Below are 57671 nucleotides of genomic sequence, written 5' to 3'. Positions count from 1 at the left end.
GGTAGGCACAGTAATAAAGATAGGATCGCCATTTTCATCCCGAGCTAGTTCGGCTTCTTGCCCCGTAAACTCTGGCGTTAAGTAAACCGGCACGCTTACATTGTCAGGAATTACAATGCCATTAGCTTCAAAATCGTAAGGCTCTATTTCGATGTCTTCTACGAATGACTCAATGTCCTTGTAAAAACCTGCAACGACAAGTGCCCCTTCCGTATCTGAGAAATAATATTCCCATGAAACATCATATTGCGTTGCGTAGAAAGGCTCTAAGTAAGGGCTGTTACGCGCATTACCGCTAACTCTTGCTGTCGGATTAGAAAGGGTAATTTGCCCAGAATCTCTGTCTTGGAAGGCGGTAACTGTTTCAATCGTCGTAGATGCATTTGCGGCAAAGCGATTGATGGGCGCTCTACCCATGACCTTTGCAGCCGCTACACGAAGTTGTGTGTCATCCGTAAGCTTAAAATTGAGGTTTATTGAAGGCAAAACGTCAGAATATTCGTGACTTATTAAGGCTGGGCGATAGAAGTTGTTGATTAAACCAACGTCGTCAGTGATATTTTGTGCGCCTGCAGTTGGGTCACTAACTTCAACCGATGTTCCGGTTTCCAAGTCTTCAATTAATTGTGTTGCGCGCTGTAGCGTAGTCGAGCTTTGCTTACTTTTAACGTAACGTACACCGATATTACCTGTTATCGGAATACTACCTATTTCCGTATTGATGGTAGCCATTAAGTAAGCCGAGTTTACGGTTTCGAAAACATCGCCGCTTTCTTGCAACGTCCACGCTGTAGCAGGTCCTGTACCAGGGCCATTAATTACACCTGCGGCGCCTGGTCCCCAAGTCTGAACTGGCTGTGGTCTGCCACCCGGGAACCATGCATTTAGTGCACTGTCCAGATCAACAGATAGATAACTTGGGAAGTAATCAAAATCACCGCTCCAATTAACCTGCTCAACCATGTCTGAAGTTAAGCGCAGCGGTGGCTCGCTTACCGAAAATGCACTGTCATTTCCGTACTCAAATACAGAGCGATCATTATTGTACTCTCGGTCAGAGTAACGATAACCAAACTCAAACCCTGAAATAATGGGTGTATCGACATAATATTGGAAGTCTACACGATAGGCATCTAGTTCATCCGTGTTTTCAAAAGGATAGATACCGTATTTACTTACCATCACACGGTCTAAATCGGTAAATGCATCAGTTTGGTTAAAACCGATATCGGGCAGGTTTAGGCCATTAAGCAAATAAGATATTTGGACGTTTTCGTCGAACACGGGATTTGCCGCTGTCGCGTCTTCGCCAACAAGCGACCACAATAAGCCGTTCCTGAAGTCACTTTCAGCACTTGAACGTGATACGTCAAACTGTACCGCGAAGTCGGATGAAATCTCCCAGCTTGCATTAACACCTAAGTTGGTAACGCTATCAAAGTCTTGGTTATCGTCGTTTACCAATTCAACACGGGTAAAGCTGCTATCGGTTCTAGAGAACGTCCCCCCAATAACGCTGTTGTTAACCACTACTGGATTTGTGATCCCAGCATTAATGCCGCCTAACTTAACTCGAAAACCACGAGCAAAGGCTTCTGAATCAAATTTTGAGACAAATGCATCGGCTTTTAATGTGAACGTATCGATAGGCGCCCATTCAAATGCCGCGACGTATCCATCGCGGGTCTCTTCCCCGCCCTTGTGCTGCATTTCAAAACCTTCTGAAATGAGTTCACAATTGGGACATTCTGAAGGGCCGTCAGTATCACCTTCTAGCCCATCAACATCTACCTGACCGTTATAAGCTAAACCAATGAATTGAGTAGAAACACTTGGCTGAAATAGACGAGCGTAACCTAGTGATACACCAAGCGTATCGTCAAGGAATTTTCCTTGATAAGAAAAACTTAATCTGTGGCCGTATTCTGTCGCGTCACTTATCTCTGACGCTCGGTCATTGTACATTCCGCGCATGTTCGCGCTGAACTTGTGTTGCTCTTCAATGGCGAGAGGCGATGCCGTTTTTAGCTCTACCGTACCAGCGATACCGCCTTCAATTAGCGATGCCTTGGGTGATTTATAAACCGCCGCTTCGCTTATTAGTTCAGACGGGTATTGATCGAACTCAATAGCGCGGCTTCCGCTGGTGGATACCTGCTCTCTACCGTTTAACGTAGAAAATACAAAGTCGCCTGACAAACCACGGATGTTAATTTGTGCTGCTTGCCCTCCGGTACGCACAGCGGAAATACCCGGTAAGCGTGTCAGTGCATCTGCCATCGATACATCTGGAAGCCCACCTAGATCATCTGCGGATATTTGTTCAGAAACCGTATCAGAGAAACGCTTCTGGTTTAATGATTGGATTAAGCTGGTACTGAAACCACGTACTTCAATACGTTCCAGGGTATCTTCCTGTGGCCGTTCAACTTCGTCTACTGAAGTGTCTGGAGACTCTTGGGCATAGAGTGGAACTGCACTAAAGGCAACCCCACTACTTATCAAGGCCGCCATAATGGTACTGGGTTTGAATGTTTTCATTGGTGTCCCATCCTTGTTTATTATCGACACTTTCAGGACTACCACACCTAAAAATGTCTCTTATACCAATCCGCATAGATAAGTGCCCACTCAGAAGGCGCTGGCAAGTTTCCTAGCGAAGCGTGGGAATGTAGGAATGGCTGTTCCCTTTCAAATTCCCAGAATGAAGCTAGGAAGCTTGCCAGACCTTCCCGAAGGGCGAGTTTAAAATGTCCGTACTCTTTGTTGTGTCACCTTGATGTAGAACAACTATACCTGCGGTAACACGCCGCGATTACGAACATTTTAACTCTCGCTGAGTGGGTAATTATCTATGCGGACTGGTATTATGCTTCAACACCAAATACTACTGTTTTGTATAAAAAGGGAGCAATGCTATGCATACGTATTCATTTACATTTTATATACATAGCGTTAACAGCGATAGGGAGGAATTGGGTAATACGTTTTGAAGAGAATCAATAAAAAGACAGCTACTACCTGCTAATTAAAGTGGTATTTGTTAGCGTGCCATCCATAGCGTTAGCTAGCTAAAGTATTAACGCATGAGTTCTTCAAGTACGCTATTGTTGTGCTTGAAATTTAACGCGCAGCCCTGAATAAAACGCTCAATGTTCTGTTCTTTATACAAATCGCCTCTACCGGGCTGGTTTTTCTCTAAAGGCGGAAATGCGCCATAGCCGGCAAACAGGCAGTGCCATGATACAGAATCCCAGTGCATCCCTATATTTTGGCGTTTGATTTCCGTTGCCAGATCTTCGCGACTAAACCAAGTACTTATGATTGATTTTAAGGAGTCAGACATCACCATGTTGTTTCTATTGTCACGCCAGTAATCACTATCGTCTCTTGTATTTAGCTTATAGTGCGCCACTATATAGTCACGAACACGATCAAAACGTTCTTTAGCAAAAGAATTATAATTACTGCTTTCTTTCGTTGAAAAACCGCTCTTTTCAAACATGTCCGAGAAATACTCGATACAAATCTGAACCAGGTGTAGCGCCGTGGCTTCAAGGGGTTCTATAAACCCTTGAGATAGGCCTAATGCCAAACAGTTTTTGTGCCAGTGCTGTCCAACTTGCCCCACTTTCATTTTAAGATGTCGCGCTTCTACATCGGTACTTTCAAGACCAAGGTGTCGACGTAACTCTTCTTCGGCCTGGTCCTTGGATAAATGTGCAGCACTGTAGACGTAACCGTTGCCGGTGCGATTTTGTAATGGTATCGTCCAGCACCACCCGTTCGAAAGCGCTGTCGACTGGGTCTCTACTTTGATATTTTCTTGTACTCGTGTAGGCAGTACCACCGCAGAATCGTTGAACAAGTTTTCAGAATAAGAGTTGAACTTAACGCCTAAGGACTGCTGCAACAAAGTTGAGGAAAAACCTGTGCAATCAACGAAAAAATCTCCCTTAATAATGCCTTTGTCTGTCACAAGATGACTTATGTCTCCACGAGGGTAAAGTGCTACGTTGCTAATGATGGCATTTATATGAGTGACTCCTTTTCCAACGGCCACTTCACGTAAGTAGTTTCCTAGCAATGCACTATCAAAGTGGTAACCGTATTCCATTCTAAAAGGAAAATTATCAGGCGTAAGTGGCGCTTTGTTTTGCTGAGCCAACACGCCATTGATCAAAAAGTCTTCCGGCGTAACGTGCGTATCAAGTCCAAGCCGTCGGGTACGGCAGTTAACCTCGAAAGCACGCTGGGTAAAAGTATCAGTTTGAGAGATGAATGGATGTCGATACTGGTTAATACCAGATCCAGGGCTCCAGTCTTTAAACTGAATGCTAACTTTGTACGTTGCATTGCACTTAGGCATCCAATCATTTTCTTGAATATTCAATTCGTCAAAGAAGCGTTTCAGTGTAGGTGTAGAACCCTCGCCCACACCTATAATGCCAATATCGGAAGACTCAACAAGTGTAATATTGACCTTGCCTGATGGCCATTTGTGCGCAAAATAATTTGCAGCCATCCAACCGGCAGTACCTCCCCCGGCTATAACAATATGGATTGGGCTATTCATAGTATGTAACTAACCACAAAACTGTTTCAAAAAGTCATCATGCGTCGCAATTTTACCAATGGGTTCATTTTTAATTCGCTTAATATTTTGCATGAGTTCTTGCAGCTTTTGTTCAGACAATGCATTCGCTAAAGGGTGGTAGTCTTTCTGTACTACCCCCTGTCCCATTAGTACCTGTAGCCAAGAACTCTCAAGGAACAAGTCATTTTGTTCCCTAAACAAGTTACCAGACGCTCTAAATAACTCGATTTTATGCGTTAAGCTGTCTGGAACATCCATTTCTCGTAAATCCTTCCAGAAATGTGAATCCTTTCTTTCATTTACGTGATAATGCAAAATAATAAAATCGCGAATTTGTTCAAACTCCAACTGCGATTGTTTGTTATATTCATCAATTTGACGTTGCTTAAAACCGTCGTGTGGAAACAGGTGAATAAGCCTAACCACCGCTGACTGAATTAGGTGTATGCTGGTTGACTCTAGAGGCTCTAAAAAGCCGCTAGACAAACCAACTGCCACTACATTTTTATTCCACTGCTTACGTCTTCGCCCTGTTCTAAAACGAATGAAATTAGGGTCTGCCAACGGTTTGGTATCAAGGTTAGACGACAAGATATCCAGCGCTTGGTCATCAGAGTAATAGTTACTGCTATACACAAGACCATTTCCGTTGCGGTGTTGAAGCGGAATTCTCCACTGCCACCCCGCAGAATGAGCAATTGAACGGGTGTAAGGCAACGTTTTTTCTAATCGTTCACTCGGCATAGCAACAGCGCGATCACACGGTAACCAGTGCGACCAGTCTTCATATCCGGTGTTTAACGTCTGCTGAGTAAGAAGCCCCTTAAAACCGGAACAGTCAATAAACAAATCTCCTTCGACATGTTCACCGCTTTTCAATGTAACCCCAGTCACAAAACCATTGTCGGCATCCTGCGTGACATCACTAATAATACCTTCTTTACGGGTAACCCCCATTGCTTCACATTTTTTGCGAAGGAAGCGTGCATAGAGGGAAGCGTCGAAATGGTACGCATAGGGCATTTCAATAATTGGATCAGGTGACTTGATGTGTGCAAACTTCCCGTTTTTACACGCCAGATAGTTTAAGTCGTATTCCCAAATAGAATCGGTAAGGCCAAGCGTTTGGGCTCGCTTGAAGTAGTGGTGAAAATGACAGAAAGCGTAACTCTTTCCTGGAGCGCCAAAGGTATGAAAATAACTTTCACCCTGCACCCGCCAGTTTTCAAATTTAATCGCCAGCTTCATAGTCGCGTTTGTTTCGCGCAGAAATTCTTTTTCATCTATACCCAAAACGTTGTTTAGGGTGATGATTGGAGGAATAGTGGCTTCTCCAACGCCAACGGTGCCAATCTCTTCAGACTCGACTAAGGTTACGTCTACACCCGCTCCGATAAGACGCTTAATGACCGCAGCTGATATCCAACCAGCAGTGCCACCGCCAACAATAACTACATTCTTTACTGTTTGATTCATCATAAATTTGCTGTCACCACTTATTTTTCAGCAGTTCACTAACACCACTTCTTAACATGGCATGTGCTGGTATACAACAAAAAGCCCCAACACCTGCGTTAATTGGGGCTTTTTTAATATCACCTGTTTACACGCCTGCACTTTGCAAGCGCTGCTTTAACGTACGCTTAGAATGTGTAGTTAAAGCCAAGTAAGAAGTTACGACCGTAACTTTGGTACTCAGTAATTTGGCGACTGTCGCCCGGATTAACACGAACGGTTGGCTCGTCAGTTAAGTTCTGGCCTTGAAGCGTAACGCGAAGTCCCTCAAGGTACTCAATGCCAGACCCACTGAAGTCGTAACCGATTTGCGCATCAATCTGCTTAACACCGTTGTCTTCGATTTGTGCCAATGCAAGGCTAGTTGCACGTGTTTCAGTAGCGAATGCATCGCGCTTAGTCGCAGACACACGTACTTCAAATCCATTACTTTCATAAAACGCCGTCAGTGAATAAGTCTCTTCCGACAGTCCTGGCACTGAATCACCGTTGTCTAACTCACCATCTAAGAAGGTCGCACTTGCAAAAACACCGAAGCCCTCTAATGATTCATGAACAATATCAAACGGGATACTACCTTGCAGTTCCCAGCCCCGAACAAAACCTTCAAGACCATCTTCACGGAAGCTAACAATACCGTTAAATGTTGCTGGTGGAACGATATCGTTCTCATCTAGCACATCATCGCCATTGATATCTGTTTGACCTGAAGTTTGGTGAAAACCTTCGATGTATGACTCGCTGAAGTCTCCAACCGTTTGACCAGCTACGTGCCAGTTAGTCAAATCTTTATAGAAGAAACTAAGGGCGAAATATCCTGAATCTGCGAAGTAATTCTCATAGGCAATGTCAAACTGATTTGCTTCCAGCGGCTTTAAGCGCGCATTACCTGAACTTGCAGACCATGGTCCATTAGCGACATTGCTGGAAATTATCTGCTGATCGTTAAACGTAAAGCTTACCGTGTTGTTCGGGCGCATATCGTCCATACGCGGACGGCTAATAACCTTACCTAATGCTGTACGAATGAATTGGTTTTCAGCTATTTCAAAACTCAAGTTTAGCGTTGGAAGTACATCGGTGTAAAAGTCGCCATCAGACACAGCCACCGCTGATGTAAAGCCCGTAGGACCTGTTGTTGTGTTGAAACCCGTGCCAGTTTGGTCAACGTTCACGACCTGCAACCCTAAATTACCGAAAACTAATACATCACCTATCTCAGTTTCAATATCAAGTTTCGCATAGGCGGTAAGAATATCTTCTTCGATAGTATAGGTATCACCGCGACGGCCATTTTCAAAAAGCTCAGCATCTGTCAGCGTATAATAGCCACTTCGATATAGACCTAGTCCGTCGTACGCAATTACGCCTTCAATGCCAATATGGCTTAAGTCCGCGGTGCCAATTGGATTAGGTACTAACTCTTGGTTTGGCCATGAAGGTGCGGTTAAGAAGAAACCATTATTGTCTTTTGACTTTTCGCGCGTTTGATAGTTAACACCAGCAGTTAACTTCGAGAAAATTCCCCACTCAACGAAGCCTTGTAGATCTAAACGAACCGCATCGAGTGTTTCATTAAATACTGGCTCGTTAACAAAGCCATCTTGTGCGGTATCTGGACCGAATCCTTCAACACCTTGAAAGGCTTCAACTGGCGCTAGTGAACCACCCCAAGCCTGCGGACCTGCCAGGTAAATAGAGGAAGGATCAGCAAGGTCTACACTGTCCAGCGTTGGGTGGTCGCTGTAAACAGCACCCGAAGATGTCATCGTCCACGAACGCGGTGTTAAAGGTCGGCCGTCAATGCCTGCACGCCCAACACCTGAATAACTTTCTACATCGGTAATTCGTTTATCCACCTCGCCCGACGATACGTCTAATGTGGCTGTCCAATTGTCGTTGATTACATATTCTACGTTCAAACCGAACGTAGTAAGCTCAGCTTTCTGCTGTCTTGAATCGTTGCGAATGACAGATAGGAAACCGTCATAATAACCAGAAGTTACAAGACCGTCTTCAACACCAGTGATGGTATAAGCGCCTGTTCCCCACTCAGCTCCGCCTTCTTCAACACCACGACGTGCATCGTTTTCTTCAAAATCGATGTAAAGCGCGTCGAACTGAATAGTAAGATTATCTGACGGGGCATATTCAATTACACCCGCAATAGAAGTACGCTCAAGCATTGCAGAACGTGTATATGAATCGTGACCACCAAGAATTACTGTACCTTCTGGAACTTCTACGCCCTCAGCAGCATTATCAGGGTTAGCCGTTGCATATCCCCATCCACGGAAGTACTGCTCTTGACGTGGCGATTCCATATCAGCTATCGCTAAAGCAACACCAAGTTTATCGTCTGCGAATTGGTCTACGTAGTTAAAGGACAAGCGATGTCCCTTATTATCAAAGTCAGGGTTACCGGCATCTTCTTGGTTAGCTTCATATGTGCCGTTTATTGCAACTGTTTTTTGCGCGTTCAGCGGGCTGACGGTTTGAATATCAACAGTACCACCAATCCCCTGTGTCATTAAGCCCGCTTCTGGTGTTTTATAGACTAAGATATTAGAAACAATTTCTGTAGGGTAAAGGTCAAACTCAACACCACGGTTATCACCCATACCTAATAGTTCTCGACCGTTTAGCGTAGTACCTACATAGTTCTCGTTGAAACCACGAACAGAGATACCGCTTGTACGGCCATTGCGTCGTTCACCGGCAAGACCTGGAAGACGTGCAATTGATTCTGCAATACTGGTGTCTGGAAGCTTACCAATATCTTCAGCAGACAAGGCTTCAACAATTGACGTGTTATCCATTTTGATAGCTTGTGCACGTTGTAGGCTGCCGCGAATACCGCTTACCTGAATAACTTCAAGGTTATCTTCATCAACAGCATCAGCGTTTGCATCTTGAGCAAGTGCAGGTGCACAACCAAACGCCATTCCGCCAGAGATAAGCGCAGCTTTTATTAGGTTGGGTTTAAATTGTTTCATAAAACGGGTGTCCCATACAGTTATAGTTGTTGTCTTTTTGTTGTTCTTATGACAAATAAATGACAATACATCTCACGGGGACAATGCTATAGAGGACCCAAGGTTTGCACAATTGCCTGCATACGTATTCAATAAAATTTATGCAACACACCATTAACAAAGGCTGCGCAAACCATTACGTAATTTAACAACAAAATGCGCGAATAATCGGGTGCTTAGCGTGATTAGTTGTTATTTTGTTACACTCGGTCAAAAACAATTGTTAATAAGGCTGCACAAAAAAGCCCGCTTAATGCGGGCTTTTATCACAACATTGTTAAGCGTTAGCTTACCAACCTGTAGTCTCGCGAAGCGCCTTACCGATATCGGCAAGTGAACGAACAGTTTTAACGCCTGCGTCTTCTAGTGCTTTGAATTTTTCATCAGCAGTACCTTTACCGCCTGCGATGATTGCACCAGCGTGACCCATACGCTTACCTGGAGGAGCAGTAACACCTGCAATGTAAGAAACAACAGGCTTAGTTACGTTCGCTTTGATGAACGCAGCTGCTTCTTCTTCTGCAGTACCGCCGATCTCACCGATCATTACGATAGCTTCAGTTTGCGGATCGTCTTGGAACATCTGAAGGATGTCGATGAAGTTAGAACCAGGAATTGGGTCTCCACCGATACCAACACAAGTAGACTGGCCAAAACCTTCGTCAGTAGTTTGTTTAACTGCTTCGTACGTAAGTGTACCAGAGCGAGAAACAATACCTACTTTACCAGGCTTGTGGATGTGACCAGGCATGATACCAATTTTACACTCTCCAGGAGTGATAACACCTGGGCAGTTTGGACCAATCATGCGAACGCCTTTCGCTTCAACGTATTCTTTAACGTAAAGCATGTCTAGCGTTGGAATACCTTCAGTGATACATACGATTAGCTCGATACCCGCATCTGCAGCTTCAACAATTGAATCTTTACAGAAAGGTGCTGGTACGTAGATAACTGTTGCAGTTGCGCCAGTTGCTTCTACCGCTTCACGTACAGTGTTGAACACTGGAAGACCTAGGTGCTCAGTACCGCCTTTACCTGGTGTTACGCCACCAACCATTTGCGTACCGTAAGCAATTGCTTGCTCAGAGTGGAAAGTACCCTGACCGCCAGTGAAACCCTGACAAATTACTTTAGTATCTTTGTTAATTAATACAGACATTATTTGCCCTCCGCTGCAGCAACAACTTTCTGTGCTGCATCAGTTAGCGATTCAGCAGCGATGATATCAAGACCTGAGTTCGCTAGAACTTCACGGCCAAGCTCTGCATTGGTACCTTCAAGACGTACAACTACAGGTACTTCTACGCCAACTTCTTTAACCGCACCAATGATACCTTCTGCAATCATGTCACAGCGAACGATACCACCGAAGATGTTAACCAATACCGCTTTAACATTGTCATCAGAAAGAATGATTTTGAATGCTTCAGCTACACGCTCTTTAGTTGCGCCGCCACCAACGTCAAGGAAGTTAGCTGGCTTACCGCCGTGTAGGTTTACGATGTCCATAGTACCCATTGCAAGGCCTGCACCGTTAACCATACAACCTACGTTACCGTCTAGAGCAACGTAGTTAAGTTCCCACTGAGCCGCGTGTGCTTCACGCGCGTCTTCTTGTGAAGGATCTTGCATATCTTTCAGCTTAGGCTGACGATATAGCGCGTTACCATCGATACCTACTTTCGCGTCTAGGCAGTGTAGGTTACCGTCAGTTTTAATAACTAGCGGGTTGATTTCGATAAGCGCAACGTCAAGCTCTTCAAACATCTTAGCTAAGCCAAGGAAGATTTGAGTGAATTGCTTGATTTGTACGCCAGAAAGACCTAGAGCAAACGCCATTTCGCGCGCTTGATAAGGCTGAGGACCTACAATTGGGTCGATTTCAGCTTTAAGGATTTTCTCTGGAGTTTCTTCTGCAACAGTTTCAATCTCAACGCCACCTTCAGTAGATGCCATGAATACAACGCGACGGGTTGTACGGTCAACTACTGCACCAAGGTAAAGCTCGTTAGCGATATCTGTGCAAGATTCAACTAGGATTTTGCTCACAGGCTGACCATTTTCGTCAGTCTGGAAAGTCACCAAATTTTTGCCTAGCCAGTTTTCAGCGAAAGCGCGAATGTCGTCTTTGTTTTTAACTAGCTTTACACCGCCAGCTTTACCGCGACCGCCCGCGTGTACCTGACACTTAACTACCCACTCTTCTCCGCCAATTCGGTCAGCGGCTTCTACAGCACCTTGAGCAGTGTCTGCTGCGTATCCTTCAGAAACAGGCAAACCGTATTCTTTGAATAGCTGCTTACCTTGGTATTCATGCAAATTCATGGTGTTTCTATCCGATTTTTTTATGAGACAAAAGCCGCAAATGCGACTTGATTAGTTTGACTGATATTATAGGGCAAATATCAGCGTTGCGTTAGACGCCAAGCAAGCTTACACAAGCCCAGCGCCCAACCACAATTCCGTGAGACGAAAGTCTTATACGTCTAGAAGTAAACGTGTTGGATCTTCTAGCATCTCTTTAACGGTTACCAAGAAACCTACCGATTCTTTACCATCGATAATACGGTGGTCATAAGAAAGCGCTAGGTACATCATTGGTAGAATTTCTACTTTGCCATTAACAGCCATTGGGCGGTCTTGGATTTTATGCATACCCAAGATAGCGCTTTGTGGCGGGTTAATGATTGGTGTAGACATTAGTGAACCAAACACACCACCGTTGGTGATTGTGAAATTACCACCTTGTAGTTCAGCCAATGACAGCTTACCGTCACGACCTTTAAGTGCTAGTTCCTTAATTCCTTTTTCAACACCTGCCATGCCTAGTGTGTCAGTATCTTTAAGTACTGGCGTTACAAGGCCGCGTGGTGTAGAAACAGCAATCGATACGTCGAAGTAGTTGTGATAAACAATATCATCACCGTCAATAGACGCGTTAACTTCAGGGAAGCGCTTAAGTGCTTCAGTTACCGCTTTCACATAGAAAGACATGAAACCAAGGCGGATACCATGACGCTTCTCGAAGCTCTCTTGATACTGCTTACGAAGATCCATGATTGGCTTCATGTTAACTTCGTTAAACGTTGTTAGCATTGCAGTAGAGTTCTTCGCTTCAAGAAGACGATTAGCAATTGTCTTACGAAGACGTGTCATAGGAACACGCTTCTCAGTACGGTTACCTGTTGGTAAGTCTGCAACTGGTGCTTCAGCAGCTGCTGGTGAAGCCTTCGCTGAGCTATCGCCGCCCTTAAGGTACTTTTCTACGTCTTCTTTAGTGATACGGCCATTTTTACCAGTACCTTTCACTTTAGCTGCGTCTACGCCTTTTTCAGCAAGTAGACGACGTACAGACGGACTAAGCGCATCGCTGCTGTCGTCACTGTCATCGCTTTCGCTAGGTGCTGCTGGAGCAGAAGCACCGCTTGCTGCACCTTCTACAAACTTAGCAATAACTTCTTCAGCGGTTACTGTTGCACCTTCTTCTGCAATGATTTCTGCAAGAGAACCATCTGCTGGCGCTACCACTTCAAGAACAACTTTATCAGTTTCGATATCAACCAAGTTTTGGTCTCGAGAAACTGCTTCACCTACAGCTACGTGCCACGTTGCGATTGTCGCGTCAGCGACTGACTCAGGAAGCACAGGTACTTTAACATCAGATGTTTTTCCAGAAGCCGCAGGTGCAGCGTCAGATTTAGCATCGTCTTTTGCTTTGCTTTCTGATTTTGCTTCAGCTGGTGCAGCAGCACCGCCCTTTTCTAGTTTAGCAATAACTTGCTCGCCTAGAACCGTTGCACCCTCTTCGTTTAAAATCTCACCAATTGTACCGTCCGCTGGCGCCACAACTTCTAAAACCACTTTATCAGTTTCAATATCAACCAGGTTCTGGTCTCGTTTAACTGCGTCACCGGCCTTTACGTGCCAGGTTGCAATGGTGGCATCGGCAACTGACTCAGGAAGAACCGGAACTTTTATCTCAATTGTCATTACTGTTCCTTATTTAATTGTGAGTGCGTTTTCAACCAGGGCTTTCTGTTGCTGGTTGTGAACGGATACATAACCTACTGCAGGTGACGAGGATGCATCACGGCCTGCATATGTTAATTTTGCACCATCTGGAATTGCTTGCCAGAAGTGGTGTTGGCTACAGTACCAAGCGCCTTGGTTTTGAGGCTCTTCTTGACACCAAACCCAATCTTTTACGTGGCTGTATTGTGTCACAACTCTAGCGCATTCTTCTTGTGGGAATGGATAAAGTTGCTCTAAACGGATAATTGCAACGTCTGTCTGCTCATTTTTACGGCGTTGGTCTAATAAATCGTAGTAAACCTTGCCTGAACACATGACAACACGCTTTACGTTTTTCGGATCGATATCGTCAATTTCACCGATTACGTTATGGAATTTACCCTCTGCTAGTTCTTCAAGTGAAGATACCGCAAGAGGATGACGTAATAATGACTTAGGCGACATTACGATAAGTGGCTTACGCATAGGGCGCACCACCTGGCGACGAAGCATGTTGTAAACCTGTGCAGGTGTAGAAGGCACACACACTTGCCAGTTGTGATCAGCACACATTTGAAGGAAACGTTCAAGGCGTGCAGAACTATGCTCTGGCCCTTGGCCTTCATAACCATGTGGAAGTAAAACGGTTAGACCACACAAACGGCCCCACTTCGCTTCACCAGAGCTTAAGAACTGGTCAAAAACAACCTGCGCACCATTAGCGAAGTCACCAAACTGGGCTTCCCAAATAGTCAGACATGTAGGCTCTGCTGTTGCATAACCATACTCGAATGCCATCACTGCTTCTTCCGAAAGCACAGAGTCGTAAATTTCAATTTCACCCTGACCTTCGCGAATATGTTGTAGAGGCATATACGTCGATGCGTCTTTTTGATTGTGCAATACCGCGTGACGGTGGAAGAAAGTACCACGGCCAGAATCTTGACCTGTAATACGAATATCTTCACCAGCATCTACGATAGTGGCATACGCTAAGTTTTCAGCCATACCCCAATCAAGTAACTTTTCACCTGCGACCATTGCTTTACGGTCTTGGTAAAGCTTGTTTACGCGAGACTGAAGCTTGTGCTCTTCAGGAATAGTAGTGATTGACTCACCTAGCTCTTTAAGCTTCTCAACTGAAAGCGAACCATCGTAAGGCGTATCCCAGTCGTGACCAAGATATGGAGACCAATCAACGCTGTGCTCTGTCATTGGACGCCACTCTTCAACAACGCACGCGCCATGGTCGAGTGCTTCACGGTACTCTTCAACATAACGATCTGCATCACGTTGCTCTATCACACCTTCAGCAATTAACTGATCAGCATAGATTACGCGAGGAACTGGATGCTTTTTAATTTTTTGGTACATCAACGGCTGCGTAGCATTTGGCTCATCTGCTTCGTTGTGACCATGACGACGGTAACAAACTAAATCAATTACAACGTCTTTCTTAAACTTATTACGGTATTCAAGCGCAAGCTGTGTAACAAAGGCAACCGCTTCTGGATCGTCTGAGTTCACGTGGAAAATTGGCGCCTGTACCATTTTAGCGATATCAGTACAGTATTGTGTAGAACGCGTATCTTCAGTTTTAGACGTCGTGAAACCAACCTGGTTGTTTACCACGATTCGAACTGTACCACCCACAGCGAAGCCACGAGTCTGCGACATGTTGAAGGTTTCTTGAACTACACCCTGACCAGCTATTGCCGAGTCACCGTGAATAGTAATTGGCAGTACTGTATTGGTGTCGTTGTTGCGGCGAGCAAGACGTGCACGTACAGAACCCATTACTACTGGATTAACAATTTCAAGGTGAGACGGGTTAAATGCTAGTGCCAAGTGAACATTGCCACCAGGCGTTGCAAAATCTGAAGAGAAACCTGCGTGATATTTAACGTCACCTGCACCTAGTGAGTCGTCGTGCTTACCTGAAAATTCATCGAATAGAACAGAAGGGTTTTTACCCAACACGTTAACTAGTACATTCAGACGACCACGGTGAGCCATGCCGATAACCACTTCTTTGGTACCCGCAGTGCCCGCTTTGGTAATTAAACCTTTAAGCATTGGAATTAGCGCATCGCCACCTTCTAGCGAGAAACGCTTCGCGCCTGGGAATTTAGAGCCCAAGTACTTTTCCATGCCATCAGCAGCGGTTAAACCTTTTAAGATACTTAGCTTCTCATCACGTGAGATTTCAGGTTTGGCCTGTACTGATTCAATTTTTTGCTGTAACCAACGCTTTTGGTCGGTATCGGTGATATGCATATACTCAGCACCGATTGAACCGCAATACGTTCTGTTAAGCGACTTGAACAACTCACCCAATGACATAGCGTCTTTACCGATGGCATAAGAACCAACGTTAAATACTGAATCAAAATCTTGTTCAGAAAGGTTGTGGTGAGAAAGTTCTATGTCGCGAACGCGTTCTTGCTTCCATAGACCTAGCGGATCTAAGTTCGCATTTTGATGACCGCGGAAGCGGAAAGCATTGATTAACTGGAGAACTTTAACTTGCCTATCATCAGAAACATTTGCTGAAGGCACTGATGGACTAGACATACGGGCCGTTGGCCCTAACGCAGCAAGTTGCCTAAACTGATTTTTAATTGCTGTATGATTGGTTTCTAACTCTACGCCATCGACTTTGGGGAGGTTATCGAAGATTTGCCGCCAAGTTTCAGAGACACTCTGAGGGTCTTCTAAATAGGCTTCATACAACTCTTCAACATAGGCAGCGTTGGCACCTGCCATGTGCGAGGAATCCCACCACGCTTTCATCACGCTTTCTTGCATTTAATTTGCCTTGCTACGTTTTATAAAATCTAGTTAACAATCAAGATGTATTATAAGGTTATTCTCAGCATAACCAAGTGTTATAACAGTGAATATATAAAAAAATAGCCATCCTTTTGGGATGGCTATTTAGAGCATCACTATCTGTAACTAAAAAAGTTATCAGAATATAGTACTAAACAGCCCGTTGTAAAAGCATAGACTTAATTTGGCCTATTGCTTTTGTTGGGTTTAAGCCCTTAGGGCATACACTCACACAGTTCATGATACCGTGACAGCGGAATACGCTGAACGCATCATCAAGGTCGTTAAGACGCTCTTCAGTTGCCGTATCACGGCTATCGATAAGGAAACGATAAGCGTGAAGCAAACCAGCTGGACCGATGAACTTATCAGGGTTCCACCAGAACGATGGGCATGATGTTGAACAACATGCACATAGAATACACTCGTAAAGACCGTCTAGCTTCGCACGCTCTTCTGGTGACTGTAAGTGCTCGCGCGCTGGCGGCTGTTTACTGTCGTTGATTAAGAACGGCTTAATCTTTTCATACTGCGTGTAGAACTGTGTCATATCAACAACAAGGTCACGAACAACAGGTAGACCTGGAAGTGGACGAACTACTATTTTACCTTTGCCCAGTGCAGAAAGCGGTGTAATACATGCTAGGCCATTTTTGCCGTTCATGTTCACACCATCAGAACCACACACACCTTCACGGCAAGATCGACGGAAAGAAAGCGTCGGATCTTGCTCTTTAAGTGCAAGTAGCGCGTCTAGCACCATCATGTCCTGACCTTCCTCTACTTCTAGAGTGTAGTCTTGCATGCGAGGCTTCGCATCTACTTCTGGGTTGTAACGATAAATCGAAAAAGTTAATTGCATGATCGTTGCCTCTCTTAATATGAACGCACTTTAGGCGGGAATGCTTCCCTAAGCTTAGGCGCCATATTCACTTCACGTTTAAGCATTTTATCAGTGTTCGGATCGTAGATACTGTGGCATAACCAGTTATCATCGTCACGATCTGGGAAGTCGAAGCGGCTGTGCGCACCACGGCTTTCCGTTCTGAAGTTCGCTGCTACTGCTGTGCTGTACGCGGTTTCCATAAGGTTATCAAGCTCTAAACATTCAATACGCTGGGTATTGAAATCTGAACTCTTGTCGTCAAGGCGTGCATGCTTAAGACGCTCGCGAATTTCGCTAAGCTCTTTAAGACCTTCCGCCATTGCTTCACCTTCACGGAATACTGAGAAGTTAAGCTGCATGCATTTCTGCAAGTCTTTCTTAATTTGTACTGGGTCTTCGCCCTTACCTTTTTCTGAATTTTCCCAACGGTTGAAACGCGTCATAGAAGCTTCAAGATCAGACTCTGATGCATCGCGTGTTGGTGCCATTTCAGACAGTGTCTTACCAAGGTGTAAACCAGTCGCACGACCGAATACAACAAGGTCAAGTAGTGAGTTACCGCCAAGACGGTTCGCACCATGTACAGATACACAGGCAATCTCACCACATGCAAATAGACCGTTAACAACCTTATCGTTACCGTTTTCATCAACGGTTAGACATTGGCCATCAACGTTTGTAGGAATACCACCCATCATATAGTGACAAGTAGGAATTACTGGAATTGGCTCTTTCACTGGGTCAACGTGTGCAAACGTACGTGAAAGTTCTAGGATACCTGGCAGACGAGACTCAAGAACGTCTTTACCAAGGTGGTCAAGCTTAAGCTTAATGTGAGTACCCCATGGGCCTTCACAACCACGTCCTTCACGAATTTCGGTCATCATTGAACGTGCAACAACGTCACGACCAGCAAGGTCTTTTGCGTTAGGTGCATAACGTTCCATAAAACGTTCGCCGTCTTTATTTAGAAGATAACCACCTTCACCACGACAACCTTCTGTTACCAATGTCCCTGCGCCAGCAATACCTGTTGGGTGGAACTGCCACATTTCCATATCTTGAACCGCAACACCTGCACGAAGTGCCATACCAACACCGTCACCAGTATTGATGTGTGCGTTTGTAGTAGACGCGTAGATACGACCAGCACCACCTGTTGCAAGTACAACGGCGCGTGACTTGAAGTAAACCACTTCACCAGATTCAATATCAATTGCGGTACAACCAACAACGTCTCCGTCTTGGTTCTTAACTAGGTCAAGTGCATACCACTCAGAGAAAACTTTTGTTTTATTCTTTACGTTTTGCTGGTAAAGAAGGTGTAGAAGCGCGTGACCAGTACGGTCAGCTGCAGCTGCTGTACGAGCGCCCTGCTCGCCACCAAAGTTCTTAGACTGGCCACCAAAAGGACGTTGGTAGATTTTTCCGTTTTCGAAACGAGAAAACGGTAGACCCATGTTTTCCATTTCGATAATGGCTTCTGGACCAGTTTTACACATGTATTCGATAGCGTCTTGGTCACCGATGTAATCAGAACCCTTAACGGTGTCATACATGTGCCATTCCCAGTTGTCTTCGTGTGAATTACCAAGTGCTACGGTAATACCACCCTGCGCAGACACAGTGTGAGAACGGGTTGGAAATACTTTAGATAACAGTGCACATGATTTACCAGACTGCGAAATCTGTAGCGCGGCGCGCATACCTGCACCGCCGGCACCAATTACAACTGCATCAAACTCGTGAACGGGTAAACTCATTTTACACTCCCCACAATACGAATAGGCCAACAGCTACGTAGCCGAATGCGATGATATTTAAGATATATTGTAGTCCTGCGCGCAGACCTGCTGATTTAACATAGTCTGTAAGCACCTGCCAAAGGCCGATGCGCACGTGAATCATCACTGCTACTAGTGCTGCCAATGTGAAAACTTTCATAGCTAGGCCAGAGAACAATCCTCGCCATTCGATAAACGTTAGGTTATCGGTGGTAATAAAAAACCACGCCATGAAAACCGAGTACGCGAAAATAATTGCTGCTGTAGCGCGAAGTGAAACGTAGTCTTGTACGCCGTCACGCTTAATGCTTGCTTGGTTGGTTACCATAGTGCAACTCCCAATACTACGGTCAGTACAACCCAAAGTGCGATTACTGCTTTTGCACTTGTGTTACCCGACTCTAATTCTTCCCAGTGACCTAAATCCATAACAACGTGTCTTAGGCCGCCTAGAATGTGATACGTCAGCGCTGAGGCTGTGCCAATTGCGACAAATTTTCCAAGGAAACCGTCCATGATTGCTTGAACGTCCGCGAAACCTTCAGGCGAGTGAACAGAAACTGCCCATGCCCAAATAACAAAAAGTAGCGCGAAGAACATTGCAACACCGGTTACACGGTGGAGAATTGACGAAATAGCAGAGGGCGGAAATTTAATAGTATTGAGTTCTAAATTTACTGGTCTTTGCTTTTTCACAATGTATGCCTGTTTAATCCGTAGGGGATAATGAATTTCTTACCTTTATTATGTCCTGAGTAAGTGAATTCGATTTTTAACCTGTTAATTGCCTCATCCAATGAGTTGTTAACAATTTGTGAATTATTCTTTAATGCCTGTAACAGAATAAATATTCTGATTCCGAAGCACCGCTGAGTATATCCAGCGTAGTATATAATTACAATTTTTTGTGCCGTAGTAAGACTTTAGTCGCTATAAACACTTTTGTGATAATTATTTTGCTAAAAAAGAGATCAAAATTGAACGCAACTCGTTATTACAAGTGCAATTACAGTAGTTCTGAGTTTATCAGTAGCGAAATAGAATAACTATGCATATCAACAAGAAATTAAGCACTTTTAATCTGCAAGCGTAATTATTCCGCATCAAAAGGTTACTTTTTAAACGAAGCTGTTAATATATTTATGAATCGGTGGTTTACCTTTAACAAAAAGCCATTGATAATTGCACTGTATCGGGCAAAGTGATTTACCAATGAGTTAATTGAACGTTACTTAATTGCTAGCATTTTTTTAAGCAATTCAGAATATTTATTGTTCAAATATGCAATTAAATTGACTTGGTGGTGCATAATAAAGTACAAATACGCCCACTTTTCCCAACGAAGCGGATATTTTCGTCCGTTTTCGCTGCAAACAGAACCATTCTGAGGAGAGCATTTTATGGCAGATCAGAAAGCCATTCTTAAAGCCGGCGGTAAGGAAATCGAGCTTCCTATCTTGTCTGGCACCGAAGGACAAGATGTAATCGATGTCCGTACGTTAGGCCAACACGGTTATTTCACGTACGACCCAGGTTTTATGGCGACAGGATCTTGCGAGTCTTCAATTACCTACATTGATGGCGCTCAAGGTGTGTTATTACACCGCGGTTTCCCTATCGAAGAATTAGCGCGTGACGCAGACTACTTAGAAGTTTGTCACATGCTTCTTCACGGTGATGCACCAACAAAAGAACAGTACGAAGAATTCAAAGAGACGATTACTCGTCACACCATGGTACATGAACAAATTAACATGTTCTTCCACGGTTTCCGCAACGACGCGCACCCTATGGCTATGCTATGCGGTACCGTTGGCGCTATGTCTTCGTTCTATCACAGTGATTTAGACGTTTCTAATGAAGAGCAGCGCATTCGCAGTGCACATCGTCTAATCGCTAAAATGCCTACCCTTGTGGCTATGTGTTACAAATATAACATCGGTCAGCCGTTTGTTTATCCTCGTAACGATTTAAGCTATGCCGCAAACTTCTTGAACATGATGTTCTCTGTACCAGCAGAAGAATATCAAATCAGCCCAGCGGTAGAGCGCGCAATGGATCGTATCTTTACGTTGCACGCAGACCACGAACAAAACGCATCTACGTCTACTGTTCGTCTTGCTGGTTCTTCTGGTGCAAACCCGTACGCTTGTATTTCTGCTGGTGTTGCTTCACTTTGGGGTCCTGCTCACGGTGGTGCTAACGAAGCATGTCTGAACATGCTTGAAGAAATTGGTACTGTTGACCGCATTCCTGAGTTTATCGCACGCGCTAAAGACAAGAGCGACCCGTTCCGTCTTATGGGCTTCGGTCACCGCGTATACAAAAACCACGACCCGCGTGCAACGGTTATGCGTGAAAGCTGTCACGAAGTACTTAGCGAACTTAACGTTAAAGATCCACTACTAGAAGTAGCAATGGAACTTGAAAAAATTGCGTTGAGCGACCCGTACTTTGCAGAGAAGAAACTGTTCCCTAACGTAGATTTCTACTCAGGTATTGTTCTTAAGGCGATTGGTATTCCTACCAATATGTTTACGTGTATCTTCGCTCTGTCTCGCACAGTGGGTTGGATTTCACACTGGCATGAAATGATGAGCGACCCTAAACAGAAGATTGGTCGTCCTCGTCAGCTTTACACTGGTCATAACCAGCGTAAGTACACGCCGATTAAGTAATTATTCAGGTAATACTGAACTAAGAGCTACGCTTAATTGTAAAAATAGCGCCTTTATGGCGCTATTTTTGTTTATAAAAACTTAATTTAAGGAACATCAATGCCCTATTCTGCGGTTGTTTTAGGTATTGCCGGTCTCATTCCTTTTGTGGCTATGCCACTGGCGTATCAGCTTAACCTGTTATCGCTTACTCAAAGCGCCGTTTATTTTGTCCAATACTCTGCCGTGCTATTGTCTTTCTTTGGTGGCATTCATTGGTGGGATGCAATAAGTAACCAACGTTATGACAAGCAAATGGTAATCGCTATGTTGCCGACCATAATTGGGTGGTTGTGTTTAGTGTTCTCTCACGACGTGAAGGTGTTTGGCGTTTTATCGCTAAGCTACGTCGCTGTACTTATTTACGACAAGTTTATTCTTAGCCTTCCTAAAGAGCAGATTGTAAGTTACATCAGTTTGCGGATGGGATTAACAAGTGTCGTTGTTATCTGTCACGCCTGGATGATTTACTTGCTCGTCTAACGTTACTAGTAACCGCTTAGTTTTAAAGGCATGACATTAGGTAATTGCGGAAAAGTAATAGAGGCAAAAGCCTGCAGTTCTTAAGCGAGTGTCCAACTTAAGCAATAATGGTTACGCATAACCACTATATGCAGTTGAAAAATAAAGCTTTTATAGGTTTAAATCTCGAAAACAAAAAAGGCGATAATATTGCTACATTATCGCCTTCGTTTCTTACTTATCTAGGGCCTGTTGACCTTTGTTGTACATTTTTGCAGCGGCCTGTGTGCCATCTAGACAAGGCGGATGTTTGACGGTTTAGTGGTTCTAAATCGAAAACATTCAACGCAGTATAGATGGCACAAAGGCGCTGCCCGAAAGGGTCGTTATGGAAGCCTTTTACTCTTTGTCACAGTCCTTTAACTTACCCCGCTAGGCTTGCAGGACTGTTTCGCGATTAAAAGGCTTCCATTTAGACCAAAATTCGTACACCAAAGGTCAACAGGCCCTAGCGTTATTAACGAAAAGTACCGTGGTTATTCAGCGCGAATAAGGGAAAGTAGCTCTTCGGTTTTTTGTTCCATCAACGCAATGTCGCCTTTACTTTCAACATTTAAACGAATAACCGGCTCAGTATTCGATTTACGTAAATTAAAGCGCCAAGTACCAAATTCCAGACCTAAACCATCAGTAGTATCGATTACGCTGGCTAATGGCTGATATTTACTTGTAACGCGTTCGAGTGCAGCGTCAGCATCTTTTAATTTACTGTTAATTTCACCAGAAGATGGAAACGCTTCAATTCGCGCTTTTACCATGCTCGCTAGTGTTTGCTTTTTCACACACACCAATTCGGCAATTAGCAACCAAGGGATCATGCCTGAATCACAGTAGGCAAAATCTCTAAAGTAATGGTGGGCACTCATTTCACCGCCATAGACCGCATCTTCTTTGCGCATACGCTCCTTTATAAACGCATGTCCGGTTTTCGACTTAATAGGTGTGCCACCTGCGTTCGCTACGATATCTTCTGTATTCCAGTATACGCGAGGGTCATAAATGATTTTACTGTCGGTGTTTTTCTCGATAAAGGCTTCAGCAAGCAAGCCAACGATATAATATCCTTCAATAAATTCACCATCAGCGTCAAACAGGAAGCAACGGTCGAAATCACCATCCCATGCAATGCCAAAATCAGCGCCTGACGCTTTAACGGCATCGGCCGTGTCAGCACGGTTTTCAGGTAACAATGGATTGGGGATGCCGTTTGGAAATGTACCATCAGCATTGTGATGTACTTTTACGAACTCTATCGGAACACCCTGCGCTTTCATTTCTTGTTCAATGGCGTCAAGTGCAGGGCCTGCTGCACCATTACCAGCGTTAACCACCACTTTTAACGGTGTAAAATTACTTAAATTCACATAAGACAGCATGTGAGAAACATAGTCAGACATACACGATTTAACCGCATATTTATCGGTTTCAGAAAGCTTGTCTTCTTTTACATGGGCCGTACCGTTAAAAAACTTATCAGCATCAATCAACGCCCCCTCGGTATAGTGTGCTAATCGCTCTGACACGAAACTATCTTCTAGTGCTTCCGCTTTCTCTTTTATCGCGTTTAGGCCTGTGTCGCCACTAATTGGAACTGAACCCGCCTTAACCAATTTCATGCCGTTGTAGTTAATGGGGTTATGGCTTGCTGTTACTTCAATACCACCATCAACGCCAAGGTGTTTGGTTGCGAAGTAAATTTCTTCTGTTCCTGCCATGCCGATATCAGTCACTGTTGCACCAGCGTCGATAAGTCCTGCACTTAACGCTAATTTTAATGGTGTGGACGTAAGACGCACATCACTACCAACAACGACAGTCTTTGCATTTAATTCTTGCGCAAAAGCATAGCCAATTCGATACGCTACATCTTCAGTTAGCTGTGAGTTTAATTCGCCACGAATATCGTATGCTTTAAAGCAGGTAATTGGGGTTGCCATTTGGATCGAATTTCCCTGTGTTTTAACTATTTATGATTACATTACCCTCTTTTACGACTTAAAAGCGCATATCGCACCTTTGCTACTGCCGTAAAGAGAGTTTAGACATTCCGATATTAAATCATTTGAGAGAGTGAATTACTAATTCAATTTAAACAACCCGGCGTGTGGCTAATCCGGTGTTTAATCAATGAGTTTACAGTGCGAGTTCGAAGTAGACACTGTTGTGGAGTGTGCCTTGGTGTTGATACTTCTGGCGAAAGCACAGCGTAGGATTAAAACCACTCTTGATAAGGACTTTTTCAGAAGCGGGGTTGTTGTCCATCACTTCGGCAGTAAGCATTGTAATACCCATGCTTTTTGCCTCATTAATTAAAAATGAAACGCAACGAGAAGCAATGCCTTTTCCACATTCTTCCTCCGCTACTCGATAACCAATTTCTGCTTTATGGCCTTCTCTGTTTTTAATATTTGCTCGCGCTACAATTTGGTTATTTTGTTGCTCATCAACAAGCACATATCCCCAGGCTCTTTTCTGCTGTTGAAGGTAAAGCAATTCGCTAACGTGGTAGCCAACGCCGTCCAATGAATAAAACCCAGCGTCTCTTGGTGCAATAGACATTTCAAAATAAGCTTTATTACTACGCTCAAAGTCTAAAAGTGATAGCACGTGTTTTTCGGCGACGCTTTCAAAATACATTAGCAGTGTTGCTCCGTACAAAACCCAACGAAAGATTTTTGATTAAAAACTCAGCTGAATAAAGACAAAACGTCCTAATCGCTATTTCGCTAACGCGCCGCTTTGGTAATCATTAAATGCCTGAATAATTTCCTGCTGAGTATTCATTACAAAAGGTCCATATTGGACCACGGGCTCGTTAATAGGTTTACCTGAGACTACAATAAACTTGCAACCCGTATCAGCGGATACAGATAGCTGCTTTCCTTTTTGAGACAATACGCCCAACTCTCCCTGCGACATAATTGTTTCTTTGCTCCGTTCGCCGCTATTAATGACCACGCTTCCCTCGTACACATAAATAAAGGCAGCTTCACCCGCACTTAGTGCAATTACCGAACTCCCGCTTCCTAGTGCAACATCTAAAAAAGTAGGAGCAACCGCCGTTGTCTTCACGGGCCCTTTCACACCATCAATTTCACCTGCTAGTACTTTCACTTCAGCATCTTGAATGTATACCGTAGGCACACTATTTGGCTGTATGTCTTGATAGTTCGGCGCTGACATTTTCTCCGCAGCGGGAAGGTTCACCCACAGCTGAAAGCCTTGCAAAAGACCTTCTTCCTGCTCTGGCATTTCTTCATGTATGATGCCTCGGCCCGCATTCATCCATTGAATGCCACCAGCATCAATAACCCCCTCATTGCCCACAGAGTCTTTATGGCGCATTTTACCTGCGAGCATATAAGTAACAGTCTGAAAGCCGCGGTGAGGATGTGGTGGAAAACCAGCGATGTACTCACCTGGATTATCTGAACCAAAAAAATCCAACATTAAAAAGGGATCGAGGCGAGGTAGATCAGGTTGTCCGATAATACGAGTAAGCGATACGCCCGCGCCATCGCTTGTTGGCATGCCTGTAACCACTTTCTCTATCGATTTTTGTTCACTCACTTCCACTGACATAATGTGTATCTACCTTAAATCTTAGCCTTCTATATCTTTTTTAAACTTCACGTTTAACTTTCTGTATTACTGACCTTTTGGGTATTTTAACGTGCCATTTTATCGCGACCATGAGGCGACATAAGATCTTGCTCTGGTCCGACGGGGATCACCTGTGTTGGATTTATCATAGTGTGGCTGTAGTAATAGTGCCTTTTGATATGGTCGAAGTTCACCGTTTCAGCAACACCCGGCACTTGATAAAGTTCTTTCATATAGCCGTAAATATTTGGATAGTCTGCGATTTGCTTTTTATTGCATTTAAAATGCCCGTGATACACAGCGTCGAAGCGTATCAGCGTGGTAAATAACCGCCAGTCAGCTTCTGTTATTTCACTGCCAACTAAATAACGTTGTTTACTCAACCTTTCTTCAACCCTATCTAGCGCGCAGAATAATGCAGTTACAGCCTCTTCATAGGCCACTTGCGTTGTAGCAAATCCAGCTTTATACACACCGTTATTTATGTCGTGATATACCATATTGTTAATAGCATCGATTTCTTTGCGCAATCGTTCTGGGTAGTAGTCGTCATCGTTATTCGTTAGCGTATTAAAGCCACTGTTAAAAATACGAATAATTTCAGCTGATTCATTATTGACGATGGTTTCGGTTTGTTTATCCCAAAGGATTGGAACAGTGACACGAGTGGTTATTTCAGGTTCTGCCTTAGTATAAATTTGATGGGCATAATCAAAATTATAAAGCTTATCTCCCGTTGCTCCCGGGTAGTCTTTAAACTCCCAGCCTTGATTAAGCATTTCGGGGTGTACCACTGAAACATCGATGTGCGACTCAAGCCCTTTCAATTTTCTGAATATGAGCGCTCTATGGGCCCAAGGACAGGCCAACGACACATAAAGATGATAGCGGCCAGATTCTGCGGGAAACGTGGCGTTATCTTCATTACTAACTTTGTCACGAAATTTAGAGGCTTGGCGTTCAAATTTTCCACCATTTTTACTGGTGTCGTACCACTTGTCTTGCCATTTTCCATCAACGAGTAAGCCCATCTGCCTGCTCCTTTATTTAACTAATCAAATATTGAATGCATTTAAACATGTATTGGGTAGAACGTATGTCGCTTAAAATCGGATTTATTGTTCGAAAAAACTGGAGTGTATTGATCTTTAGTGTTCACTTTTGAGATGATGCGCGCCCTACTGGCGTGTTTAAACGTTTTTAGGAAAACACACATTTGTTAGTTTATTTTTAAGTGAATTGAAGCATGTCTGATGACCCTCGTTTAGGCGGTATCGTACGTTTGTACGGCGCACAACAAACCAATGATTTAGCCAATAGTCACGTAGCCGTTGTTGGCATTGGCGGTGTAGGAAGTTGGACTGCCGAAGCACTGGCGCGTTCAGGCATTGGCACTATTACTCTTATTGATTTAGACGATGTTTGTGTAACCAATACAAACCGTCAAATCCACGCACTTTCAAATACTATAGGTGAAGCCAAAGTCGAGGCCATTGCAGCCCGAATAGCCTTGATAAACCCTGCTTGCACAGTAAATTGTGTTGAAGATTTTGTCACTCCTGAGAATACGGCCACGCTTCTTACTAAAGATATGCACGCTGTAGTTGACGCCACTGATAGTATTCGGGCTAAAGCGGCGATGATTGCACACTGCAAACGCAATAAAATACCCATTGTTACTGTTGGCGGTGCGGGCGGTCAGATAGACCCTACACAAGTGACTAAAGGCGATTTAGCTAAAACAACGCAAGATCCACTTGCAGCAAAGTTACGCAGTGAACTCAGACGTAACTATCATTTCAGCAAGAACCCTAAACGTCGTTTTGGCGTTGAATGTATCTATTCAACAGAGCAACTGCGCTATCCACAACCAGACGGCTCGGTTTGCTACAATAAATCTGCGATGGAAGGTGGCACTCGACTCGACTGTGCTGGAGGCTTTGGAGCCGTGGTAACGGTAACCGCTACCTTCGGAATGTTCGCTGCTGCGAGTGTCATTAATAGATTAACTGGACAAAAATAGACTTTGGCCGATAACTTGCGCACAATAGTCAAAAACTTATAACACCTTGTCTTAACGGCTTTTTAAGCGTTACCTAGTTGTACCAAAAGTATCGGTGAGAAGGAGAACAAAATGTCACCCGACGAACTCAACAAATTAATGGCAGATTGCGCGAAGGACGCTGTGGTTACAGCAGCTGATGAGTTCAATATTGTACTCGACCACTCACCCGCTAGTGTAGAACTGGTGGACGACATTTTACTCAGCTTCGTTGATAAATATCACGATTTAGCGTTAGAAGATGAAGCGGTCTTCACTATCTGCAATATCTTTGGTGCTTACGTTGGGGAAATTTTAAAAGCACAACTTGATGGTGAATGGATTTACGATCAGTCAAATCCCAAAGCGCCTGCCGTTTTTCTTCAGGTTGGTGAAAATACTTATGCTTTAGCAGGCATTTGCTATGAGCGCCTGGTTAACGATAGTCAGATCAGTGTATTTGCCTATTATGAACAAGCCTTGGGAAACCACCTACGTAGTCATTAAGGTTCTTACAGAATTTGCACTTACTTGATGTCTGTTCAATCGAGTGCGTTGAATACTTTTCCCATACCCTTGTATGCGAAGAGTAAGGTTCATGGGTTGGGAGTCTCCCAATCCTGTACCATCCACTTTAAATGCCGACTTTTTGAAATTGCGTAAAAGGCAATACTGTAAAAAACGATTTTTACACCCGTAATAGTTTCAAACCCCCAGTGATGATGCATAGCGTAGTAGAACTGGACACTCAACAATGCCAACACCCCCAATTGAGCCAGTGGAATAACCCATCGGCGCCATGCTAAAAAGCCTTTTTTCCATAAGCGCTCTCGTTGACTAACCAACGATAACGCAATTAACACGGGTAAACTTGCCGCTAGCCCCAAGCCCAAAGCTTCTTTTTGAGGGTAAAAAAATGCAAGTAGTTCACTGGTTTGGGTGCGAGAAGCAAGAGAGAAAATGAACGCAAGCCAGTCAATGCATAGCAGTATACATACGCTGTAAAGCCAACGAGGAGGAAGAATTCGCCCTGACTCATCATAAAATGTTAGCGGTAATTTAAGCATGCATTCACTTCTATTTTATTAATCTGAACGTTAAAGCGCATTCATCTTTAATAATGTTAATTTTCAAGAAGTGATAAAGGTGGGGGTGAACAAGGTATTTTTAAACCTTATTTGTGCTGCTTTAACAATGAAACCCTTGTCCGTATAAACTTATTTTCTCATTTATTACCTAAACTTCGGCTGTATTGCGAGAATGCATCAATAATTTATATCTTTGTCGCAAATTATATATACTGCGTACTAGCGGGTTTTCCTGTATAATCCGCGGCCATTTTAAGCTCAGTCATTTTCCAGGTGATATTTTAGATGACAGTAGAAACGTTTAATCCAAACAAAGTAGTAAATAAAACCACCACGCTAGAAACGCCAGTGAAGGTATTAAGTGACAACAAACCTTCGCAACAAAGCAATGGCAGCAGAATTGGTTTTGTTAGCTTAGGTTGCCCTAAGAACTTGGTTGATTCTGAGCGTATTCTTACTCAACTTCGCACCGAGGGTTATGACGTCGTCCCCACGTATAACGATGCAGATTTAGTTATCGTTAACACCTGCGGGTTCATTGATGCGGCGGTAGAAGAATCGTTAGATACCATTGGCGAAGCACTTAAAGAAAACGGTAAAGTAATCGTTACCGGTTGTTTAGGTGTTAAAGAAGACGAAATTAGAGAGCTTCATCCAAATGTGTTGGCTATTACTGGACCACATGCTTACGAAACGGTAGTTGAGCAAGTACACGACCATCTTCCAAAACCCCAGCACAATCCGTTTGAAGACCTTATTCCTGATCACGGCGTAAAATTAACGCCTCGTCATTATGCTTATTTAAAGATTTCAGAAGGCTGTAACCACCGTTGCACGTTCTGCATCATTCCGTCTATGCGCGGCGACCTTGTCAGCCGCCCAGTGGGTAACGTACTCGATGAAGCTAAGCGTTTGAAAGACGCTGGTGTTAAAGAGCTATTAGTTATTTCACAAGACACTAGCGCCTATGGTGTTGACGTTAAACACAGAACAGGCTTTTGGAACGGCATGCCGGTTAAAGCACACATGCAACAACTGTGTGAAAAGCTGGGCGAAATGGGCATTTGGGTCCGATTACATTACGTGTACCCTTACCCGCATGTCGATGACCTAATTCCACTGATGAACGAAGGTAAGATCCTTCCTTACTTGGATATTCCGTTTCAACACGCCAACAAACGTATTCTTAAGTTAATGAAACGCCCTGGTAGTGCTGAACGTGTTCTTGAGCGTGTTAAAAAGTGGCGTGAACAGTGCCCTTCACTAGTCATTCGTTCGACATTCATTGTCGGCTTTCCGGGTGAAACGGAAGAAGAGTTTGAAGAGTTACTGGACTTCCTTCGCGAAGCGCAGCTTGATCGCGTTGGTGCTTTCGCCTATTCACCTGTTGAAGGCGCAAGAGCAAACGACCTTCCAGACCCAGTACCGGAAGAAGTAAAACAAGCTCGCCTTGCACGCTTCATGGAAGTACAAGGTGAAATCAGTGCCGCACGATTACAAGCGCGGATCGGAAACGAATATCAAGTTGTCATCGACAGTGTTGATGCGGAGGGTGCCGTAGGACGTACCTATGCAGACGCACCAGAAGTAGATGGTCTGGTTCATTTAAATGGTGTTTATGACGTAAAACCTGGCGATCGTGTATGGGCCGAAGTTATTCACGCTAACGAACACGACGTCTGGGCGGTACTCTCTGAGGACCAAGATGAAGAAGACGAAGGCGCTGACTCGACAGAATAACGTTACGCCAACGAATTGCCTAGATACACTGATTGACTGCACATCATTGGATTAAAAACCTATCGGCTAATTACTAGACGATAGGTTTTTCCCAATTAAATAGGCAATACTGAAATGCGGGCGTTGCCCTACCAAGGTAGCTCATCACCATTTGAATGAATAAAGCGACCTGCGTTCGTTACATTTAGCTCATCGATTCGCTGTGACAAACGTTCAGCACAGGTATCAGCATCAATATCTCCCGCTCCGTTGACCATTTCTGTTTGAACAAATCCGGGATGGAAAATACCAACTGCTATTCCCTTAGGCTTTAAATCATTTGCCATAGAAACACCTGCCGCGTTTAGTGCAGCTTTAGACATTCGGTAGCCATAATACCCGCCTGAACCATTGTCTGCCATAGAACCCATACGACTGGTGATCATGGCAATTTTACTGTCTTTAGCCATTGCAGGTAATAGAGTTTGAGTAACTAACAATGGCCCTAATGCATTAACTCGAAATTGATAATCGATAGTGTTTGGGTCCCAGTCGTCTATACTTTCACGTCCGAGTACTCCAGCATTATTAATGAGCAAATCGATGTTGACGTCCATTAAAGGTGCAAGCTTTTCAGCCAACATTTCTGGCTGTGATACATCAACACCTTTGATAATTGTCACACCTGCACTGTTAAGTTCGTCGCAACTGTTTCGGCAGGTGGCAAAAACTTTCGCGCCACGCGCTTTATATTGCTTGGTGAGCGCAAGGCCTATGCCTCTGTTGCCACCGGTAATAACTACGTTCATAACGGTTCCCTTGTTATTCTGTGTATGCGTTAGAAAGGTTTCACTAACCTTTTTCAAGAACTGGCTGATTTGATATGGCTTTTATGCTCATTTGCTTAAGAGCATTAGCCCTACCTCAGCGCTCATTTCTTGTTATTTTATAGTCTTTAAAAGACGTTCTAGATCTTCTGGAGTATCAATTCCAACTGGCGGTGGCGCTATCGCAACTTCACAGTGAATTTTATCGCCATACCATATAGCTCGAAGCTGCTCTAAAGACTCAATTTGTTCAAGTGAACTCGGTGTGTAGGCTACATATTGCTTAACATATTCAGCACGATAAGCATAAATACCAATGTGTCGTTTATACAACGGGGTATTTGCAGATTGGGGGTTAGCCATCATGTGATCGCGTTCAAATGGGATAGGAGAACGTGAAAAATAGATAGATTCACCTTTTTCGTTTACCAACACCTTAACGATATTAGGATTAAACACATCCTCAACACGCTCAATTGGTGTAGATAGTGTAGCCATCTGACACTGAGGCGCACGGGCAAGGTTATCTGCTACCTGCCTGATGTTTTCAGCAGGAATAAATGGTTCATCCCCCTGAACGTTCACCACAATAGTAGAACTCGCAATGCCTTCTTTTTCAATAACCTCGGCAATGCGCTCTGTGCCTGACTGATGGTTAACAGACGTCATGCATACTTGAGCAAAACCCAATACAACGTTTTGAATGCGCTCGTCGTCTGTGGCTACTATGACGTTTTCAGCACCGGCTTCTTTAGCACGTTCAACCACGTGTTGAATCATCGGCTTTCCGCCAATAAGCGCTAAAGGTTTACCAGGAAAGCGGCTTGAGCCGTATCGAGCGGGGATCACAACTGTAAATGACATAACTTTATTTCGCCCTATTTACCACTTAAATTTACGTATTATTACCGTGTTGCGTCTACATCATCTAATGACAATGCAGTCGCTTTGCTTTCAATAAGTACAGGGATGCCATCTTTAATATCAAAAGCCAATCTATCAAATCGACACACTAACTGGGTACTATCATCACTTAGAACTAGTTTTCCCTTACACACTGGGCAAGCCAAAACTTCTAAAAGCTTTTTATCAAAGGCCATTGTTATTATTCCTGTCCGTTTTGGTGGATCTTTAAACCTGCCTTGGCAAGTTTGACGTTTATTAAATTAAAAAAATCTGGCGCTAAATGAGCTGTAACGGGTAAAAACCAACAATCGTCATGAGCAAAAGATGCGGCTTTAACGGCGTCTTTTTCTGTCATTAACACTCTACCATTGGGAATATCTGACGGTGTTATCGCATGGTGATCTGTCAGCGGTGTCGCCGAAGCTAACTGAATACCCATTTCTTTAAGCTGAGAGAAAAAACGCTGAGGCGAACCTATACCAGCAAGTGCGCAGCAAGGCACTTTCTGTATCTCTTCAAGTGGACTGGTTTTAACTCTGTTTGCAACAGAGGTGAAGTCCCCTGCTACTAAAGTCATTAAATATTGAGGCGCTACTGCCTCACTAAAGGTTGGCATGGAACGGCTATTGTGTACTAGCGCATCAACGGTACCCAACCGCCATTGTCCCTCGCGAAGAGGTCCCATTGGTAGCAGATAACCACTGCCTACTTTTCTGTCGTCCATCACTACAATTTCAACGTCGCGATGAAGCGCGTAATGTTGAAGACCGTCATCACAAATAATTAAATCGCAGTGTAATTCATCACTTAAATATGCGGCGCCACGGGCGCGCACAGGGTCGATGACTACATCGCACTGGCTTCGAATGGCCAATAAACGAGGTTCGTCACCCACCTCAGACGCATTGTCTTCGCCTTTCACTAACCGCGGATATTCTGGTGATTTAGCGCCATAGCCACGACTTAAAATGCCGACCTTAATGCCCTGTTTCTGATAATAATCCGCTAAAGCCAATACAACCGGGGTTTTCCCGTTACCACCTACAGAAATGTTGCCAACAATAATAACGGGAGCCTTAGCTTTGAAGGCTGTCTTAAGCCCGACTTTAAAAAATAACCGGCGAATTGCTGATACAAAGTAAAACAGTAACGCAAGCGGTGAGAGCAACCACACTAAAGGGTGGCCGAAATACCATTTGTCGTGCTTAGTTTTACTTTGTGGCTGACTCACTTAGTCTCACCAAATTGCAAAGCGTGTAGTTGCGCATAATGACCACCTTTTTCAAGCAGTTCCTTGTGCTTACCTTTTTCAATAATGCGCCCCTGCTCCACCACCATAATACAATCTGCGTTTTCTATGGTAGACAAGCGGTGTGCAACAACAATGCTGGTGCATCGTTTTTGCAGCGTTTCTAATGCGTCTTGGATCAAACGCTCAGACTCTGTATCAAGGGCAGATGTCGCTTCGTCAAGAATAAGTATGGGCGCTTCGGCAAGTATTGCTCTTGCAATGGCAATACGCTGACGTTGACCACCAGAAAGCATTAAGCCGTTTTCACCAATAATCGTATCTAATCCTTCAGGCAAGTTTGATAAAAACTCTTCAACGTGCGCCATTTTTGCCGCATTCTCGATATCCTTGCGAGATACATTTTGGCGAGCACCGTAAGCAATATTGTTAGCTATAGTGTCATTAAAAAGCGTAACGTTTTGCGAGACCACGGCGAACTGCGCACGCAAGTCTTTAAGATCAATATCATTAAGCACAGTGTCATCTAATCGAATTTCACCCTGCTGAGGCACATAAAAACGAGTTAGTAACGACGAGATGGTCGATTTACCACTTCCTGAGCGCCCTACCAAAGCAATCGACTGCCCAGGATTGGCGGTAAAACTTACGTTAGATAAGGCAGGAGTTTGTTTACTTGGATACGAAAATGTAACGTCGTCAAACTCAATCTTCCCTGTCGCGCGCTCTACTTTAGTTTTCCCGCTGTCTTCTTCGTCAGCTTCATCAAGAATTTCAAAAATACTGGCACAAGCCGCCATACCTTTTTGGAATTGGTTATTAATGGTAGTGAGTTGTTTAAGGGGCTTAAGCAGCATCACCATGCAAAAAACCACGTTGATAAATACACCTGCAGTAAGCTTTTCAAGCATGCCTGGCGTACTGGCAATAAACAAAACAACAGCAAGGGCAATCGACGCAATCACCTGTATTGAAGACACACTCAAAATAGAAGTGACATTCAGTTTCATCGACTGCTGACGGTTGTGGTTGTTTTTCTGCTTAAAACGCTCTTGTTCTATTTCTTGACCACCAAACATGATCACAACTTTATGACCTTTCACCGCCTGTTCTACCGACGATGTCAAGTTGCCCATTGACTGTTGAATGTTTTTACTGACAACGCGAAAACGCTTACTGACGATAGAAACAATTACCGCCACAATAGGGCCAATCAAAAGAAATATGAGTGAAAGTTGCCATGAGTAATAAAACATGACACACAGTAAACCAATTACCAGAGCGCCTTCTCTCACCAATGTTAGCAGCGCTTTACCAGAGGCATTCGCCACTTGTTCTGTGTCGTAGGTGACTTTACTAATAAGCCCACCAACCGCATGATTATCGTGAAACGAAACCGGTAGATGAATGTATTTTTCAAACAATTGCTGGCGCATGCGCATTACTACCTGAGCACCTATCCAGCTTAGCGTGTAACTACCTAAAAAGTTGAACAGTCCGCGTAACAAAAATAGCGGAACAATGGCATAAGCGGCTAATCGTAGATAGTCATGATCGTTTTTACCCAGTGATTCATCAATCATTGGCTGAAGCTGGGAAAATACGAAGGTATCTACCGCGGAATAACCAATCATACCGATGATGGCAAAGACAAAAGGCACTTTGTACGCTTTAAGATACTGTAAAAAGCGCTTAATTTGATAATCCGAGTTGTCGGCTTGTTGCATGTAGTTTTTTTAACCTGTTTGAAACGTTAACAAAAACGCGTTGGAAGTATTGTACTCGTTCTCGCTCTAATTCACTAATATAGCGGCAAAATTGGTTAGTCCGCCAACTAACTGAGTAATGTGTGGCCACTTCTTATCTATTTAAAGGTGTTCGCCAATATCTTCGTTTCGTCACAAGCGTTTGTTTGCAGCATGTACCTTGACCCCTTCGTCGTTAAGGTGTCGTGGTGCAATGCTGGGTAAATACCAGCGTTTGTGTAACGCCTTTCGTTGACTCTCTATGTAAAAAGAACCTTTTTCGAAAGTTGCCTTAATATAGCCGTGATAGCTTGTTAAATATTGTGTTATCTGAAAACGCTGATAACGTTGAGCAACTACTGGTGCGGGGAACTGCCATCTATTCTCAAAACCTTGCGTGAAAATCACAGCTTTTGGCGCAACGTGTTCTATAAAAACATTGGTTGAAGACGTTTTGCTGCCGTGATGGGGCGCAATAAGGATATCAGCCGCTAACTTTGAAGCATTTAAGGATGTTTCAAGTGAAAACGCCGCTGAAGAATTCAACGTTGGAACTTTTTGCGGTGCGTAGCTCTCACTTGTTTCTTTCGTTATCAAAGCATATTCACTTGCCTTTTCAATATCACCAGGAATTAATACGCTGCCTGAATCGCTCGCTATTTTTACCACACATGACATAGCATTGTTGTCCTGGTCATTGCCTTTCAGCGGCCAAAGGAAATGAATGGTTAAATTCTGCCAACGTAGAAGTTTTCCTCGCTCACACCCTGCTGTTGGCGAGTAAAACGTTGCTTGTGTGGCTAAGGGGTGTTGTTTAATGGTTGCTGCGCCTCCGGCGTGATCGTTATCACTGTGCGTGTGGATCACTACATCTATGTTTGAAATATGCTGACTCTCTAAAAGGGGCAATAAGTGATTCGTTGCAGTGTGAGCAACGCCATTAAATTGGGCGCCAGAATCAATAACGATAGCCCTATTTCCCTTTGTCACGGCAATCGCACTGGCTTGCCCGGCGTCGAGTACATGCAACGCCCACATCGATTCATTTACAGGTAACCATTTTTGAATTGTGGCTAACAAGGGTACTAAAAGAAGCATTGTACAGACGCTTTTGTACCTCCATATTGGCAAAAGAAAAACTAAGAATGCGCCAACTAAACACAGTGCCGCACTACTACTTAGGTAAAAATTGAGGGTGCTTATTGAAAACTCACTAAGTACGTTTAAAAGCGACAACAAATAGCCTAGGCACGCATCACTGAAATGCAAAAGCATGCCCGAAACCTGTTGTACAAAGGCAAGCTTAACGAAATGAGTCAATAATAAAGAAACTAAACAGACAGGCAAAAGTAACGTTATTACCGGCAAAGCTATCAGGTTGGCAAATATCGCTGTAATACTGGCACTACCAAACCATACTAACGTTAGCGGCATCATTATCAGGGTAAGAGCAATCTGTAGCTTAAATAGCGACACATACCAAGGTGCGCGTTGAAGCTGCCAAACTCCAATTAAAAACCAAATACACACCACAGCCCCTACGCTTAAGTAAAAGCTTGCACTTAACATAGAAAGAGGAAACAGAATTAAACTCAGCGACACCATTGTCAGCCCAATATTTACTGGCCGCCATGCATTTCGTGATAAAGACAACACGCACCCCATAGCGACCAGAATGAACGCACGCACAACAGGTAATGCGCTTCCACTGAGCAGCGCATAACAGCAACAAGCTAAGATAAGGGTACACAATACCGTGGCTCTTATTGGCGCAGTAAATTTCACCTTTTTTCCTACGCGCGGCTCCCTTCTCTTTTTTGGGATTTTTAGATACCCGATAGGGCGTGAACCTACTATCCATAACTTCGCATTGCTAAATAGATTAGTAAAATGAGTAGACAAAAAAATGATGGGATTCGACATCAATAAACACACACCAGCAATAAGTGAAAGGTGCATACCCGATATACTAAATATGTGCCCTGTCCCAGTGCGTTGTAATAGCGTCCAGTCGTCCAACGTGAAACTTGTTTTATCTCCCAGCAGCAATGCTCGCCACCATTTTTCATGAATTAGATCTAGCTGCTGCAGTGTTGTAGCAAGTCCATAACGTACTGAGTGATTATGCTTTGTCTTATTGTGCTCTATCGACTTGATGTAGCCAGTTGCATGAATAAATTGGCTAACCAACTGCTGCTGGCGATTTGCACCAACAGGATTAGCCTTACCATATGCCGGTTTGAGCTTTACAAGTGCAGTGAACGTGTCGCCAGTGTGCAAACAGCTTAATTTCACCTTAGACGCAGAACCTGACTGAGGCTGCACACCTTCCGTTTCCTGTTCAGAATCTACGGTATTATTATTTACTGATCCTTGAGTATTTCGGCTATTTGCGAATTCATAATGCTGGTGAGTGAGGCGAGCTTTATAATTAAACGTACGAGTCAAAACACGCTTAAAAAAGGGAGGAAGTATCTCGTTGTTTAAAAATGTAGAAGTGCTAGTGCCGTTGACCGACTCAATGGCGACAATATATTTGTAAGCGGTATCTGACGTATTAGCTTTTGCCGAAACACATCCCCCCGACAACACTCGCCCTGAAATTGTGACATCTTGTTGAATTTTCCCCTGGGGCAGTTGCCAAGCGTAGTAAAAATGCCCTACACTCGCCACCCAAAGTACTCCGGTCAGTAACCCGCTTACAGTCCAACATAGCAATACTTCCGGCAGGACATTGTTTTCTTTGGCTTTAGTTATTGAAAACAACAAGATGATGGCCAAAGATTTCAACAGAATGGCAATCATTAACGCCATGCTGTTAGGACTGGGAAGTTTTTGCCAGAAAACCGCGCTTATTGCGCCAACGCAAAAACAGCTTAAGTAAATTGTGATACGATTGACCATGTTTTCACGTAGCAATTGGCAGTAGGTATTCGTGGCTGATGCAAATTCATGTTGCGCGACTCCGTATACGTGTATTTTTTCTGTCTTTTTTGATTTTATTTTCGAGATGCATTGAGATTTATGCCTAAGAAATTTATTCGACGTTTTTTGCCAGATCACCAAAGTATTAAGCAAAACAAAGCTTTAAAAATTTTTGGTAGCGTATTGCACGAACCCAATCTTTGGCATTTGAATCGTCGTTCTGCATCTGGTGCATTCGGCATAGGCTTATTTTTCGCGTTTTGGCCAGTGCCATTTCAAATGTGGTTATCTGCTGGCTGCGCTATTCCGTTTCGCGCCAATCTGCCCTTGTCAGTCGCTACAGTATGGGTGACTAACCCATTTACTATTCCGCCAATATTCTATGGGGCTTATAAAGTTGGCACTACTGTACTTGGGACTAAACCTGAGCATTTTGAGTTTCAGTTCAGTTGGCAATGGGTAGTAGAAAGCATCAACACCATAGGTCCTGCATTCTTAGTTGGCTGCGGTATTTGCTCTATTGTGTTTGGTTTAGCAGGTTATTTCTCTTTAAATTGGGTTTGGCGCTTTCAAGTGAGAAAAGCGTGGGAAAGACGCAAACAAATGCGTAATCAAGAAGCCCTCTAGCATGAGAGTTCTGCGCTTTAGGGTTTAAAGAGGAATCTAGTTTCGACAAAAGCCGACAGAACGGGCAATTCAAGTTCAGTGTACAAACTAACGCAATACCCAATTAAAAAGCCACTTCATCTGAAGTGGCTTTTTTGTGGAATTCTCAGTATGAACTTTTGTTACTCATAAAGGAAACCATGACGCTTAGCTCTTTTGTTGGGTTTCGCCAAAAGGGCTACTTTTCATGCTCTGATAAAAATGCAATAAGCGCGGCCTCATCCCAGACTTCCACATCTAGCTCTTGAGCTTTTGTTAGCTTAGAGCCCGCTTTTTCACCTGCAACTAAGAAGTCGGTATTCTTACTCACAGAACCTGCCACTTTAGCACCAAGTAACTGCAGACGCGCTTTCGCATCAGACCGCCCCATTTCACTAAGCGTACCGGTAATAACGCAGGTTTTACCTTCAAGAGGCAAATTATCCGAATCTGGCTTTTCAACAGCGGGCCAGTTAATCCCTTCTTTTAACAGCGCATCAATAACATCGGTATTATGTGATTCGTTAAAGAAGTTGAAAATGTGGGTAGCCACCACTTCACCTACGTCTTGGACTTCAACCAAGGCTTCAAGCGACGCTTCGCGAATCGCCTCCAAAGTTTCGAAGTGCGCAGCAAGGTTTGCCGCAGTAGCCTCGCCAACCTCACGGATCCCCAACGCATAAAGGAACTTGGCAAGCGTAGTTTGCTTTGACGCTTCAAGCGATGCCAGTAGCTTGCTGGCAGACTTTTCAGCCATACGTTCTAGCCCAACAACATCGCCTAACGAAAGCGTGAAAAAGTCGGCGGGACTATGCACAAGATCAGCATCAACTAACTGATCGACTAACTTGTCGCCCAAACCATCAATATCGAATGCTTTACGCGAAGCAAAATGCTTAAGCGCCTGTTTGCGTTGTGCGGCACAAATTAATCCACCGGTGCAGCGAGCAACCGCTTCATCTTCTAGTTTTTCAACCTGCGAGTCACACACCGGGCACTGGCTAGGAAAAGTAATATCAGTTTCACTTCCCGTGCGATTGGCTTCTACCACAGATACCACTTGGGGAATAACGTCACCCGCACGGCGAATTACTACGGTGTCGCCAACTTTAACGCCTAATCTGGAAATTTCATCCTGGTTGTGAAGTGTGGCATTCGATACTGTTACTCCACCTACGAACACAGGCTCTAAACGGGCAACCGGCGTTATCGCACCAGTCCTTCCTACCTGAAACTCAACGTCAAGTAGCTTAGTTACTTCTTCTTGTGCAGGAAACTTCTGCGCAATGGCCCAGCGAGGCGCTCGAGCCACAAAGCCAAGGGCATTTTGCAGGTCAATACGGTTTACCTTAAACACCACGCCGTCAATGTCGTATGGCAAACTGTCGCGCTTTTCCAGAATGTGGTTGTAGTACGCCAAGCAGCCCTTACCGCCCTCAGCAGTATCGATATCAGGGCACAATGGCAGCCCCCAATGACCCAATTGTTTTAGGCGCTCGCTATGTGTAGTGGGTAGTTCAAAGCTTTCGGGTTGCACTACGCCTAGCGAATAAGCATAAAACATGAGCGGGCGCTTGGCGGTAATTTTAGAGTCTAGCTGCCGTAAACTACCAGCCGCTGCATTACGGGGGTTGGCAAAAACCTTGCCTCCGGTCTCTTTTTGATGTTCATTTAATTTTGCAAAGCCATCACGGGGCATAAACACTTCACCGCGCACTTCTACGCGCTCAGGATAATGATCACCACGAAGCGTTAACGGCACATTAGAGATGGTACGAACATTCGCCGTGATATTCTCTCCTACCTGACCGTCACCACGGGTTGCAGCACGCACTAATTCACCATTTTCGTACAGAATACTTACCGCTAGACCATCTAGCTTGGGTTCACAGCTAAAGTCCAGCGTTGCTGAGTCTTTTAGCCTGTCTTTTAAACGTTTTTCGAAGGCAAGTAATGACTCTTCGTCGAAAGCGTTATCTAGCGACAACATGGGAACATCATGGGTAACTTGTTCGAAAGCAGATAACGCTGCGCCCCCTACTTTTTGACTGGGAGAATTCGGGCTTTGAAGTGAAGGATATTGCTTTTCTAGCGCGATAAGCGCCTGCATATCTCTGTCGTATACTGCATCAGGAACCGATGGGTCGTCCATTACATAGTACTGATAGTTGTACTCATTAAGCGTATTACGAAGTTCTGCTATTTGTTGCTTTGCTTGTTCTAAAGAATCAGACATGGAGTTATTGTCACGCCGTTTAAATAGTTAAAAATATTACAGTTTGTAGGCATGGCTTTTTCGCCATAGCCACCGAATGTCTCACATAGGCTGGAAGCACCTGACTTTATTCAATCAGGTTGTGTAGCGAACAGCCACGCTATAATGCTGTAGCCTGCTGATTTTTACTGTACAGCAACGATTAGCAGGCCCTAATCAATAGAAAAGGACCTGGGTATAAGCCAAGTCCTTTTTATATCGCTCTCGCGATTGGTTGTTACAACCGTGCGACTAAAACGCAGGCGATAACAATAACGCTAATTGCGTGCAATCATACGTTTGCGTTCAAATTCACGAATTTTTTCAACGTATTGCTGTAAGCCTTGCTTCGTTAACACGCTGCGGCGTCCGTCAAGTACCTGTGCGCCGAATTCATCTGCCAACTTGCGCGCTGCGTTATGCATCATGTTAAACACCTGATGAGGATCACCCTCAATAGGCAATATCATAAACAGTGAAACACCTTGGGTCTCAAAGTTTTCAAGGTTATCAATGTCAAAAACTCCAGGCTTAAACATGTTAGCCAGGCTAAATAATACAGGCCCTTTACCATTTGAGTTTACGTGACGGTGGAAAATATCCTGATCACCAAATTTAAACCCTAATGTTAACAACATAGGCAATAATGCCGCACCAGAAATAGGTTCGCCTTCTGGTGTTCGTACATTCAACACTAAAACTTCAGGCTCTATAGACGACTTGTCTGGCTTCGATGAACCGTCACTACCCTCAGTGCCTGACTCATTTGCACTAAAATTCTCGTTACCGAAATCAGCGCTATCTGCTTCGCTAGTGTCGAAATCAATGCGCATTTGATCGTCACCGAAATTCGGCTCTTCACGTCTTCTCACTGGCGTTTTGCTTCGTTTGTTACGTGAAAATCGTCGCGGCTGTTCATTTTCCTCATAACTCTCGCTTGATGAAAATGACTCTTCTGGTGCATCTAAACTAAAATCAGCGACTTCTTTCTCGTTTTTAGCCGGCACTTTTACTTCTTCTGGCACTTCCTCAAGCGTAGGGTCAATATAAAATTTTTGTGCAGGACGGACTGGTTCTGAACGCCCTCTTTCTTGATGACCGCCCGATTGACTGTGGGTCTGGTCATGCGACTGTGCGCTAGCGGTACTCTCTAGGCTATCTGGAGCGTTAGGCTGCTGACCTTCTTCACGCTGCCCGTGCGACTCTAAAGATGTTTCCTCTTGCTCCTCTCCTTCACGAAGTAAAAAGCCTGGAGGTTCAGGGAACGCAGCAGCATTATCCTCGCTTTTGTTAGTGCCCCTGTTTGATACACCTTCGACAGAACGTGACTGTTCTTTCATGTGAGGCTTCGGGTTTGTGACTACTGAACCGTACAACTTTGGAGCTTTAGCCGTGGTCTCTTTTACATCTGAAGGCGCAGTTGAGTCACCAGGAGTGCCTTGCTCCTCGTTAGGTTGCTTGCTATGGGCTTCCTGAAAGGGAGTATTTCCAGCATCTTCTTCAAATGCTTCAGTGCTATTATCAAGACCATCACTTAGGCCCTGATTGTCAGTGCTATGCATAGCGCTGTTAGAAGCATTGGGTTGTGTCTTGCCGTCTTGTTCTTGTGCTTTACTAACTACACGTACTGCGCCAATGCCAAGTTCATCAAAGCGTTCCTGCTCGTCAGATTCAAAATCGTTGTCATCGTCTTCCCACTGCCGAGGCTCTAAGCGCTCTTTTTCTGAAGGCTTACTGTTTTTACGAATTTTCCAAATACCATGGGCAAGCACTGCAATAATAAAAACCGTGCCTCCAAGGAGTAAAAATAGACGTAATTGATCTTCCATTTAATTTCTTTCGCCCTTTGTTATGCTTCTGCGAAGGCTACAGCCTCGTCCACATCTACCGCCACCATGCGCGAAACTCCCGGTTCCGCCATGGTAACACCGGTTAGGTGACTGGCCATTTCCATCGCTATTTTATTGTGGGTGATATAAATAAACTGCACTGTTTGTGACATTTCTGACACTAAGTTACAAAAGCGCCCTACATTTGCATCATCCAATGGTGCATCTACTTCATCCAGCAAACAAAATGGAGCCGGATTTAATCTGAAAATAGCAAACACCAATGATAAAGCGGTTAGTGCTTTTTCTCCACCGCTTAAGAGGTGAATCGTACTATTTTTCTTACCAGGGGGGCGAGCCATTATCGTCACCCCAGTTTCTAACAAATCGTCATCGGTAAGCGCAAGATACGCCGAACCGCCCCCAAACACTTTGGGAAATAACGTTTTAAGGTCTTCGTTAACCTGCTCAAAGGTGGTAGAAAAGCGTGTGCGGGTTTCTTTATCAATTTTCCGAATGGCCGACTGTAGCGTTTCTAAGGCTTCGGTCAGGTCGTTGTGCTGTGTATCTAAATGTGACTTTCTTTCCGACTGGGTTTCATATTCTTCAACCGCAGCTAAGTTCACAGCACCTAAGCGCTGCAAATTAGCCTGCGTTTTTTCAAGATCTTCTTGCCAGCGCTTCTCTTCGGCATCTTCAGGTAAGGTTTCTAGAATGCTCTTCAGCGATTGCTGCGTTTCATCAAGCTGTTCTAAAATCGTATTCGCACGTACCCGATATCCTTCAATATCAATGTTGAGTTTATCGATGTTTGTCTGTCGCGTTTGAATATCTTTACCCAAAGCTTGATGCCCTTTTTCGGCTTCTCTTAACCACTGCTCTATGTCTCCAAGACTACTTTGCTTAGCACTTTTCAGCTGTTCTAATTCCGATTTGTTTTCCAACAGCGACTGAAGCTCTGCTTCTTGCATTTCTTCAGGAGACGTAAGCTGTGTAAGTTCTTTTTGTAATCTTTCTTTGTTTTTTATGTACTCTTCACGCTGCTGAAGGTTACGCGTAACCTGCTGACTATATAAATTCTGATGGTTCTCTAACTGTTGCTTCTTAAGTGCAAGCTCATGATTTTGCGACGTTAATGTATCAACTAACGCGCGCAACTCTGACGCAGTTCGCTCATTTGCGTCACGCTTAGCGTTCACATCGTCAATGTGTACTTCGTGTTCAAGAATTTGTGCCTCTTGGAGCTCTAACTTTTCCGAAAGCTGAGCTAACTGCTCTTCTTCTTTCGTTAACATTAACTCTTGCTTTGCTAACTCGTCATTAAGTTTGGCAGTTCGTGTAGACTGTTGCTCTTGCTGCATTTCAAGCAAAGAAAGTTTATTTTTAATCTGTGCGCGCTGGTTTTCTTTTTCACCCAAGGCGCTCTGAATAGCCTGCTTTTGCGCTTCGCTCTGTTCAAGTGCCTGTTTGGCGCGCTCTAATGAATGCTCAATCTCATCTATAAGGCTTTCAGTTTCTTCAATGCTGTCTACCAGCGCCTTAATTTTGTTCGCCCGCTGCAAAGCACCGTCGCTTGCTTCGCCAGGTTTCACTACCCACTGTGAGCTTGCCCACAACCCTGAAGGCGAAACTACGCTAGTAAACTCCTTGGCTATACCTTCAGGTTCAGGTTCATTGTTAAAAGCAGTTTCAATCGTTGCCGCAAGTTCGTCATCGTTGCTACAAAGGTAAATGTCATTAAAAAATGCGGGAACACGCTGTGTTGACGATTCATTCCTGCTAGTTTCAGTTAATAGAGCGTGTGCTAATGAACCAATTCTGGCAGTGCTTACAAACGCCTTGTCGGTAAACACTTTAATGCCACTTGGCAAATAAGCGTGGTTTTGAAGCAGTGCCTGTATGTCATGGCTTTTGGCAACAACGGGGTCTTTTGCGTGTTGTAAAATCGATTCTACGCAAGGTGCAAGAGTTTGGTTAGAGCTAAACTGCTGCCACAGCTTTTCTATCCCGTCTAATAGTACATCTTCATTATTTGAGGCATCTTGCTGAAGCGCTTCTAGCGCAGCTTTTGTGGACAGTGCGGTTTGTAACTGGCCCTGCACATCACGGCGCTTCGCTTCAATAGCATTGACCTCGCCTTGTTGCTGCGACACCTTTTGATTCGACTCTTGAAGTAATTGCTTTGTTTCGTCAATGTCAAAATCAAGTTCGCTACATTGCTCTTCTAAAAACGCTATCTGATTGGCAAAATCTTCATCGTCTAGCTGTTTTAGCTCTTCTTGTAGTTCACTGATACGCTGAGACGTGCGTAACTGCATGCTCATCGTTGACTGAATTTGGCTATGGCATTGCTGAACATTTTGACGAAGTTGATTGTAGGTTTGCTCTTGCGCTCGGGCTTGGGCGTTAAACTCTCTTAGCGCTTGTTCAGCGTCTTCAAAACGCTCTTTGGCATGCTCTAACTCTGCTTCCTTTAGGGCAAATTCAGGCTCAATGTTTTCAAGGGCCTCGTTTGACACCGCAAGCGCTTCCTGTGCCTCGTCAATAGAGTGGTTAAGCAATTCGTGTTGCTCGCCAATTCGTGCTAACTCTTGCTCTACCTGCCCTTTGCGTTGCTTTGCGTGCAGCGCATTTTGCTCTAGTCGCGTTATTGCGTTACTGGTAGTGAACAGCTGCTGTTGAAGATCATCGATAGTCTGTTTTGTTTCCAGCTGCTTGATTTTATACGACTCAAGCCCAGCTTCATCGCCCTGTAGTCGAGCCACTAAGTCGTCCACTTCTAACTGCAATGCCTGCTGCTGTTTTTGCAGCGCTTCAATATGTTCACTATTTTTCAGAAAACGAAGGGCTGCTAACTGGCCTTTCAGCTCTCTGGCCTGTGCACGTAGCGTTTTGTAACGAGTAGCCGCGGCTGCCTGACGCTGTAACTTTTCGAGCTGCTTGCCCAATTCATCACGCACATCATTTAATCGTTCAAGGTTATCTTGCGTGTGCCTTATACGGTTTTCTGTCTCTCTACGGCGCTCTTTGTATTTTGAGATACCAGCGGCTTCTTCTATGAATACACGCAAATCTTGTGGCTTAGATTCAATAAGCCGCGAGATCATACCTTGCTCAATGATGGCGTAAGACCGGGGGCCTAGCCCTGTTCCTAGAAACAGATCGGTGACGTCACGCCGGCGACATTTAGTGCCGTTTAGAAAATAGGTAGAGGTGGCGTCCCGTGTAACTAAGCGTTTAACAGATAGCTCATTGTAATTGGCAAATTCGCCCGCTATCCGCCCTGCACTGTTGTCGAAAACAAGTTCAACGCTAGATTGCCCCACTGGCTTACGAGACGAAGAGCCATTAAAAATCACGTCGGTCATTGCATCGCCGCGTAAGTTTTTGGCAGAACTTTCCCCTAAAACCCAACGTACAGCATCAATAACATTCGACTTGCCGCAGCCGTTAGGGCCTACGATGGCGGTCATTTCGCCGGGGAATGGAATAGTAGTTGGCTCAACAAAGGACTTGAAACCCGCGAGCTTAATCTTTTTAAGCCTCACACATCATCCCTCTTAAACACAAAGCTGCACGCGGTATCACCTTGATGTTAGCCAGAAACCAGCTAACCATCGGCTGAAATAGCAGTTGATGTAGAAATGATGCAATCACACGGAAGATTCTTTTGTTATTATGCTTCGACTCTACCAAATCTAACAGCTTGTAACAATTACCATTTCACTGAGTTAGGCAGAGAATACGCCAAGCGCGTATGATAGAGCAGATAGTTAACAAACACAGCGTTTCAAACGCGAAGGAGTACGAATGAGTTCAGGCGGTGTACATTATTTCTTTGAAGGCTTTTCGCTTATAAAAACCAAAGGATTAAAGCGTTTTGTTTTTGTACCTCTAACAATAAACTTAGTGCTTTTTTCTGTGGCTTTTTACTTCTTATTTGGCCAAATAGAAATGGGTATCGCTTATGTGATTGATCTTGTACCTGAATGGTTAGGCTGGATAAAAACAGCGATCAGCTTTTTCTTGTGGCCCCTAGCAGTCATCAGCGTATTGCTCATTTTCGCACTTATCTTTGGCACACTGGCCAACTGGATAGCTGCGCCGTTTAACGGTGTATTATCAGAAAAAGTAGAGCGTCACCTAACGGGTCAAGATTTAGGTGACGAGGGCGTAATGGCTTTAGTTAAAGACATTCCTAGAACTGTAGGCCGTGAACTTACCAAGCTCGTTTGGTATTTACCCCGCGCTATTGGTTTTTTGTTATTGTTCTTTTTCCTACCTATTATCGGGCAAGTCTTGTGGTTCTTATTTAACGCCTGGATGATGGCAATCCAATATTGCGACTACCCATACGATAATCACAAAGTAGATTTCACACGCATGCGCCTGCACCTTGGCGAACACAAAGGGAAAGCAATGACGTTTGGAATGATGGTGAATATATTCTCACTTATTCCCGTGGTTAACTTTATCGTTATGCCCGTAGCAATTTGTGGTGCAACGTCTATGTGGGTAAGAGAGCTTAAAGACACACTCGCCAGTTAGTGGCGAGTGTATTGTTTTCGTAATGACAACTGCGGTTATTTTCCACCAGTAAAGGCTTCGTATTCGGCTAACCAGTGTGCGGCTTCCTTTTGGTTGCCGCTATTGTGGAACGCCTGGAAGAAATTCATTGAAATGGGTCGCTGCGTGTTTTGTTTTTTCAGCTGCTGCTGCCAAAGCACCAAATATAAAGGTGGGATCACGCCACTATCGTGATGTTCCATAAAGGTAATGCGGCGACTGGGCTTATAGCTTTTTTCACCTAATACTGTGCACGTTTTAGCGCGAGCAATAATGGTTGCTGGATCTATCTCTAGCCAATTTTCTACCGTTTCGTGCGGTGCATACCAATACTCAGAGTCTACGATTAAATTTGGTGGTGCAAAATCACTTATTCCATCTTCATCGCACAGCCTATTTGCCATGCCTTTGCCGATAGAATATTCGTCAGCGAAGCCCGCGAAGTGCGCTAGCTCATGAACAAACACTGAATAAGCGTCGCTAATGTCTAAATACATTACGCCGTTTTGAACATTTGCTTTCCCCTGCTCTGCCACTACTACTGCATGACTAAATTTCTGCTTTTTCGCGATGTTCGCTAACGGGGTAATATCACAACCTAAAACTCCAGCATTTTTATAATCCGGATCGCAATTTAGTATATCGTGTTTAAGCCAAATAGGCGGCGCTAAGCATATGGAAAGGTTTTGTAGACGGGAGTCGTCATTAAATGAGTTATAAAGGCTGTGAGCACGCATGATAGTGGCTAAGCTGGTAGCAAATGGCTGTACGCGCTGAAGACACTCTCCTTCACTTCGCCAATTTGCTAAAGGAGCCTTTTTCATGGCTTGTTCTACAGAATAAGGAGTATAAAGACTAATTGCCTCTAAGGCTTTTTCTGCTTGAAGATGCCCTTTCTTCGCAGCAAAGCTAAAATGCTGCTTGGCCTCAGAAAACTCTCCTTCGTCCCACAGAAGGCGAGCATACTTAAACGCACTTTGCATGTCTAAGGTAGCGGTTGCTGCGAGTAGCGGTTTCGCTAACTGTTGTTGCCCATGTAGAAGATACCAATCGGCCAACGCAGCCTGTGCAGGTAGATAGTTTTGCGAGGCAGCACGAACAAGCCACTTCTCTCGCTTTTCTGGTGAATCGGTAGACATTGCAAACGCAAGCTGTGCCTCTGCAACCTCGCCGAGCGCCGCTAAGCGCATGAAGCGCTGTGACGCGCCTTCTTCACCCAATATTTGGTACAGCAACCATGCAGCGTCTGCATTTTCTAGATTAACTAGCTTCTCTAGAAAATAGGTTGCAGTAGCTTCATCAATAAAATTAGTAGACGGAAAATTTGCTGCATGCGCACGCTCAAACTCATTAAGTAAGCGTGCCTGTGCATTTTCACTGCCCTGCTTTGCGGCTAACCAAAGTAGCGCTAGCGCATCATGCTCAGGGTTATGATTGGTGTTATTAAGTGCAGCGGAACTCGAACTAGATTCGGCGGCATGTTGTAGTTCGCTGTTAGCGTCATCACCGTCCGATGCAAAGCCTCCGCTTTCTACTTGGAGGCTGTCTGACCTTTGGTGTAACGATGTAAGCACGCTGCTTGCATTGGCAATAAGCTGGGGGGCATAGCGCCCACTATCGCCCGCAACGATGAGCAGTGCAAACACTGCTAGAAATAAGCCTCGCATAGCGCTTCTTTCTTACTCTTCGTCAACCAGTTCGTTGCTAGCTTGTTCACGCAAACGATTTAATTCCATTCGTGCGTAACGGTGTTCAACGTAATCAAAGACATTGGTGCTCAGTGCAAGCTTGAAGTAATTCGATGCAATACCGCTGTTGCCCTGTTGAGTGTGGAATTTACCTAAGTAGAAATACGCTTCACACAATCTGTCTGTTAATGCTTTTTGGCTTTTTACACCGTCTAACAATGAATTGAGTACGTCGTTTTCATCAACGGTACCTAAAAACAAGTCCACCAGCGTTGTAGCCCAGTGCTTATTGTCTAGCGTCGGTCGAATAGAGGCTAAATAGGTCTGCCCTTCAGTTTCTGACACGTCGTGATGAGCAAAATAAGCCCACAGTGCACGAAACGGGTCGCTGTCGTCTTTTTCAAAAAAGCGGTTTAGATCGTTAGTAGCAAGCTCTGCGCGACCGCCGTAATAAAGCGCAATACCACGATTTAAAAACGCAAAGTCGTACTCAGGGTTGATTTCCAACGTAGAATCAAACGCGTCGTAAGCCTGAATAAAGTCATTTTGCTGAATATAATGAATGCCCATAGAGTTATAGGCTTCAGCCAAATCTGGCTTCAAGTTAATAGCTTGGGTGTAATCAAACTGCGCCAAACCGGCCAAACCTACACTGTCGTACAACATGCCCCGTTGAAAATGTAGTTCGGCTTTATCTTCATCTGAAAGCGCGGGGCTAGTAAGCACCTGATTGTAGCGCGCAATGGCCATTTCAGAACGCGGGTTTACAGGCGCAGGTTCAGCTAATAGCAGGTTACCCATTTGTGGCCTTTCTGAAACAGGGGGTGTTTGCGCACAACCGGTCAAAATAGCAGCGATTAGAGAAAAAAAGATGAGACTAACGTTTCTGCACATGGTAAAAAAGCATTCTATAAAAAAAGAAAAAACCGCCAGAGTATATAAAGTATACGCTTGTTGCGGCGCTAATGCCGCCAACCTTCTCGCATTTGATGATAAAAGTAAAGCGTATTGGGTGGTTAACACAGGTAGCTATGAAGAAAAATAATTTAGAACAACTATCACAACTTGCTTTTGACGCACAGAAAAACTCTCACTCCCCCTATTCCAACTTTAAAGTTGGTGCTGCGGTACTTACGCCTAGTGGCGAAACCTTCTCTGGTTGTAACGTAGAAAGTGCTGCTTTCCCACTAGGTCAATGTGCCGAAGCCACCGCTATTGGCAATATGGTTACACAAGGTCAAAAGCGTATCTCACATATTGTTATTGCAAGTCCAAACGATGAGTTTTGCTTTCCATGCGGCGGGTGCAGACAAAAAATCGCCGAGTTCGCGCCAGATGAAACGCCCGTGACCATGATTAGTCAAAGTGGTGAGAAGTTTGAAACCACCATCGGTGAGTTGCTTCCGAATGCTTTTAGGGCGCACGATTTAGACAAGTAAGTTTAGTAACCCTACCTTGCAATAAACGAGGCTAAGGCAATTTTCACATCTACCAGCCTCGTTTTTGCGTTTCTATTCATCGATACAACGCAAATATATCAGCACATCAATGGCTTAGTAGGCTGCTTGATAGACAGTATCCTTCCTTGACTATCGAATGCTAGCGCAACTTGGGTACCCACGTTAATATCCCCTTCTATACGGCCATTAATATTTAACGATGCAATTAGGCTTTCAGAAACAACAACCTGCTGATTTTCACAATTTACCAATAGCCAATACCCATCTTGTGATTGCAATGTAGCTGGCTGCTGGGTTACTGCTTTAACAACTAAACTTCTCTCGACATATTGGCGAGTATAGGCATTGAAACGGGCTTGATAGTCGTTATTAAGATTATTAGCTAACAATTCACCTTCACCTTCAAAACCGTGATAATTAACAATATCTACACTGTGTGCAGCAGTTTGCATACCTTGCGAGTGACGACTTTGAAATGTTCCGATGTTGTACACACCGAGCATGGCAACAATAGCAAAAGCCACAGCGGTAAATCGAAGGGTTGACGACGCGAAATAGGGACGAAGGTGCGAAGCCAATGCAGCGAACATACGCTCTGTGTCACTTCCGTTTGAATTAACCTTGTTGTGTGCAAGCACGTTGGCGCGTACCCGGGCATTTGCTTCTTGAGCTGTTGAATCATTTTGCTTTTGGACCAGCTGACTGCGTCTGAAGGCTTCTTGTAGCTCTTTATCTGAGATAGACATGATTACAATTTCTCCAGCATAATTTTAAGACTATCTTTGGCATACCGAATTCGTGTTTTAACCGTTTCTTTTTCAGCACCGCACATATCAGCTATTTGCGATAAACTAAAACCCTCAAACTGCAGTGAGAGCGCCTCTTTCTGTTTGTAAGGCAATTGCGCTAAACAAGCTTTAAACACGTCTTTTTCTAACCCTTTAGCCACATCATCTTCTACCGAAGAGTGCGCGTGCTTAACTAGTTCGGAAACAGTAAATTGCTCTACAGCTTCGTTACTATATTCAAGCTTGGCGTTTTTACGAAACTCATCAATAAGTGCTCGCCTACCAATGGTGAACAGCCAAGCTTGGAAATTGTCGCCACTTTTAAACAAATGGCGGTGCTCAATAACTTTAATCCATGTACGCTGGCTTATATCTTCAGCTATGGTGCTATCGCTTAATATCTTAAGGAAATAAAATAGCTTAGTGCTGTGTAAATCAAAAAGTGCGGCTAACGATGCTTCATCACCTTTTGCGCTGTATTGCAGCATTAGCCTTTCACTCACTCCCAGCGCTTTTTCGCGCTTGCCTTGAAACAGGCTTTGCAAGCTTGCGCCTATACTCATAGGCTATCCTTATTGTTCTAGTTTGAAATCTAATACTACAACCATACCTGGTTGACTAACAGGTTTACCGCCGTCCAGCTTGGGCTTGTACTTCCATTTTTTAAGCGCGCGGCGTGCTGCTCTATCAAACACACGCTTGGGCTCAGAATCTAATACCTTTATATCAGATACAGCGCCGCTAGCACTTACCGTAAACCCAAGCTTTACCCAACCTTCAATACCATCTCGACTCGCCTCTGGCGGGTACGTAGGATCGACCCTAAATTGAGGCGTAGCCTGCATATCACCTTGAGCACTATTTAAATTTATTGATAAATTTAACGCAGTATTAGGAACCTGAGTATTTATTTCGAAATTGCCTGGGCCTTCATTTGGCTCAGGGTCAATCTCGACTACTTTTTGCGGCGGCGTTTTAATAACTTGCTCAATTGGCGCAATAGGCTTTTTAGTAATAGTTCGTTCATCTTCAGGTTCATAGATGATGGGTTCAAAAAACACCGGCTGCGCTTCACTTATATGCACCCTATCTTGCCTTATCATCTCTGCCATCAAAACGAATAGACCAGCGGTTACAGTTCCACCAGCAAGAGCAATAGTGGCAAGGCTTAAAGCCCGTTTGTGGGAAGGCGCTTTTGCAAAAGGTAGTACGCTGTGTTGTACCAAATCTTGCGAATTAGCGCTTGGTAGAATTGTTGTTTGCATGTTGTTCCCCCTTTTCTCAGTAAACGGAGGAACTTAAGTAAAGGGGTGAAAATATTTATTGTTTTTCTGCAATTGCTCTTGCAGTTTCTATAGCAAGCTTGGCAGGCCTTTAATCCTTATTCTCATCTTGGCGTTTATTTAGCTTCGCCGCTGCCATAAAGCCAACAATAAAAATACCGAAAATAACCACGCCTACCCAAATCAATACGTTCAAAAGAAAGTCCATCTTGTTCCCTAATCACAGTTTTGTGATTTAACTTTAACATTTATTTTATTGAGTAGGCGAATTAGATTCTCGAGCCAGTTTACTTAGTGAATGTGTTATTCTGATATCTCTACACCAATGGCCATTACAGACTGACCATCTTTGATAGCTGGCATTTGATTAACCATCATTACGGTGCCATCAACAGGCGATTTGAGAGACTCAACCAAATTACCAAAATAGTCAGTGACCGTACCGATATTCTGCCCAGTTGTCACTTTATCACCTATCACCACAGAGGCTTTAAAAAAACCGGTTTTTGAGCTTTTAGGATATTTAATGGTTTCGTAGATAATTGGCTCTGGGTGTGGCTTTGGCTTTTCTGGCAACATTTTTAGAAAATACATAGCGTTCCTTGCCACTTCTAGCGCTTTTGCTACAGACTCTTCATCACTCTGTGCTAAGTGCCCTATTTCGGTGGTAAGGCCAGGCTTCCCTCTCGTCATCGCTGTGTTAGGGTATGAAATTGAATTATTAGGATCTCTTGGGCGGTCGCCATACAAAACGATATGCTGCATGCCTGTGGCTTTTGCAAATTCAAAGGTTAAAGCATCAAGTTCGTCATCGCCTACAAAGGGAGAATAGACGTGATTCAGTAACGTTTGATTTGCGCTTCCTGAATGCATGTCTATTAAGAAATCCGCTTTGCCAATAAACTCTCTGGTTAGCAACTCCGCAATTTGTTCTGTTGGTGTGCCGTCAGCGCTCCCTGGAAACTCCCTATTAAGGTTTTTCTCGTCTTTAGGGTTTAACGCTATTCTATTGCTATGAAACCCGTCTAAGTTTGCCAAATGCAACACCACCAACACACCGCTCATTGCGTTAGGATCAAGGTTTTGTTGCAGTTGTTGTAAGGCGTACATAGACGGGAACTCATCACCATGAATTCCGGCAGTGAGTAGCAGAACTGGACCGTCGCTTTTTCCGTTAATAACGGTTACTGGCAGGGTAATATGCTTTTCAGTAGCAAGGTAGGACGCTTTTTCACCCGTTTGGGTGGTCACGCCCATCAATTCATAAGGTTCATTTGCGTTAGCATTAAGGCTTAACGCGGAACAGAGGGAAACAAGAACAACGGCTAACGCTTTCTTCTTAAACAACATACTTAAAAACTCATTGGAAAATTACGCACTAGTAGTGATAGAACGTTTTAACTTAATCAATAACACGTATTTTAAAACACCCTTCCAAAAAAATACCCGCCATAAGCGGGTATTTCGTTAGTCTATCGAAATAAAAAGCTGGTCAACTTCACTTTGCTGGTTCTAAGTCTGATACTTCATCAGTTTCTTGCTGTTCACTAGTTTGATCGCGCATTGCTAGCTGAGCAGCAGAGACTTTTTTTATTAGTAACCATGTGACTAGTGCTAGAGGAATTGAAATAACTTCTGATGCCTGTGAGACCAAGTTCACATTCATAATTTCAGAAATTTCTTCCGCCCTTCTGGACATTCTAAACACCGCCTGGCCGACTACGCTGTTCGCAATCCAAAAAAACCACCAAATGCCTAAGATTGAGCTCACTTTTTCAACTGGCCAATTTGACGGGTTTTGGCTAGCCTGCCAGATTTCTTTCATTGCTTGATAGGGCTTCCAAAGCGAGACAATGGGAATGAAATAAAAACCTATCGACCAGCCTGGTGAAAACGCCATATCTTTCGCACCAAATTGACGCGCATTTTGATTTGCTCGATAAATCCATTTTAAAATCAATATTCCAGAAACAACAAACACGCCTAAATAAGAGAATGCAATAACGGCTTGCCTCATATCATTAGCCTCGGCATCGGCCACCGCCATTTCTTGGCTAAAGTAAACGCCGTTCTGGAAGTCTGTTAAAAGCTGGTATTCCATTAAATTTGAGCCGATAGCGACAAAAGCTAGAACAACTTGAAAGCATAGAAAGTATTTAATCCACGCTATAAGGTTTGAAGGGTCTTTGAACTCTTTTTTATTATCTGACATTTCTATTTACTACCTTGCGTCATTGCCACTTTATCAAGCTAATCTGTCTGCTTTTATCGAGGCTATTGTTTATGTCTATTATTCGATATCTACTTTTATCACAACCAACGAGGGTCTATTGACAACCAGCTTTTAGTTTAGCTTTTTACCTAAGCTTATTGTCTAGAAGCTCCTGCAACGGCTTTGGCAAGACATCACGGGCTTTACGTGTGATCTTAACTTCATTTTTTTGCCACCATATTCCTATATACACTACGCCTAAACCAATAGCCGTTAACGCAACAGGAAAAAGCCAACTGTCTTTAAACACATTCGAGGCCAAGTGCCCTAAATAGAAACAGCTGCCTAACGCGCCAAATATCACAAATACTTTTCGAACCAATAATGCGCCTAGCCCAACCATGACTAGGTTTATACAAAAATAGAAAAACTTTGAAAGTTCGCTGTCTGAGTTTTGGCTAGTAAGCCCGCCCCAAAACGCAATAACGCCGAATAAATATAACCAAAATGCGTAGTCGGCAGTGTGCCTTGACCGTAAATCAACCCAAAACGCCAATGCGGTCATAAGTATGCCGAAGTACATAGATACTTGTGCGCGAAATTCCCATGTGTATGAATCCCACATATCGTCTTGGTCGATGAGAAGCATGACAGCATCCATACTGATATACCAGAGTGTTACTGCAATAGGCATTATCAAGAATGGATATTTATAGCGCCAAGCAACGATCAACCCAGTCACCAATGTACCTAGTTCCATGTACAACCATAGCCATTTAACCCGTGTATGAAACTGACGATAGACTGCATCGCTATCGGGCCAAAGGCCAAGCCATTGCTGAAAACCGTAGATAGCAAGCGGTGTTAAACACACGACAAAGGTTGCGCAAATACCGGCCGGAATAATATGGTTTTTATTTGATAAAGAGTTCGCAAGCTTTAACCCTACACCAGCGTAGAGCAATGATATGAAGATGATCCCTAAGCCGCCAAACTGTTCCCACCCCAAATTCATAAACAAAGTCATGGCGCCAATAGCGATAAGGCCGCCCAAGTAATAGAGAATATGGGTAAAGGTGAAAGCGGGAGCATACTGGCTTTCTGCCTGAAAGAAGCTGTAAAGGTCAATGCCCTGCTGTTCAGAGATGATATTCTTCGCTACTGCTTTTTGAATACTTGCTTTCGATACTTCCATGTACTTCTCTGAATTAGCATAAAGAAATAAGAACTTATACCTTACTGGGTTATAAGTAAAAAGCTAGCCTAGAGAAGTTACAGAGTATTACTCGTCGCTTTTTCGTAAGTTTTCTCAGATCTGTTCCACGTTAAGTGGCCAAAAGCGATACCTGCAATGGGAAAAATGATCAAAGCAATGATCGGGCGTACCCAAATATTTTCCAATGGTTCAATAAACTCCATCAATACCGCCCAGAGGATGGCAGTAGGTATGCCCCACCCTAAAACACCGTTTACTAAAACGAAGCGCTGTTTTCCTTTCTCTCGTGTTTTTGCCCACTTATCCATATTCATTTAAATATCCTTTTTAAATATTAAGCAATCAGCGTAAGGCAGACCAAGACAACGGCTAAGCTAACAAAACCAACAGCGAAGGTTCTTCCTTCATCTCTACCCGCTCGCGGGTATTTGCCAAAGGTTAAAAGCTTAAGCACCACATGGCCTGTACCAGTTATCACGAAGTTAACGATAGCGTCTACGACTATCCACTTGAGTATTCGAAGTATAAAGCGGCCCAGCGGTTCTAAAACGTCTTCCATAACTTTAGTGCTCGTTTTTGCTTTTTTTTAAATAGTGCTTTTACTAAACGGTGCTTTTGTTAAGTAGCGCTTTTACTAAATGGTGGCTGTCTAATAACTTCGTCACTAACGACGCCCTATACTCAGTATTCTTGTTCTTCTAACGGCAGGGTTATAAGCCAATTTCACCAATAAAAATCAAGGCCCACATAGCCAACACAGCAACAAAATTGATGGTAAACACCATACCACGCAATCTAATATTGTTGGTAAATATTTGAACAATGCTGTGCGACACTCTGCCAACTACAAATACCCAAGCCAAGTAGATTTGCACACTGTCTATTGGCTCATCCATTGCGATAAGCAATACACTGGCAATGTAAAAAAATAGTGGCCACTCGAATTGATTGCTTAGGTTCGCGCTGATTTTAGGCTGAATATTGCTGAAAGGGTTTAAACCATCGTTGCTCTGCCCCACACCCCATATAACCGGTGCACGAGCTATGGTGAGTAATGCGTAAAGTACAGTACAAAGAAGTACATGCGTAAATAGTGGAAAAATTAAACCGGACATATTAATGAGCTACACGTTTACCTTATACTTCAAATCAAGGGCTTCATCACCTGTCATTCCGCGGAAACCCCACTGATACTTTTCTTGTTCTTTAATCGTAATCTCGATATCTACAGGTGAAATTCCTAACTCTAGCTCAATTTGTTTAAACAACGCTTTTATAAGTGACTTTTGCGTGTGTATTTCTCGCCCTTTCATCATGTTTATTTCGATAACTGTATATGCCTCGGTTCTATCGTCAGGGTAAAAGAAGTCGTCTTTTGACAGCGGCACAAAGCGATGCGCTCTTTTATTTTCAGGTAAACCTAAAACTGATTGCATACAAGAATGAATAACATCTGATAGCTTACGTTTTATTGGGTTTAATTGTTTGTCTATACCATAGATTACGATCACGTTGCCGTCCTTTGCGTTTATTGTATTGTCAATATCTAACTCTTAAAGCTTCGATTGTGCGTTAACGTTAATTGAAAATAACATAACTAACATTGCTCGGGCACTACAAAACCATGATTATCGAGTAGATTAACAGCCAAAGAATTTGGCAGCCGTAACTTAGGCGTTGATAAAGCCCTGGTACAGTTTTTCGTTCAAGGGATTTGGCTAGTTT

At 43.9% G+C, this 57671-nt stretch carries 46 protein-coding genes (1 of these 46 running past the window's edge); 8 read left to right on the top strand and 38 right to left on the bottom strand.

Going from position 1 to position 57671, the window contains the following annotated elements; translation table 11 throughout:
- The 12 genes from E5672_RS06675 to sdhC form a co-directional block, all read right to left on the bottom strand.
- A protein-coding gene (locus E5672_RS06675; RefSeq protein ID WP_136781485.1) for a TonB-dependent receptor crosses the window boundary here: on the bottom strand, positions 1-2541 show its 5' portion. Its footprint begins 510 nt before the window's first position; 2541 of the gene's 3051 nt are visible here — the first part of the coding sequence; the start codon lies at positions 2539-2541; the stop codon falls past the left edge of the window.
- Positions 2542-3079: 538 nt separating this feature from the next.
- Positions 3080-4576 (bottom strand): tryptophan halogenase family protein, encoded by a 1497-nt coding sequence (locus tag E5672_RS06670; RefSeq protein ID WP_136781484.1) that lies wholly within the window; start codon positions 4574-4576, stop codon positions 3080-3082.
- Between the two features lie 9 nt (positions 4577-4585).
- Positions 4586-6073 carry a tryptophan halogenase family protein gene (locus E5672_RS06665; protein WP_136781652.1) on the bottom strand — a complete coding sequence of 496 codons (1488 nt, stop codon included), beginning with the start codon at positions 6071-6073 and terminating at the stop codon, positions 4586-4588.
- Positions 6074-6240: 167 nt separating this feature from the next.
- Positions 6241-9108, bottom strand: coding sequence for a TonB-dependent receptor (locus E5672_RS06660; protein ID WP_136781483.1), 2868 nt, complete (start codon positions 9106-9108; stop codon positions 6241-6243).
- Positions 9109-9436: 328 nt separating this feature from the next.
- The gene (gene sucD, locus E5672_RS06655) at positions 9437-10309 is read right to left on the bottom strand and encodes a succinate--CoA ligase subunit alpha (protein ID WP_014998326.1); all 873 of its coding nucleotides are present in this window, start codon (positions 10307-10309) and stop codon (positions 9437-9439) included.
- Entirely contained in the window at positions 10309-11475 is a 1167-nt protein-coding gene (sucC, locus tag E5672_RS06650) for an ADP-forming succinate--CoA ligase subunit beta (RefSeq protein WP_012518365.1), read from the bottom strand. Before sucC ends, sucD begins: the two co-directional genes overlap by 1 nt.
- A gap of 153 nt (positions 11476-11628) precedes the next feature.
- Positions 11629-13140 (bottom strand): 2-oxoglutarate dehydrogenase complex dihydrolipoyllysine-residue succinyltransferase, encoded by a 1512-nt coding sequence (odhB, locus tag E5672_RS06645; RefSeq protein ID WP_136781482.1) that lies wholly within the window; start codon positions 13138-13140, stop codon positions 11629-11631.
- 9 nt (positions 13141-13149) lie between these two features.
- On the bottom strand, positions 13150-15969 hold the full coding sequence (gene sucA / locus E5672_RS06640; protein WP_136781481.1) for a 2-oxoglutarate dehydrogenase E1 component: 2820 nt from the start codon (positions 15967-15969) through the stop codon (positions 13150-13152).
- Between the two features lie 175 nt (positions 15970-16144).
- Positions 16145-16855 carry a succinate dehydrogenase iron-sulfur subunit gene (locus E5672_RS06635; protein WP_012518362.1) on the bottom strand — a complete coding sequence of 237 codons (711 nt, stop codon included), beginning with the start codon at positions 16853-16855 and terminating at the stop codon, positions 16145-16147.
- 14 nt (positions 16856-16869) lie between these two features.
- Positions 16870-18642, bottom strand: a complete 1773-nt coding sequence (gene sdhA, locus E5672_RS06630; protein WP_136781480.1) for a succinate dehydrogenase flavoprotein subunit — start codon at positions 18640-18642, stop codon at positions 16870-16872.
- Position 18643: 1 nt separating this feature from the next.
- Positions 18644-18991, bottom strand: a complete 348-nt coding sequence (gene sdhD, locus E5672_RS06625) for a succinate dehydrogenase, hydrophobic membrane anchor protein (protein WP_014949446.1) — start codon at positions 18989-18991, stop codon at positions 18644-18646.
- On the bottom strand, positions 18985-19359 hold the full coding sequence (sdhC, locus tag E5672_RS06620; protein WP_014998321.1) for a succinate dehydrogenase, cytochrome b556 subunit: 375 nt from the start codon (positions 19357-19359) through the stop codon (positions 18985-18987). Before sdhC ends, sdhD begins: the two co-directional genes overlap by 7 nt.
- A gap of 704 nt (positions 19360-20063) precedes the next feature.
- Between sdhC and E5672_RS06615 the strand changes: the two genes are divergently transcribed.
- Complete coding sequence (locus E5672_RS06615) at positions 20064-21341, top strand: citrate synthase (protein ID WP_118494947.1); 1278 nt, start codon at positions 20064-20066, stop codon at positions 21339-21341.
- A 99-nt stretch (positions 21342-21440) separates the two neighbouring features.
- Positions 21441-21863: a DUF3429 domain-containing protein gene (locus tag E5672_RS06610; RefSeq protein ID WP_136781479.1), complete on the top strand. Its 423-nt coding sequence runs from the start codon at positions 21441-21443 to the stop codon at positions 21861-21863.
- A 515-nt stretch (positions 21864-22378) separates the two neighbouring features.
- On the opposite strand, the gene E5672_RS06605 is transcribed toward E5672_RS06610, so the two are convergent.
- From E5672_RS06605 to E5672_RS06590, 4 genes are all read right to left on the bottom strand, one after another.
- On the bottom strand, positions 22379-23839 hold the full coding sequence (locus E5672_RS06605) for a phosphohexomutase domain-containing protein (protein ID WP_136781478.1): 1461 nt from the start codon (positions 23837-23839) through the stop codon (positions 22379-22381).
- Positions 23840-24035: 196 nt separating this feature from the next.
- Entirely contained in the window at positions 24036-24539 is a 504-nt protein-coding gene (locus E5672_RS06600) for a GNAT family N-acetyltransferase (RefSeq protein WP_136781477.1), read from the bottom strand.
- 81 nt (positions 24540-24620) lie between these two features.
- Positions 24621-25484, bottom strand: a complete 864-nt coding sequence (locus E5672_RS06595; protein WP_136781476.1) for a pirin family protein — start codon at positions 25482-25484, stop codon at positions 24621-24623.
- Between the two features lie 86 nt (positions 25485-25570).
- Positions 25571-26536 (bottom strand): glutathione S-transferase family protein, encoded by a 966-nt coding sequence (locus E5672_RS06590; protein WP_136781475.1) that lies wholly within the window; start codon positions 26534-26536, stop codon positions 25571-25573.
- A gap of 215 nt (positions 26537-26751) precedes the next feature.
- Here E5672_RS06590 and tcdA point away from each other — a divergent pair, with 215 nt between their 5' ends.
- Together tcdA and E5672_RS06580 are read left to right on the top strand one after the other, a co-directional pair.
- Positions 26752-27528, top strand: a complete 777-nt coding sequence (gene tcdA / locus E5672_RS06585; RefSeq protein WP_136781474.1) for a tRNA cyclic N6-threonylcarbamoyladenosine(37) synthase TcdA — start codon at positions 26752-26754, stop codon at positions 27526-27528.
- 111 nt (positions 27529-27639) lie between these two features.
- Positions 27640-28053 (top strand): hypothetical protein, encoded by a 414-nt coding sequence (locus tag E5672_RS06580; RefSeq protein WP_136781473.1) that lies wholly within the window; start codon positions 27640-27642, stop codon positions 28051-28053.
- An 89-nt stretch (positions 28054-28142) separates the two neighbouring features.
- On the opposite strand, the gene E5672_RS06575 is transcribed toward E5672_RS06580, so the two are convergent.
- Entirely contained in the window at positions 28143-28613 is a 471-nt protein-coding gene (locus E5672_RS06575) for a DUF2919 family protein (protein ID WP_136781472.1), read from the bottom strand.
- A 306-nt stretch (positions 28614-28919) separates the two neighbouring features.
- Here E5672_RS06575 and rimO point away from each other — a divergent pair, with 306 nt between their 5' ends.
- Entirely contained in the window at positions 28920-30374 is a 1455-nt protein-coding gene (rimO, locus tag E5672_RS06570; protein ID WP_136781471.1) for a 30S ribosomal protein S12 methylthiotransferase RimO, read from the top strand.
- A 128-nt stretch (positions 30375-30502) separates the two neighbouring features.
- Here the strand turns inward: rimO and E5672_RS06565 are convergent, their stop codons facing one another.
- From E5672_RS06565 to E5672_RS06540, 6 genes are all read right to left on the bottom strand, one after another.
- The gene (locus tag E5672_RS06565) at positions 30503-31162 is read right to left on the bottom strand and encodes an SDR family oxidoreductase (RefSeq protein WP_136781470.1); all 660 of its coding nucleotides are present in this window, start codon (positions 31160-31162) and stop codon (positions 30503-30505) included.
- A gap of 132 nt (positions 31163-31294) precedes the next feature.
- Positions 31295-32044, bottom strand: a complete 750-nt coding sequence (gene kdsB, locus E5672_RS06560) for a 3-deoxy-manno-octulosonate cytidylyltransferase (protein ID WP_136781469.1) — start codon at positions 32042-32044, stop codon at positions 31295-31297.
- Between the two features lie 41 nt (positions 32045-32085).
- Complete coding sequence (locus tag E5672_RS06555; RefSeq protein WP_014949430.1) at positions 32086-32280, bottom strand: Trm112 family protein; 195 nt, start codon at positions 32278-32280, stop codon at positions 32086-32088.
- A gap of 5 nt (positions 32281-32285) precedes the next feature.
- Positions 32286-33317, bottom strand: coding sequence for a tetraacyldisaccharide 4'-kinase (gene lpxK, locus E5672_RS06550; protein ID WP_136781468.1), 1032 nt, complete (start codon positions 33315-33317; stop codon positions 32286-32288).
- Positions 33314-35062 (bottom strand): lipid A export permease/ATP-binding protein MsbA, encoded by a 1749-nt coding sequence (gene msbA / locus E5672_RS06545; protein ID WP_136781467.1) that lies wholly within the window; start codon positions 35060-35062, stop codon positions 33314-33316. Before msbA ends, lpxK begins: the two co-directional genes overlap by 4 nt.
- Positions 35063-35233: 171 nt before the next feature.
- Positions 35234-37894: a ComEC/Rec2 family competence protein gene (locus E5672_RS06540; protein ID WP_136781466.1), complete on the bottom strand. Its 2661-nt coding sequence runs from the start codon at positions 37892-37894 to the stop codon at positions 35234-35236.
- 210 nt (positions 37895-38104) lie between these two features.
- On the opposite strand from E5672_RS06540, the gene E5672_RS06535 reads away from it, so the two are divergent.
- Complete coding sequence (locus E5672_RS06535) at positions 38105-38632, top strand: DUF2062 domain-containing protein (RefSeq protein WP_136781465.1); 528 nt, start codon at positions 38105-38107, stop codon at positions 38630-38632.
- 217 nt (positions 38633-38849) lie between these two features.
- On the opposite strand, the gene ligA is transcribed toward E5672_RS06535, so the two are convergent.
- From ligA to smc, 3 genes are all read right to left on the bottom strand, one after another.
- Positions 38850-40886: an NAD-dependent DNA ligase LigA gene (ligA, locus tag E5672_RS06530; protein WP_136781464.1), complete on the bottom strand. Its 2037-nt coding sequence runs from the start codon at positions 40884-40886 to the stop codon at positions 38850-38852.
- A 296-nt stretch (positions 40887-41182) separates the two neighbouring features.
- Positions 41183-42733: a cell division protein ZipA gene (zipA, locus tag E5672_RS06525; protein ID WP_136781463.1), complete on the bottom strand. Its 1551-nt coding sequence runs from the start codon at positions 42731-42733 to the stop codon at positions 41183-41185.
- Positions 42734-42753: 20 nt separating this feature from the next.
- Positions 42754-46281 carry a chromosome segregation protein SMC gene (gene smc, locus E5672_RS06520; RefSeq protein ID WP_136781462.1) on the bottom strand — a complete coding sequence of 1176 codons (3528 nt, stop codon included), beginning with the start codon at positions 46279-46281 and terminating at the stop codon, positions 42754-42756.
- 262 nt (positions 46282-46543) lie between these two features.
- On the opposite strand from smc, the gene cysZ reads away from it, so the two are divergent.
- Positions 46544-47281: a sulfate transporter CysZ gene (cysZ, locus tag E5672_RS06515; RefSeq protein ID WP_136781461.1), complete on the top strand. Its 738-nt coding sequence runs from the start codon at positions 46544-46546 to the stop codon at positions 47279-47281.
- A gap of 35 nt (positions 47282-47316) precedes the next feature.
- On the opposite strand, the gene E5672_RS06510 is transcribed toward cysZ, so the two are convergent.
- A complete protein-coding gene (locus E5672_RS06510; RefSeq protein ID WP_136781460.1) occupies positions 47317-48966 on the bottom strand; it encodes an SEL1-like repeat protein in 1650 nt (549 codons plus the stop codon).
- A gap of 12 nt (positions 48967-48978) precedes the next feature.
- The gene (nlpI, locus tag E5672_RS06505) at positions 48979-49881 is read right to left on the bottom strand and encodes a lipoprotein NlpI (protein ID WP_136781459.1); all 903 of its coding nucleotides are present in this window, start codon (positions 49879-49881) and stop codon (positions 48979-48981) included.
- A gap of 137 nt (positions 49882-50018) precedes the next feature.
- Here nlpI and cdd point away from each other — a divergent pair, with 137 nt between their 5' ends.
- On the top strand, positions 50019-50426 hold the full coding sequence (cdd, locus tag E5672_RS06500) for a cytidine deaminase (protein ID WP_338081706.1): 408 nt from the start codon (positions 50019-50021) through the stop codon (positions 50424-50426).
- Positions 50427-50524: 98 nt separating this feature from the next.
- On the opposite strand, the gene E5672_RS06495 is transcribed toward cdd, so the two are convergent.
- From E5672_RS06495 to E5672_RS06450, 10 genes are all read right to left on the bottom strand, one after another.
- The gene (locus E5672_RS06495) at positions 50525-51193 is read right to left on the bottom strand and encodes a hypothetical protein (RefSeq protein ID WP_136781457.1); all 669 of its coding nucleotides are present in this window, start codon (positions 51191-51193) and stop codon (positions 50525-50527) included.
- 2 nt (positions 51194-51195) lie between these two features.
- Positions 51196-51798: an RNA polymerase sigma factor gene (locus E5672_RS06490; RefSeq protein ID WP_136781456.1), complete on the bottom strand. Its 603-nt coding sequence runs from the start codon at positions 51796-51798 to the stop codon at positions 51196-51198.
- 9 nt (positions 51799-51807) lie between these two features.
- Positions 51808-52500, bottom strand: a complete 693-nt coding sequence (locus tag E5672_RS06485) for an energy transducer TonB (protein ID WP_136781455.1) — start codon at positions 52498-52500, stop codon at positions 51808-51810.
- Positions 52501-52821: 321 nt separating this feature from the next.
- Positions 52822-53868 carry a succinylglutamate desuccinylase/aspartoacylase family protein gene (locus E5672_RS06480; protein WP_240692173.1) on the bottom strand — a complete coding sequence of 349 codons (1047 nt, stop codon included), beginning with the start codon at positions 53866-53868 and terminating at the stop codon, positions 52822-52824.
- Positions 53869-54016: 148 nt separating this feature from the next.
- Complete coding sequence (locus tag E5672_RS06475; protein WP_240692172.1) at positions 54017-54730, bottom strand: DUF4328 domain-containing protein; 714 nt, start codon at positions 54728-54730, stop codon at positions 54017-54019.
- A gap of 145 nt (positions 54731-54875) precedes the next feature.
- The gene (locus E5672_RS06470; RefSeq protein WP_136781453.1) at positions 54876-55925 is read right to left on the bottom strand and encodes a DUF2157 domain-containing protein; all 1050 of its coding nucleotides are present in this window, start codon (positions 55923-55925) and stop codon (positions 54876-54878) included.
- Positions 55926-56002: 77 nt separating this feature from the next.
- The gene (locus E5672_RS06465) at positions 56003-56260 is read right to left on the bottom strand and encodes a type III secretion system chaperone family protein (protein WP_136781452.1); all 258 of its coding nucleotides are present in this window, start codon (positions 56258-56260) and stop codon (positions 56003-56005) included.
- A gap of 20 nt (positions 56261-56280) precedes the next feature.
- Complete coding sequence (locus E5672_RS06460) at positions 56281-56505, bottom strand: hypothetical protein (protein WP_136781451.1); 225 nt, start codon at positions 56503-56505, stop codon at positions 56281-56283.
- A gap of 151 nt (positions 56506-56656) precedes the next feature.
- Positions 56657-57061, bottom strand: coding sequence for an MAPEG family protein (locus E5672_RS06455; protein ID WP_136781450.1), 405 nt, complete (start codon positions 57059-57061; stop codon positions 56657-56659).
- 9 nt (positions 57062-57070) lie between these two features.
- Complete coding sequence (locus tag E5672_RS06450) at positions 57071-57457, bottom strand: tautomerase family protein (protein WP_136781449.1); 387 nt, start codon at positions 57455-57457, stop codon at positions 57071-57073.
- Between the last annotated feature and the right edge of the window lie 214 nt (positions 57458-57671).

The organism is Alteromonas portus, assembly GCF_005117025.1.
In the GTDB taxonomy this organism is placed as follows: Bacteria; Pseudomonadota; Gammaproteobacteria; order Enterobacterales; family Alteromonadaceae; genus Alteromonas; species Alteromonas portus.
The sequence above is the reverse complement of the archived record's forward strand: the minus strand, read 5'-3'. Positions and strand labels throughout refer to the sequence as shown.

What these genes read in the sequence shown, in the direction of transcription:
- E5672_RS06670 (WP_136781484.1), bottom strand. Translation starts at nt 4,576, where the DNA reads ATGAATAGCCCAATCCATATTGTTATAGCCGGGGGAGGTACTGCCGGT.
- E5672_RS06665 (WP_136781652.1), bottom strand. Translation starts at nt 6,073, where the DNA reads ATGAATCAAACAGTAAAGAATGTAGTTATTGTTGGCGGTGGCACTGCT.
- E5672_RS06660 (WP_136781483.1), bottom strand. Translation starts at nt 9,108, where the DNA reads ATGAAACAATTTAAACCCAACCTAATAAAAGCTGCGCTTATCTCTGGC.
- sucD (WP_014998326.1), bottom strand. Translation starts at nt 10,309, where the DNA reads ATGTCTGTATTAATTAACAAAGATACTAAAGTAATTTGTCAGGGTTTC.
- sucC (WP_012518365.1), bottom strand. Translation starts at nt 11,475, where the DNA reads ATGAATTTGCATGAATACCAAGGTAAGCAGCTATTCAAAGAATACGGT.
- odhB (WP_136781482.1), bottom strand. Translation starts at nt 13,140, where the DNA reads ATGACAATTGAGATAAAAGTTCCGGTTCTTCCTGAGTCAGTTGCCGAT.
- sucA (WP_136781481.1), bottom strand. Translation starts at nt 15,969, where the DNA reads ATGCAAGAAAGCGTGATGAAAGCGTGGTGGGATTCCTCGCACATGGCA.
- E5672_RS06635 (WP_012518362.1), bottom strand. Translation starts at nt 16,855, where the DNA reads ATGCAATTAACTTTTTCGATTTATCGTTACAACCCAGAAGTAGATGCG.
- sdhA (WP_136781480.1), bottom strand. Translation starts at nt 18,642, where the DNA reads ATGAGTTTACCCGTTCACGAGTTTGATGCAGTTGTAATTGGTGCCGGC.
- sdhD (WP_014949446.1), bottom strand. Translation starts at nt 18,991, where the DNA reads ATGGTAACCAACCAAGCAAGCATTAAGCGTGACGGCGTACAAGACTAC.
- E5672_RS06615 (WP_118494947.1), top strand. Translation starts at nt 20,064, where the DNA reads ATGGCAGATCAGAAAGCCATTCTTAAAGCCGGCGGTAAGGAAATCGAG.
- E5672_RS06610 (WP_136781479.1), top strand. Translation starts at nt 21,441, where the DNA reads ATGCCCTATTCTGCGGTTGTTTTAGGTATTGCCGGTCTCATTCCTTTT.
- E5672_RS06605 (WP_136781478.1), bottom strand. Translation starts at nt 23,839, where the DNA reads ATGGCAACCCCAATTACCTGCTTTAAAGCATACGATATTCGTGGCGAA.
- E5672_RS06600 (WP_136781477.1), bottom strand. Translation starts at nt 24,539, where the DNA reads ATGTATTTTGAAAGCGTCGCCGAAAAACACGTGCTATCACTTTTAGAC.
- E5672_RS06595 (WP_136781476.1), bottom strand. Translation starts at nt 25,484, where the DNA reads ATGTCAGTGGAAGTGAGTGAACAAAAATCGATAGAGAAAGTGGTTACA.
- E5672_RS06590 (WP_136781475.1), bottom strand. Translation starts at nt 26,536, where the DNA reads ATGGGCTTACTCGTTGATGGAAAATGGCAAGACAAGTGGTACGACACC.
- tcdA (WP_136781474.1), top strand. Translation starts at nt 26,752, where the DNA reads ATGTCTGATGACCCTCGTTTAGGCGGTATCGTACGTTTGTACGGCGCA.
- E5672_RS06580 (WP_136781473.1), top strand. Translation starts at nt 27,640, where the DNA reads ATGTCACCCGACGAACTCAACAAATTAATGGCAGATTGCGCGAAGGAC.
- E5672_RS06575 (WP_136781472.1), bottom strand. Translation starts at nt 28,613, where the DNA reads ATGCTTAAATTACCGCTAACATTTTATGATGAGTCAGGGCGAATTCTT.
- rimO (WP_136781471.1), top strand. Translation starts at nt 28,920, where the DNA reads ATGACAGTAGAAACGTTTAATCCAAACAAAGTAGTAAATAAAACCACC.
- E5672_RS06565 (WP_136781470.1), bottom strand. Translation starts at nt 31,162, where the DNA reads ATGAACGTAGTTATTACCGGTGGCAACAGAGGCATAGGCCTTGCGCTC.
- kdsB (WP_136781469.1), bottom strand. Translation starts at nt 32,044, where the DNA reads ATGTCATTTACAGTTGTGATCCCCGCTCGATACGGCTCAAGCCGCTTT.
- E5672_RS06555 (WP_014949430.1), bottom strand. Translation starts at nt 32,280, where the DNA reads ATGGCCTTTGATAAAAAGCTTTTAGAAGTTTTGGCTTGCCCAGTGTGT.
- msbA (WP_136781467.1), bottom strand. Translation starts at nt 35,062, where the DNA reads ATGCAACAAGCCGACAACTCGGATTATCAAATTAAGCGCTTTTTACAG.
- E5672_RS06540 (WP_136781466.1), bottom strand. Translation starts at nt 37,894, where the DNA reads ATGGCGTTAATGATTGCCATTCTGTTGAAATCTTTGGCCATCATCTTG.
- E5672_RS06535 (WP_136781465.1), top strand. Translation starts at nt 38,105, where the DNA reads ATGCCTAAGAAATTTATTCGACGTTTTTTGCCAGATCACCAAAGTATT.
- ligA (WP_136781464.1), bottom strand. Translation starts at nt 40,886, where the DNA reads ATGTCTGATTCTTTAGAACAAGCAAAGCAACAAATAGCAGAACTTCGT.
- zipA (WP_136781463.1), bottom strand. Translation starts at nt 42,733, where the DNA reads ATGGAAGATCAATTACGTCTATTTTTACTCCTTGGAGGCACGGTTTTT.
- cysZ (WP_136781461.1), top strand. Translation starts at nt 46,544, where the DNA reads ATGAGTTCAGGCGGTGTACATTATTTCTTTGAAGGCTTTTCGCTTATA.
- E5672_RS06510 (WP_136781460.1), bottom strand. Translation starts at nt 48,966, where the DNA reads ATGCGAGGCTTATTTCTAGCAGTGTTTGCACTGCTCATCGTTGCGGGC.
- nlpI (WP_136781459.1), bottom strand. Translation starts at nt 49,881, where the DNA reads ATGTGCAGAAACGTTAGTCTCATCTTTTTTTCTCTAATCGCTGCTATT.
- cdd (WP_338081706.1), top strand. Translation starts at nt 50,019, where the DNA reads ATGAAGAAAAATAATTTAGAACAACTATCACAACTTGCTTTTGACGCA.
- E5672_RS06495 (WP_136781457.1), bottom strand. Translation starts at nt 51,193, where the DNA reads ATGTCTATCTCAGATAAAGAGCTACAAGAAGCCTTCAGACGCAGTCAG.
- E5672_RS06490 (WP_136781456.1), bottom strand. Translation starts at nt 51,798, where the DNA reads ATGAGTATAGGCGCAAGCTTGCAAAGCCTGTTTCAAGGCAAGCGCGAA.
- E5672_RS06485 (WP_136781455.1), bottom strand. Translation starts at nt 52,500, where the DNA reads ATGCAAACAACAATTCTACCAAGCGCTAATTCGCAAGATTTGGTACAA.
- E5672_RS06480 (WP_240692173.1), bottom strand. Translation starts at nt 53,868, where the DNA reads ATGTTGTTTAAGAAGAAAGCGTTAGCCGTTGTTCTTGTTTCCCTCTGT.
- E5672_RS06475 (WP_240692172.1), bottom strand. Translation starts at nt 54,730, where the DNA reads ATGTCAGATAATAAAAAAGAGTTCAAAGACCCTTCAAACCTTATAGCG.
- E5672_RS06470 (WP_136781453.1), bottom strand. Translation starts at nt 55,925, where the DNA reads ATGGAAGTATCGAAAGCAAGTATTCAAAAAGCAGTAGCGAAGAATATC.
- E5672_RS06465 (WP_136781452.1), bottom strand. Translation starts at nt 56,260, where the DNA reads ATGAATATGGATAAGTGGGCAAAAACACGAGAGAAAGGAAAACAGCGC.
- E5672_RS06460 (WP_136781451.1), bottom strand. Translation starts at nt 56,505, where the DNA reads ATGGAAGACGTTTTAGAACCGCTGGGCCGCTTTATACTTCGAATACTC.
- E5672_RS06455 (WP_136781450.1), bottom strand. Translation starts at nt 57,061, where the DNA reads ATGTCCGGTTTAATTTTTCCACTATTTACGCATGTACTTCTTTGTACT.